The 56,684-nt window shown below is 64.1% G+C and carries 50 protein-coding genes and 1 tRNA gene (1 of these 51 running past the window's edge); 33 read left to right on the top strand and 18 right to left on the bottom strand.

What is annotated here, in order from left to right:
* A protein-coding gene (locus ACM6UT_RS13140; protein ID WP_416797795.1) for a copper homeostasis protein CutC crosses the window boundary here: on the top strand, positions 1-482 show its 3' portion. It extends 280 nt beyond the left edge of the window; only the last 482 of its 762 coding nucleotides appear in the window; its start codon lies off the left edge, out of view; it ends in the stop codon at positions 480-482.
* Between the two features lie 43 nt (positions 483-525).
* Here ACM6UT_RS13140 and ACM6UT_RS13135 read toward each other — a convergent pair whose 3' ends face one another.
* A complete protein-coding gene (locus ACM6UT_RS13135) occupies positions 526-777 on the bottom strand; it encodes a hypothetical protein (RefSeq protein WP_416797794.1) in 252 nt (83 codons plus the stop codon).
* Positions 778-953: 176 nt separating this feature from the next.
* Positions 954-1,029 (bottom strand) — tRNA-Lys (locus ACM6UT_RS13130).
* A 187-nt stretch (positions 1,030-1,216) separates the two neighbouring features.
* Between ACM6UT_RS13130 and ACM6UT_RS13125 the strand changes: the two genes are divergently transcribed.
* Together ACM6UT_RS13125 and ACM6UT_RS13120 are read left to right on the top strand one after the other, a co-directional pair.
* Positions 1,217-1,966: a cytochrome c biogenesis CcdA family protein gene (locus tag ACM6UT_RS13125; protein WP_416797793.1), complete on the top strand. Its 750-nt coding sequence runs from the start codon at positions 1,217-1,219 to the stop codon at positions 1,964-1,966.
* Between the two features lie 54 nt (positions 1,967-2,020).
* On the top strand, positions 2,021-2,983 hold the full coding sequence (locus ACM6UT_RS13120; protein ID WP_416797792.1) for an AEC family transporter: 963 nt from the start codon (positions 2,021-2,023) through the stop codon (positions 2,981-2,983).
* On the opposite strand, the gene ACM6UT_RS13115 is transcribed toward ACM6UT_RS13120, so the two are convergent.
* Positions 2,946-4,181 carry a UbiH/UbiF family hydroxylase gene (locus tag ACM6UT_RS13115; protein WP_416797791.1) on the bottom strand — a complete coding sequence of 412 codons (1,236 nt, stop codon included), beginning with the start codon at positions 4,179-4,181 and terminating at the stop codon, positions 2,946-2,948. The genes ACM6UT_RS13120 and ACM6UT_RS13115 overlap by 38 nt on opposite strands.
* Before the next feature lie 283 nt (positions 4,182-4,464).
* Between ACM6UT_RS13115 and pcsA the strand changes: the two genes are divergently transcribed.
* The 15 genes from pcsA to ACM6UT_RS13040 all read left to right on the top strand — a co-directional run bounded on the left by pcsA (position 4,465) and on the right by ACM6UT_RS13040 (position 21,023).
* Positions 4,465-5,190, top strand: coding sequence for a phosphatidylcholine synthase (gene pcsA / locus ACM6UT_RS13110; RefSeq protein ID WP_416797790.1), 726 nt, complete (start codon positions 4,465-4,467; stop codon positions 5,188-5,190).
* An 11-nt stretch (positions 5,191-5,201) separates the two neighbouring features.
* Entirely contained in the window at positions 5,202-6,185 is a 984-nt protein-coding gene (locus tag ACM6UT_RS13105) for a quinone oxidoreductase family protein (RefSeq protein WP_416797789.1), read from the top strand.
* A gap of 29 nt (positions 6,186-6,214) precedes the next feature.
* Positions 6,215-7,807, top strand: a complete 1,593-nt coding sequence (locus ACM6UT_RS13100) for an ABC transporter ATP-binding protein (protein WP_416797788.1) — start codon at positions 6,215-6,217, stop codon at positions 7,805-7,807.
* Positions 7,797-8,894 carry an ABC transporter permease gene (locus ACM6UT_RS13095; protein WP_416797787.1) on the top strand — a complete coding sequence of 366 codons (1,098 nt, stop codon included), beginning with the start codon at positions 7,797-7,799 and terminating at the stop codon, positions 8,892-8,894. Before ACM6UT_RS13100 ends, ACM6UT_RS13095 begins: the two co-directional genes overlap by 11 nt.
* Positions 8,891-9,811 (top strand): ABC transporter permease, encoded by a 921-nt coding sequence (locus ACM6UT_RS13090; protein ID WP_416797928.1) that lies wholly within the window; start codon positions 8,891-8,893, stop codon positions 9,809-9,811. The genes ACM6UT_RS13095 and ACM6UT_RS13090 overlap by 4 nt, the downstream gene beginning before the upstream one ends.
* 49 nt (positions 9,812-9,860) lie before the next feature.
* On the top strand, positions 9,861-10,934 hold the full coding sequence (locus tag ACM6UT_RS13085; protein ID WP_416797786.1) for a BMP family ABC transporter substrate-binding protein: 1,074 nt from the start codon (positions 9,861-9,863) through the stop codon (positions 10,932-10,934).
* 157 nt (positions 10,935-11,091) lie between these two features.
* Complete coding sequence (ytfQ, locus tag ACM6UT_RS13080; RefSeq protein ID WP_416797785.1) at positions 11,092-12,054, top strand: galactofuranose ABC transporter, galactofuranose-binding protein YtfQ; 963 nt, start codon at positions 11,092-11,094, stop codon at positions 12,052-12,054.
* Positions 12,055-12,173: 119 nt separating this feature from the next.
* Complete coding sequence (gene ytfR / locus ACM6UT_RS13075) at positions 12,174-13,697, top strand: galactofuranose ABC transporter, ATP-binding protein YtfR (protein WP_416797784.1); 1,524 nt, start codon at positions 12,174-12,176, stop codon at positions 13,695-13,697.
* On the top strand, positions 13,694-14,701 hold the full coding sequence (locus ACM6UT_RS13070) for an ABC transporter permease (protein ID WP_416797783.1): 1,008 nt from the start codon (positions 13,694-13,696) through the stop codon (positions 14,699-14,701). Before ytfR ends, ACM6UT_RS13070 begins: the two co-directional genes overlap by 4 nt.
* Positions 14,702-14,707: 6 nt before the next feature.
* Positions 14,708-15,670, top strand: a complete 963-nt coding sequence (gene yjfF / locus ACM6UT_RS13065; protein WP_416797782.1) for a galactofuranose ABC transporter, permease protein YjfF — start codon at positions 14,708-14,710, stop codon at positions 15,668-15,670.
* A 33-nt stretch (positions 15,671-15,703) separates the two neighbouring features.
* Complete coding sequence (locus ACM6UT_RS13060) at positions 15,704-16,447, top strand: FadR/GntR family transcriptional regulator (RefSeq protein ID WP_416797927.1); 744 nt, start codon at positions 15,704-15,706, stop codon at positions 16,445-16,447.
* Positions 16,448-16,531: 84 nt separating this feature from the next.
* A complete protein-coding gene (gene glmU, locus ACM6UT_RS13055) occupies positions 16,532-17,893 on the top strand; it encodes a bifunctional UDP-N-acetylglucosamine diphosphorylase/glucosamine-1-phosphate N-acetyltransferase GlmU (protein WP_416797781.1) in 1,362 nt (453 codons plus the stop codon).
* Between the two features lie 110 nt (positions 17,894-18,003).
* Positions 18,004-19,830: a glutamine--fructose-6-phosphate transaminase (isomerizing) gene (gene glmS, locus ACM6UT_RS13050; protein WP_416797780.1), complete on the top strand. Its 1,827-nt coding sequence runs from the start codon at positions 18,004-18,006 to the stop codon at positions 19,828-19,830.
* Complete coding sequence (locus ACM6UT_RS13045) at positions 19,827-20,330, top strand: GNAT family N-acetyltransferase (protein ID WP_416797779.1); 504 nt, start codon at positions 19,827-19,829, stop codon at positions 20,328-20,330. Before glmS ends, ACM6UT_RS13045 begins: the two co-directional genes overlap by 4 nt.
* Before the next feature lie 9 nt (positions 20,331-20,339).
* Positions 20,340-21,023, top strand: a complete 684-nt coding sequence (locus ACM6UT_RS13040; protein ID WP_416797778.1) for a DUF502 domain-containing protein — start codon at positions 20,340-20,342, stop codon at positions 21,021-21,023.
* A gap of 45 nt (positions 21,024-21,068) precedes the next feature.
* Here the strand turns inward: ACM6UT_RS13040 and recG are convergent, their stop codons facing one another.
* Positions 21,069-23,174 carry an ATP-dependent DNA helicase RecG gene (recG, locus tag ACM6UT_RS13035; protein WP_416797777.1) on the bottom strand — a complete coding sequence of 702 codons (2,106 nt, stop codon included), beginning with the start codon at positions 23,172-23,174 and terminating at the stop codon, positions 21,069-21,071.
* 98 nt (positions 23,175-23,272) lie between these two features.
* Here recG and ACM6UT_RS13030 point away from each other — a divergent pair, with 98 nt between their 5' ends.
* Positions 23,273-23,590: a succinate dehydrogenase assembly factor 2 gene (locus ACM6UT_RS13030; RefSeq protein WP_416797776.1), complete on the top strand. Its 318-nt coding sequence runs from the start codon at positions 23,273-23,275 to the stop codon at positions 23,588-23,590.
* The gene (gene mfd / locus ACM6UT_RS13025; RefSeq protein ID WP_416797775.1) at positions 23,587-27,093 is read left to right on the top strand and encodes a transcription-repair coupling factor; all 3,507 of its coding nucleotides are present in this window, start codon (positions 23,587-23,589) and stop codon (positions 27,091-27,093) included. Before ACM6UT_RS13030 ends, mfd begins: the two co-directional genes overlap by 4 nt.
* Here mfd and ACM6UT_RS13020 read toward each other — a convergent pair.
* The 3 genes from ACM6UT_RS13020 to ACM6UT_RS13010 form a co-directional block, all read right to left on the bottom strand.
* On the bottom strand, positions 27,084-28,034 hold the full coding sequence (locus tag ACM6UT_RS13020; RefSeq protein ID WP_416797774.1) for a DMT family transporter: 951 nt from the start codon (positions 28,032-28,034) through the stop codon (positions 27,084-27,086). The genes mfd and ACM6UT_RS13020 overlap by 10 nt on opposite strands.
* 59 nt (positions 28,035-28,093) lie before the next feature.
* Positions 28,094-28,765 (bottom strand): DsbA family oxidoreductase, encoded by a 672-nt coding sequence (locus tag ACM6UT_RS13015; RefSeq protein WP_416797773.1) that lies wholly within the window; start codon positions 28,763-28,765, stop codon positions 28,094-28,096.
* A 135-nt stretch (positions 28,766-28,900) separates the two neighbouring features.
* Positions 28,901-30,706 (bottom strand): extracellular solute-binding protein, encoded by a 1,806-nt coding sequence (locus tag ACM6UT_RS13010; RefSeq protein WP_416797772.1) that lies wholly within the window; start codon positions 30,704-30,706, stop codon positions 28,901-28,903.
* A 269-nt stretch (positions 30,707-30,975) separates the two neighbouring features.
* Between ACM6UT_RS13010 and ACM6UT_RS13005 the strand changes: the two genes are divergently transcribed.
* Entirely contained in the window at positions 30,976-31,617 is a 642-nt protein-coding gene (locus ACM6UT_RS13005) for an invasion associated locus B family protein (protein ID WP_416797771.1), read from the top strand.
* A gap of 79 nt (positions 31,618-31,696) precedes the next feature.
* Here ACM6UT_RS13005 and hspQ read toward each other — a convergent pair whose 3' ends face one another.
* The 4 genes from hspQ to ACM6UT_RS12985 all read right to left on the bottom strand — a co-directional run bounded on the left by hspQ (position 31,697) and on the right by ACM6UT_RS12985 (position 35,099).
* Positions 31,697-32,026 carry a heat shock protein HspQ gene (gene hspQ, locus ACM6UT_RS13000; RefSeq protein ID WP_416797770.1) on the bottom strand — a complete coding sequence of 110 codons (330 nt, stop codon included), beginning with the start codon at positions 32,024-32,026 and terminating at the stop codon, positions 31,697-31,699.
* 109 nt (positions 32,027-32,135) lie between these two features.
* The gene (locus ACM6UT_RS12995) at positions 32,136-33,056 is read right to left on the bottom strand and encodes a DMT family transporter (RefSeq protein WP_416797769.1); all 921 of its coding nucleotides are present in this window, start codon (positions 33,054-33,056) and stop codon (positions 32,136-32,138) included.
* A gap of 233 nt (positions 33,057-33,289) precedes the next feature.
* Positions 33,290-34,699, bottom strand: coding sequence for a type I glutamate--ammonia ligase (glnA, locus tag ACM6UT_RS12990; protein ID WP_416797768.1), 1,410 nt, complete (start codon positions 34,697-34,699; stop codon positions 33,290-33,292).
* A 61-nt stretch (positions 34,700-34,760) separates the two neighbouring features.
* On the bottom strand, positions 34,761-35,099 hold the full coding sequence (locus ACM6UT_RS12985; protein ID WP_015916113.1) for a P-II family nitrogen regulator: 339 nt from the start codon (positions 35,097-35,099) through the stop codon (positions 34,761-34,763).
* 346 nt (positions 35,100-35,445) lie between these two features.
* Here ACM6UT_RS12985 and ACM6UT_RS12980 point away from each other — a divergent pair, with 346 nt between their 5' ends.
* On the top strand, positions 35,446-36,927 hold the full coding sequence (locus tag ACM6UT_RS12980; RefSeq protein WP_416797767.1) for an NAD(P)H-hydrate dehydratase: 1,482 nt from the start codon (positions 35,446-35,448) through the stop codon (positions 36,925-36,927).
* Between the two features lie 71 nt (positions 36,928-36,998).
* Positions 36,999-37,895, top strand: a complete 897-nt coding sequence (locus ACM6UT_RS12975; RefSeq protein ID WP_416797766.1) for an EamA family transporter — start codon at positions 36,999-37,001, stop codon at positions 37,893-37,895.
* Positions 37,896-37,926: 31 nt separating this feature from the next.
* On the opposite strand, the gene ACM6UT_RS12970 is transcribed toward ACM6UT_RS12975, so the two are convergent.
* From ACM6UT_RS12970 to uvrA, 3 genes are all read right to left on the bottom strand, one after another.
* Positions 37,927-39,579 carry a Na/Pi cotransporter family protein gene (locus ACM6UT_RS12970; RefSeq protein ID WP_416797926.1) on the bottom strand — a complete coding sequence of 551 codons (1,653 nt, stop codon included), beginning with the start codon at positions 39,577-39,579 and terminating at the stop codon, positions 37,927-37,929.
* A 152-nt stretch (positions 39,580-39,731) separates the two neighbouring features.
* Entirely contained in the window at positions 39,732-40,535 is an 804-nt protein-coding gene (locus ACM6UT_RS12965) for a DUF72 domain-containing protein (protein WP_416797765.1), read from the bottom strand.
* A 215-nt stretch (positions 40,536-40,750) separates the two neighbouring features.
* Positions 40,751-43,672, bottom strand: a complete 2,922-nt coding sequence (gene uvrA / locus ACM6UT_RS12960) for an excinuclease ABC subunit UvrA (protein ID WP_416797764.1) — start codon at positions 43,670-43,672, stop codon at positions 40,751-40,753.
* A gap of 257 nt (positions 43,673-43,929) precedes the next feature.
* On the opposite strand from uvrA, the gene ACM6UT_RS12955 reads away from it, so the two are divergent.
* The 3 genes from ACM6UT_RS12955 (at position 43,930) to ACM6UT_RS12945 (ending at position 45,884) form a co-directional block, all read left to right on the top strand.
* A complete protein-coding gene (locus ACM6UT_RS12955; protein ID WP_416797763.1) occupies positions 43,930-44,433 on the top strand; it encodes a single-stranded DNA-binding protein in 504 nt (167 codons plus the stop codon).
* Positions 44,434-44,496: 63 nt separating this feature from the next.
* Positions 44,497-44,751, top strand: a complete 255-nt coding sequence (locus tag ACM6UT_RS12950; RefSeq protein WP_416797762.1) for a hypothetical protein — start codon at positions 44,497-44,499, stop codon at positions 44,749-44,751.
* A gap of 263 nt (positions 44,752-45,014) precedes the next feature.
* On the top strand, positions 45,015-45,884 hold the full coding sequence (locus ACM6UT_RS12945) for an alpha/beta fold hydrolase (protein WP_416797761.1): 870 nt from the start codon (positions 45,015-45,017) through the stop codon (positions 45,882-45,884).
* A gap of 31 nt (positions 45,885-45,915) precedes the next feature.
* Here ACM6UT_RS12945 and ACM6UT_RS12940 read toward each other — a convergent pair whose 3' ends face one another.
* Entirely contained in the window at positions 45,916-46,545 is a 630-nt protein-coding gene (locus ACM6UT_RS12940) for a MarC family protein (protein ID WP_416797760.1), read from the bottom strand.
* Between the two features lie 185 nt (positions 46,546-46,730).
* Here ACM6UT_RS12940 and gyrA point away from each other — a divergent pair, with 185 nt between their 5' ends.
* Positions 46,731-49,502 (top strand): DNA gyrase subunit A, encoded by a 2,772-nt coding sequence (gyrA, locus tag ACM6UT_RS12935; RefSeq protein WP_416797759.1) that lies wholly within the window; start codon positions 46,731-46,733, stop codon positions 49,500-49,502.
* Between the two features lie 218 nt (positions 49,503-49,720).
* Here the strand turns inward: gyrA and ACM6UT_RS12930 are convergent, their stop codons facing one another.
* Positions 49,721-49,855: a hypothetical protein gene (locus ACM6UT_RS12930; RefSeq protein ID WP_416797758.1), complete on the bottom strand. Its 135-nt coding sequence runs from the start codon at positions 49,853-49,855 to the stop codon at positions 49,721-49,723.
* A 52-nt stretch (positions 49,856-49,907) separates the two neighbouring features.
* Positions 49,908-50,060, bottom strand: a complete 153-nt coding sequence (locus tag ACM6UT_RS12925) for a hypothetical protein (protein WP_416797757.1) — start codon at positions 50,058-50,060, stop codon at positions 49,908-49,910.
* 348 nt (positions 50,061-50,408) lie between these two features.
* On the opposite strand from ACM6UT_RS12925, the gene coaD reads away from it, so the two are divergent.
* The 6 genes from coaD to recX all read left to right on the top strand — a co-directional run bounded on the left by coaD (position 50,409) and on the right by recX (position 54,953).
* On the top strand, positions 50,409-50,903 hold the full coding sequence (gene coaD / locus ACM6UT_RS12920; RefSeq protein WP_416797756.1) for a pantetheine-phosphate adenylyltransferase: 495 nt from the start codon (positions 50,409-50,411) through the stop codon (positions 50,901-50,903).
* Positions 50,904-50,931: 28 nt separating this feature from the next.
* A complete protein-coding gene (locus tag ACM6UT_RS12915; RefSeq protein ID WP_416797755.1) occupies positions 50,932-51,501 on the top strand; it encodes a peptidylprolyl isomerase in 570 nt (189 codons plus the stop codon).
* Positions 51,502-51,541: 40 nt separating this feature from the next.
* Positions 51,542-52,051, top strand: coding sequence for a peptidylprolyl isomerase (locus tag ACM6UT_RS12910; RefSeq protein WP_416797754.1), 510 nt, complete (start codon positions 51,542-51,544; stop codon positions 52,049-52,051).
* Positions 52,052-52,128: 77 nt separating this feature from the next.
* Positions 52,129-53,211 (top strand): tRNA preQ1(34) S-adenosylmethionine ribosyltransferase-isomerase QueA, encoded by a 1,083-nt coding sequence (gene queA / locus ACM6UT_RS12905; protein WP_416797753.1) that lies wholly within the window; start codon positions 52,129-52,131, stop codon positions 53,209-53,211.
* 2 nt (positions 53,212-53,213) lie between these two features.
* The gene (gene tgt, locus ACM6UT_RS12900) at positions 53,214-54,344 is read left to right on the top strand and encodes a tRNA guanosine(34) transglycosylase Tgt (RefSeq protein WP_416797752.1); all 1,131 of its coding nucleotides are present in this window, start codon (positions 53,214-53,216) and stop codon (positions 54,342-54,344) included.
* Positions 54,345-54,395: 51 nt separating this feature from the next.
* Entirely contained in the window at positions 54,396-54,953 is a 558-nt protein-coding gene (gene recX / locus ACM6UT_RS12895) for a recombination regulator RecX (RefSeq protein ID WP_416797751.1), read from the top strand.
* Between the two features lie 246 nt (positions 54,954-55,199).
* Here the strand turns inward: recX and ACM6UT_RS12890 are convergent, their stop codons facing one another.
* Positions 55,200-56,561 (bottom strand): ISNCY family transposase, encoded by a 1,362-nt coding sequence (locus tag ACM6UT_RS12890; protein ID WP_416797750.1) that lies wholly within the window; start codon positions 56,559-56,561, stop codon positions 55,200-55,202.
* Positions 56,562-56,684: the final 123 nt, after the last annotated feature.

Genomic DNA, 56,684 nt, shown 5'->3' with positions numbered 1-56,684 from the left:
CGGCGGGGCTTGCGGGCGTGGTGATCGGTGCGTTGCAGCCGGACGGCCGGCTCGATTTAGAGGTGCTCAAGCCCCTCATCGCCGCGGCCGAAGGCATGGACCTAGCGCTTAACCGCGCCTTCGATCTCGCCCGAGATCAGGAGGAGGCACTCGAGACGGCGGTCCGGCTCGGATTTTCGCGCATTCTGACCTCCGGCGGCGCAAGAACCGCGATCGAGGGACTGCCGCGACTCGAACGGCTCGCGAACCGGGCCGCCGGCCGGCTCTCGGTCATGCCGGGTTCCGGCGTGCGGCCGGAGACAGTCGAAGCCTTGCTCTCACTGCCCGGCGTCTTCGAGCTTCATGCCTCGTGCAGTGCGCCGATCACCGCCGCCGATCCGCGGCTTTCGGCCTTCGGCTTCTCGCAACCAGGCGAAAGACGCACGACGGTCGAGGCTGTTCGGGCCATGAAGGACAGGATGTTACGGTCGGTCGCAGGTTAAGGCAGGCCGGTTCGTCGCTCCGAGCCATGCAACCCTGCAGTACCTATTGCGACTGCTCAAGGAGCTTGCGCACCTGAGGTCTGACAACTGGCAAGGGGCCCTCCGAAGGGCACGTGTTTGTCTTCTTGCAATCTTCGGCAAGTGTTTCGTTTGCGATTTGCTTCGGATCTGACGGGGTGCCGACTTCGAGCTTACGCCGGATGAGATTGTCGGTCTTCAGCCAAGCTTTTTCCTCGGCAATCGCCCCCTCGGCACAGAACATCGCAATCATCGCCGCCAAAAACGCTATCTTCATGGCGAGCCTCCAGATCAACAATTTATGCTATTCTAATGTAATTATGTCGAGCAAATGCGCCGTGCCGGTGGACGTGACCGCCTGCTCCCGGAAGAGAGATCAACGGCTGCGGCGAGACCACGGCAATGGCAGCTGCAACAAGCCCTGACGAATCTTGTGTAAGCGATTGGGAAAAATGGTGAGCGCGCAGGGATTCGAACCCTGGACCTACTGATTAAAAGTCAGTTGCTCTACCGGCTGAGCTACGCGCTCCCGTCGAGGAGTAAATCGGCTCCTCTGGAAGTGCGCGGAACATATGCAGGCGACCCCGTGCGGTCAACCCAAAAATCGTGCCGAAAACGGGGAAAACCGTCCAATTGCCGCATGCGCGGAAAGGTGATTGGCAAGCAAGCCCGTCGGAAGGTAGGAAGGCCGCATCGAATGATAGCGGAGACCCGACGTGTCGATTGCCGATATTTCCCTGTTGAGTGCGCTTCTGGCAGGTGCCCTGTCGTTCCTGTCGCCCTGCGTGCTGCCGCTCGTTCCGCCCTATCTCTGCTATATGGCCGGCATCTCCGTGGAGCAGTTTCGCGGCGAGGGGCGGGCGGAGGCCGATCCGGCGGCAAGGCGCGCCGTCATGCTCGCGGCGCTCGCCTTCACCCTCGGTTTTGCGACCGTCTTCGTCGCGCTCGGTGCCGGCGCGTCGACGATCGGCACGCTGCTTCGGCAGCATCTCGACCTGCTTGCCAAGATCGGCGGCCTCATCATCATCGTCATGGGGCTCAATTTCCTCGGGATCTTCCGGATCGGCTTTCTCGCGAGCGAAATGCGCTTCCAGGGGCAGGGCAAGCCCGCCACCCTCGGCGGCGCCTATGTGATGGGGCTCGCCTTCGCCTTCGGCTGGACGCCCTGCATCGGACCGGTGCTCGGCGCGATCCTCGGCGTCGCCGCCTCGCGCGAGACCGTCGGCGACGGGGCGATGCTGCTTGCCGTCTATTCGCTCGGCCTCGCGGTGCCCTTCTGGATCGCGGCCGCCTTTTCCGGCGCCTTCATGCGCTTCCTCGTGCGTTTCCGCCGGCATCTCGGCCTCGTGGAGAAACTGATCGGCGCGCTGCTGGTGCTGACCGGGCTCGCCTTCATGTTCGGTTTCGTCTCGAACCTCGCGATCTGGTTCCAGCAGACCTTTCCAATCCTCTCGCAAATCGGCTAAGTCCGGAGCGACGGGCCGTGCGCCCGGACGCTGGAGAGGAAACGGGACGGGCCCATGGCCGACATCATCGCACTGGTTCTCCCGTTTTTCGGGCTGATCCTGATCGGCTACATCTCCGGCAAACTCGGCCGGCAGCCGGCAGCCGCCCTCGGCTGGCTGAATTTCTTCGTCATCTACGTGTCGCTGCCGTCGTTGTTCTTCAAGCTGGTCTCGCGCACGCCGCTTTCGGAATTGACGCGCATCGATTTCATCGCGGCCTCACTTGCCGCGACCTACGCAATCTTCTTGCTCGTCTTCCTGACCGGCCGATTCGTGCGCGGCAATTCGATCGCCGACTGCACGATCCAGGCGCTCGCCGGCGCCTACGGCAACATCGGCTACATGGGGCCGGGGCTCGCGCTGCTCGCCTTCGGCGAGGCGGCGGCGGTGCCGGTCGCGCTGGTCTTCTGCTTCGAGAATGCCGCCCACTTCGTCGCCGCGCCGGCGCTGATGGCGTTTGCCGGAGGCGATGCGAGGCCGCGGACGGCGGTCGCCGCCGATGTGGTGAAGCGGATCGTCACCCATCCCTTCATCATCGCGACGACGGTCGGCTTCCTCGCCGCCGCACTTTCCTTCGAGCCGCCGCTGGCGCTCCAGCGCCTCATCGACTATCTCGCCCAGGCTGCCGCGCCGTGTGCGCTCTTCGCCATGGGGGTCACGCTGGCACTTCGGCCGCTGAAGCGCATTCCCGCCGAGATCGGCTACATCGTGCCGGTCAAGCTGCTTTTACATCCGCTGCTCGCCTGGATCGTGCTCGGCCTTGCCGGCAATTTCGATCCGCTGTGGATCTATACGGCTGTCCTGCTCGCCTCGCTGCCGACGGCGACCAACGTCTTCGTCATCGGCCAGCAATACGGCGTCTGGCAGGAGCGCGCGTCCGCGACGATCCTGATTACCACGGTGCTTTCGGTGCTGACGGTCTCGGGCCTGCTCTACGCGATCACGACCGGTCTTTTGCCGCCCGACCTCTTCCCCTGACGCTCAGCCGTTCCTTCAGAAACAGCGGCAGTGCCGAGAAGCCGCGCCCGGGCTCGACACCCTCGCGCATCGCCAGCTGGCGCAGAGGACCGAAGCCGGATAGCAGGTGAAGGCCCGCTGTCCGCAGGACCTGTACCGGCAGGAAATCGGACAATAGCGAGCGGTTGAGGAGATCGACGCTCGCCGTACGGCTGACGACATCGATGCGGCGGCGGCGGTCGAAGCTGTCGCCGGCGCGAGCGTCGACCGGACGGTCGGCGCGGGAGCAGAGGATTTCAGTGAGCACCATCACGTCGCGCAGGCTGAGATTGAGCCCCTGGGCGCCGATCGGCGGGAAGGCGTGCGCCGCCTCGCCGATGAAGGCAGCCCGACCCTTGCCGAAACGCGCCGCCGTCATGCTGGAAAGCGGCCAGGCCTGTACCCCGTCCTCGACCGTCACCTTGCCGAGCATCGACTGCATGCGCTTTTCGACTTCGCCGCTCAGTGCCTCCAGTGAGAGAGAGGTGAGCCGCGTCGCTTCTGAAGGTTCGACCACCCAGACGAGGCTCGAGCGCAGGCCGGGCAGGGGAACCTGCGTGAACGGCCCCGATTCGCCGTGGAATTCGGTCGAGACGTTGCGGTGCGGCAGCGTATGCTTGAAATTCAGCACCACCGCGGTTTGCGGATAGGACCAGCTCCGCACGGCAACTCCTGCACTTTCGCGCGTCCTGGAACCGCGGCCGTCGGCGCCGACGACGAAGTCGGCAGTGATCTCTTCGCCATTCTCGAGCGTGATCGTGACGCGATCGATACCGATCTCGATGCGCGTGGCCGCATTGGCGACACCGGTGATGTTGTTTTCGGCGACGACCGCCTTCTTCAATACGGAAATCAGCGCTTCGTTCGGGATATTGTAGCCGAAGGCGTCGAGACCGATCTCGGCGCTGCGGAAGGCGACGACCGGCGCCCGCAAAAGCCGGCTGGTGCCGTCGATGATCTGCATGGTCGAAAGCGCTTCCGCCGACGGCCGGATTTCGTCCCAGAGCCCCAGCCGCTCCATGAAGCGGATCGATTGGTCCATCAGCGCCGTGGTGCGCTTGTCGACAATCTCGCGCTCCGGCGCGACGAGCGCCACCGAGCGACCGCCGCGGGCCAGCGCCAGCGCCGCAATCGAGCCGGCCAGTCCCGCACCGACAACCGCAACTTCGAAGTGCTTCATTGCTTCCATCCGCCTTAACCGTTCGCTCCGGATGCGCGTATCGCAATTCATCGATACGACCATTGCCACACGACAGCGGTCACTCCGGTCCTCGTCGTTCGATATAGGCGTTTCGCCGGTTCGAATCCATGGGACAAATGAGACCTGTGGCGCGACGCGAAGAGGACGAACGGGGTCGACGCTGCAAAGGCGTGAAACGGGGGAACGGCAAGCGCGTGCCGTTGCAAAACGCGCCGATTCGTCGGATACCCGTAGCCGAGGCGAAGAGGGACCAGAAAAGAGCATGAAAATCTTCAACTACCGCCGCGTGCCCTATGCCGAAATCCGCGCCTTTTCCGTTCATGTCCTGACGGCCTCCGGGTCCTTTCTCGCCTTTCTCGGCGTGGTGGCGGCGGCCGAGCGCCGTTTCGTCGACATGTTCTGGTGGTTGGGTCTGGCGTTGCTGGTCGACGGCATCGACGGGCCGATCGCTCGCAAGGTGCGCGTGAAGGAGGTCTTGCCCAACTGGTCCGGCGACACGCTGGACAACATCATCGACTACGTGACCTACGTGCTGCTGCCGGCCTTCGCACTCTACCAGAGCGGCATGATCGGCGAGCCGTGGTCGTTCGTGGCAGCCGGGATGATCGTCGTGTCGAGCGCGATCTACTACGCCGACATGGGCATGAAGACGGATGAATACTTCTTCTCCGGTTTTCCCGTCGTTTGGAACATGATCGTCTTCTCGCTGTTTGTCATCGACGCTTCGGCGACGACGGCGTTGTCCGTCGTGGTGGTGTCGGTAGTGCTGACCTTCCTGCCGATCCATTTTCTGCATCCGGTCAGGGTGGAGCGGCTGCGGCTGGTCAATATCGCGGTCTTCCTCGCCTGGTGTGCGTTCGGCGGTTACGCCCTTCTCCTGCATTTTGCGACCCCGCAATGGGTCGTCATCTGCTTCGTCGCGACCGGCATCTACCTTTACGGGATCGGCGCCATGCTGCAATTCTTCCCCTCGCTCGGACGAAAATAGGAGGTTTTACGATGGCGAAGTCGCAGGCAATCCTCGTCCGCGAACTCGGTGGCCCCGAAGTGCTTCGTCTCGAAGAGGTCGACCTTGCCGCGCCTGCCGCCGGCGAGGTGCAGATCCGCCACGCCGCCGTCGGCCTCAACTTCATCGACGTCTACTTCCGCACCGGGCTCTACAAGGCGCCGAACGGCTTGCCATTCGTGCCGGGCAAGGAAGCGGCAGGAACGGTGACGGCCGTCGGTCCGGGCGTCACGGACTTCCGCGTCGGCGACAGGGTCGCCTATGCCGGGGCGGACGGCGCTTACGCCGTCGAGCGCAACGTCGCCACCCGGCATCTCGTGAAGGTGCCGGACGAGATCCCGCTCGAAACGGCGGCCGCGATGATGCTGAAGGGCATGACGGCGGAATACCTGCTCAACCGCACCTACAAGGTCGGCCCTGGCACCGTGCTCCTCTTCCACGCGGCGGCAGGCGGCGTCGGGCTGATCGGCGGCCAATGGGCCAAATCGCTCGGCGCTACGGTCATCGGCACGGCCGGATCGCCGGAGAAGATCGAACTCGCGCTCCGCCACGGCTACGACCATGTCATCGATTACCGCAATGACGACTTCGTCGCCCGCGTCAGGGAACTAACCGGCGGCAAGGGCGTCGACGTGGTCTACGATTCCGTTGGTGCGGATGTCTTCCCGCGGTCGCTCGACTGCCTGAAGCCGCGCGGGATGTGGGTGCTGTTCGGGCAATCGTCCGGGCCGGTCGAGACGTTCGACATGAGCCTTCTCGCGCAGAAAGGCTCGCTCTATGCCACGCGCCCGTCGCTCTTCGCTTACATCGCCACGCCGGCCGAACTTGCGGACTGTGCAAATTCGCTGTTTGATGTTGTGCGGAGCAACAAAGTGCGTATCAATATCAATCAGACCTATCCTTTGGCCGACGCCCGTCGCGCTCACGAGGATCTGGAATCAAGAAAAACAAGCGGAACAACCTTGCTGATCCCCTGACTGCGCATGCGGGCAAGGGGGCCGCGAGGATGAAAAGAGGGGATCGCGTGACGGACATCGAGGCATCGCGAACCGGCAGCCTTCTGGCGGTCCGCGGCTTGACGAAGCTGTTCGGCAGCTTCGCGGCCTGCCAGGGTATTGATTTCGACATCAGGCCGGGAGAGATCCACGCCCTCCTGGGTGAAAACGGCGCAGGCAAGTCGACGCTGGTCAAGATGCTGTTCGGCGTGCTCGCTCCGAGCGGCGGCGAGATCGCCTGGCAGGGAAACGCTGTTTCGATCGCTTCGCCCGCGGCCGCGCGCAAGCTCGGCATCGGCATGGTCTTCCAGCACTTCTCGCTCTTCGAAGCGCTGACGGTCGCCGAAAATATCGCGCTCTCGCTCGATGCCGGAACGCCGCTCGCCGCTATCGCCAAGAGGGCCGAGGAGCTTTCCCGTCTCTACGGCCTGCCGCTCGATCCGGGCGCCCATGTCGCCGACCTCTCCGTCGGCGAGCGCCAGCGCATCGAGATCGTCCGTGCGCTGCTGCAGAACCCGAAGCTCATCATTCTCGACGAACCGACCTCGGTGCTCACCCCGCAGGAGGCCGACAGGCTCTTCGAAACGCTCGAAAAGCTGAAGTCCGAAGGCCGGTCCGTGCTCTATATCAGCCACCGGCTCGAGGAAGTTCAGCGCATCTGCGATCGCGCGACGGTGCTGCGCCACGGCCGGGTCACCGGCGAATGCGACCCCCGCAAGGAGACGCCGGCCTCGCTCGCCCGCATGATGGTCGGCAGCGATGTGGCCGTGGTCCGCAATACCGGTTCGTCGGAGGCGGGAGCGGTGCAGCTCGAGGTGCGAGGCTTGTCCGTTCCCGCGCGCGCGCCTTTCGCCGTCACGCTGAAGGACCTCTCGCTGGAGGTGAGGGCGGGGCAGGTGCTGGCGATCGCCGGCGTGGCCGGCAATGGCCAGAGCGAACTCTTTGACGCCCTGTCCGGCGAATATCCGGTCGCCGACCGCGAGGCGATCCGCATCCGCGGCAAGGCCGCTGGCCGGCTTGGAATCAACGAGCGGCGGCTTCTCGGCGCCGGCTTCGTTCCGGAAGAGCGGCAGGGTCACGCCGCGATCGGTGCGCTGCCGCTTTCTGACAATCTGGTGCTTGCCCGCCATCGCTCAGATCGCAAGGCGTTCCTGACTGGCGGCGTGTTCGGTCTCGTCCGTCACTCGGTCGTCCGGGCGGCGGCGAAACGCATCGCCGAGGCGATGGACGTGCGCAAGAGCGGCGACGATCCGCTCGCCGGCTCGCTTTCGGGTGGCAATCTGCAGAAGTTCATCGTCGGGCGCGAACTCGACCGGCAGCCCGCGGTCCTCGTCGTCAACCAGCCTACCTGGGGCGTCGACGCCGGCGCGGCGAGCCGTATCCGCCAGTCGCTGATCGATCTTGCCCGCAGCGGTTCGGCGGTGGTCGTCATCAGCCAGGACCTCGACGAAATCTTCGAGATCGCGACAGACATTGCAGTGATCTCGGAAGGGCGCCTGTCCCCGGCAGAGCCCGCCGCCGTCATGACCCGCGAGAAGATCGGCCTTCTCATGGGCGGATTGCACGAAAGCAAAGCCGAGCCAGAGCCCGCCCATGCGCATTGAACTCGAAAAACGCCCCGGCGGCTCGCCGCTCTTTTCCGTCCTGTCGCCGCTTCTCGCCATGGTCCTGACCCTCGTCTTCGGCGGCATCATGTTCTGGCTGCTCGGCAAGGACCCGGTCGATGCGATCTATTCCTTCTTCATCGAGCCCTTGCTCGAAGTCTGGTCGCTGCATGAACTGGCGATCAAGGCCGGCCCGCTGATCCTGATCGGCGTCGGGCTCTCGGTCTGCTACCGGTCGAACAACTGGAACATCGGCGCGGAAGGCCAGTTCATCATGGGCGCGATCGCCGGTTCGATCCTGCCGGTGGTCTTCTTCGAATGGCACTCGCCGCTGGTCTTGCCGCTGATGCTGGTCATGGGCGCGATCGGCGGCGCACTCTATGCCGGTATCCCGGCGCTGCTGAAGGCCCATTTCAACACCAACGAGATCCTGACGAGTCTGATGCTCGTCTACATCGCCCAGCTCTTCCTCGACTGGCTGGTGCGCGGCCCCTGGCGCAATCCGCAGGGCATGAATTTTCCGGAAACGCGGACGTTTGCGACGGAGGCTATTCTTCCGGCGGTCGTCGAATCGTCCGGCCGTGCGCACTGGTCGATCGTCTTCGCGCTGATTGCGGCGGTTCTCGTCTGGTTCATGATGCGTTTCACGCTCAAGGGTTTCGAGGTGACGGTGCTCGGAGAATCGGCGCGGGCAGGGCGTTTCGCCGGCTTCTCCTCCCGCAAGATGATCTGGTTTTCGATGCTGCTTTCCGGAGCCTTCGCCGGCTTTGCCGGCATCGCCGAAGTTTCGGGCTCGATCGGCCACCTGCAGCCGATCATTTCGCCCGGCTACGGCTTCACCGCGATCATCGTCGCCTTCCTCGGCCGGCTCAATCCGCTCGGCATCGTCGCATCCGGCCTCGTGCTCGCGCTCACCTATCTCGGCGGAGAGGCGGCGCAGCTCTCGATCGGCGTCTCGGACAAGGTCACCCGCGTCTTCCAGGGGCTTCTGTTGTTCTTCGTTCTCTCCTGCGACACGCTGATCCACTACAGGATCCGGATCGTGCTCGACCGGGTGAAGACCGCCATCGAGGGAGGACGCAGCTGATGCTGCTCGAAGCGATCCTTCTCACCGTCATCACCGCAGCCACCCCGCTCGTCGTCGCCGCCCTCGGCGAACTCGTGACCGAACGCGCCGGCGTGCTGAACCTCGGCGTCGAGGGTATGATGGTTATGGGCGCGGTCGGTGCCTTTGCCGTCACCCAGATCACCGGCTCGCCCTATATCGGGCTCCTCGCCGGGATCGCTTGCGGCGCGCTCTTCTCGCTGCTCTTCGGCTTTCTCACGCTGACGCTCGTCGCCAACCAGGTCGCGACCGGGCTGGCGCTGACGCTGCTCGGGCTCGGCGCCTCCGGCATGCTCGGAGAAAGCTATGTCGGCGCAGCTGGCATCAAGCTCCAGCCGATCGCCATTCCGTTGCTTTCCGACATTCCCTTCCTTGGTCCGGTGCTGTTCCGGCAGGACATCATCTTCTATCTGTCGGTCGCGCTGGTGATCGGGGTCAACTGGTTCCTGTTCAGGAGCCGCACCGGCCTGAAACTGCGAGCGATCGGCGACAACCACGCTTCGGCGCATGCGCTCGGCATTCACGTCATCCGCACGCGCTATCTTGCCGTGCTCTTCGGCGGCGCTTGTGCCGGACTTGCCGGCGCCCAGCTATCGCTCATCTACACGCCGCAATGGGTGGAGAACATGACGGCGGGACGCGGCTGGATCGCGCTTGCACTCGTCGTCTTCGCATCCTGGCGGCCATGGCGGGTGCTTGCCGGCGGCTATCTCTTCGGCGCGGTCTCGATCGGACAGCTGCACGCGCAGGCGATGGGGGTCGGCATTCCGTCGCAGTTCCTCTCGGCGCTGCCGTATGCCGCCACTATTGTCGTCCTCGTCATCATTTCCCATAATCGCCGCACGACACTGATCAACACGCCGGCCTGCCTCGGCAAGGCCTTCGTACCGGACAGATGACGGCGGCAGGCAGCGTTCCAAAAAACCTTCCAACACAAAAGGGGTCACCATGAAGAAATTAGCATTCGCTCTCGCCGCGACCGCGGCGATGGTTTTCTCGATCGCCAGCGGCGCCCAGGCCGCGGACAAGGCGAAGATCTGCTTCGTCTACGTCGGTTCGAAGACCGACGGCGGCTGGACCCAGGCCCATGACCGGGGCCGCCAGCAGCTCGAGAAGGAGCTCGGCGACAAGATCGAGACCGCCTTCCTCGAAAACGTCCCGGAAGGCCCGGACGCCGAGCGCGCGATCGAGCGCATGGCCCGCTCCGGCTGCGCGATGATCTTCACCACCTCCTTCGGCTTCATGGACGCTACCCTCAAGGTCGCGGAGAAGTTCCCGGACGTGAAATTCGAACACGCCACCGGTTACAAGACCGCCCCGAACGTCGCGACCTACAATTCGCGCTTCTATGAAGGCCGCTACATCCAGGGTCAGATCGCCGCCAAAATGTCGGAAAAGGGCGTCGCCGGCTACATCGCCTCCTTCCCGATCCCGGAAGTGGTGATGGGCATCAACTCCTTCGTCCACGGCGCCCAGTCGGTCAATCCGGACTTCAAGGTGAAGGTGATCTGGGCCAACACCTGGTTCGACCCCGGCAAGGAAGCCGACGCCGCCAAGGCGCTCATCGACCAGGGCGTCGATATCCTGACCCAGCACACCGACACCACCGCGCCGATGCAGGTCGCCGCCGAGCGCGGTATCAAGGCATTCGGTCAGGCCTCCGACATGATCGCCGCCGGCCCGAACACGCAGCTGACGGCGATTGTCGACACCTGGGGCGCCTACTACGTCAAGCGCACCAATGCGCTGCTCGACGGTAGCTGGAAGGCCGAACAGATCTGGGACGGCCTGAAGGACGGCATCCTGACCATGGCGCCGTACACCAACATGCCCGACGACGTGAAGAAGATGGCCGAGGAGACCGAAGCCAAGATCAAGTCGGGTGAGCTGCATCCCTTTACCGGCCCGATCAACAAGCAGGACGGCTCGCCCTGGCTGAAGGACGGCGAGAAGTCCGACGACGGCACGTTGCTCGGCATGAACTTCTACATCCAGGGTGTGGACGACAAGCTGCCGCAATAAGCCTCGGCTCGAGCTTCGAACATTCTTTGGAGGGCGCCGTCGGGCGCCCTCTTTTTTGCCAATCGTCAGATTTGGAGTACGTAAAGCCGTTTACAAAAGTAATACTATATGATTTATAAGTTCTCGTCTTGGGAGAAGACTGAAACGGGAGGAAACCATGAAGTTGTTGAAAGCGCTCGCGAGCGCGACGGTTCTTGCTGGCTGCATGTTCGGTTCCGCAATGGCGGACGGCATGGTCGTCGGTTTCTCGCAGATCGGCTCGGAATCGGGCTGGCGTGCGGCTGAAACCACGCTGACCAAACAGCAGGCCGAGAAACGCGGCGTCGACCTGAAGTTTGCCGACGCCCAGCAGAAGCAGGAAAACCAGATCAAGGCTCTGCGCTCCTTCATCGCGCAGGGCGTCGATGCGATCCTCGTCGCCCCGGTCGTGGCGACCGGCTGGGACGAAGTTCTGGAAGAGGCCAAGGACGCCGAGATCCCGGTCATCCTCCTCGACCGCACGGTCGATGCGAGCAAGGATCTCTACATGACGGCCGTCACCTCGGACCTCGTGCATGAAGGCAAGGTCGCCGGTGAGTGGCTGGTCAAGACGGTCGGCGACAAGCCCTGCAACATCGTCGAGCTTCAGGGCACCACCGGTTCGTCGCCTGCAATCGACCGCAAGAAGGGCTTCGAGGAAGCAATCGCCAGCCACGACAATCTGAAGATCGTCCGCAGCCAGACCGGCGACTTCACCCGCACCAAGGGCAAGGAAGTCATGGAAAGCTTCCTGAAGGCGGAAGACGGCGGCAAGAACATCTGCGCCCTCTATGCCCACAACGACGACATGGCCGTCGGCGCCATCCAGGCGATCAAGGAAGCCGGTCTGAAGCCCGGAACCGATATCCTCGTCGTCTCGATTGATGCCGTCCCGGACATCTTCCTCGCCATGGCCGCCGGTGAAGCCAATGCCACCGTCGAGCTGACGCCGAACATGGCGGGCCCGGCCTTCGACGCACTGGAAGCCTACAAGAAGGACGGCACCATGCCGCCGAAGTGGATCCAGACGGAATCGAAGCTCTACACCCAGGCCGACGATCCGAAGAAGGTCTACGAGGAGAAGAAGGGCCTCGGCTACTGATCTGCCCGTCCGGGTGCCTCGTTTCGGTCTCCCTTGCCGGGCCTGGCACCCACAACCCGGCTTGCTGCCGCACGAAAGGCGGCGGCAAGCGGTGACGCCTTCTTCGGGCTGGAGCTGGAATGACCGACGACCAATCCACGATTCTCGCAGCCTCCGGGCTGTGCAAGTATTTTCCGGGAGCGACGGCGCTTGACCACGTCGATTTCGGGCTGAGACGCGGTGAAATCCACGCGCTGCTCGGCGAGAACGGCGCGGGAAAATCGACGCTCGTCAAATGCCTGACTGGCGCCTATCGCCGTGATGCCGGCCGCGTCGTGCTCGATGGCGAGGAGATCGATCCGCGCGACACCCATGCCGCCCAGAAGCTCGGCATCGGCACCGTCTACCAGGAGGTGAACCTTCTCGGGAACCTCTCCGTCGCCGAAAACCTCTTTCTCGGCCGCCAGCCCCGCCGCTTCGGCGTCATCGATCCGAAGAGCATGAATGCGGCGGCGGAGAGCCTGCTTTCCACCTACGGCATCGATATCGATGTGCGCGCGGACCTTTCCCGCTATCCGGTGGCGATCCAGCAGGTGGTGGCGATCGCGCGTGCGGTCGATCTCTCCGGCAAGGTGCTGATCCTCGACGAACCAACGGCGAGCCTCGATTCCCGCGAGGTCGAGATGCTCTTCTCGATCATGCGCGACCTGAAGGCGCGGGGCCTCGGGATCATTTTCATCACCCACTTCCTCGGCCAGGTCTACGAGGTCACCGACCGCGTCACGGTTCTGCGCAACGGTTGTCTCGTCGGCAGCAGGGAGACCACGGAGCTCGACCGGCGCTCGCTGATCTCGATGATGCTCGGCCGCGATCTGGAGGCCGTCGAGGCCTCGCCCCACCGCAACGTGATCGACGACCGGCCCGTGCGTTTCAAGTTCTCCGGCTACGGCAGGAGAGGGCACATCCAGCCCTTCGACCTTTCGCTCCGCCAGGGTGAGGTGGTCGGCATGGCGGGCCTCCTCGGCTCCGGTCGCACCGAGACCGCGACCACGCTCTTCGGGATCGCGCCGGCCGACAGCGGGTCGGCGGAAATCGACGGCCGGCCGGTCGGCATCGGCAGCCCCCGCGATGCGGTCGCGCACGGTCTCGGCTTCTGCCCGGAAGACCGCAAGACCGACGGCATCATCGGCGATCTTTCGATCCGCGAGAACGTCGCGCTCGCGCTGCAGGCGCGCCGGGGCTGGTGGCGTCCGATCCGGCTTGCCGAACAGATTGAGCTTGCCGACCGCTACATCGCCGCACTCGACGTGCGCACCACAGATCGCGAAAAGCCGATCCGTCAGCTTTCGGGTGGCAACCAGCAGAAGGTGATCCTCGCCCGCTGGCTCGCCACCGATCCGCGTTTCCTCATCCTCGACGAGCCGACCCGCGGTATCGATGTCGGCGCCCATGCCGAGATCATCCGGCTGATCGAGGAGCTCTGCGACAAGGGGATGTCGCTCCTCGTGATTTCCTCCGAGCTCGAGGAACTGCTCGCCTACAGCTCGCGCATCATCGTGGTGCGCGACCGACGGCACGTAGCGGAACTCGTCGGGGAAGAGATGACGACGGCGTCGATCGTCGATGCGATCGCCGCGCAGCATACGGAAGGAACGGAAGCATGAATGCTGCAGTCCGCTCGCTCGGAACCCGGCTTGCGCCGCAGTTGATCGCGCTTCTGGTGATCCTGGCTCTGAATTTCATCGCCTTTCCGAGCTTCTTCGACATCGGCGTGCAGAACGGCCGACTCTATGGCAGCCTGATCGACGTCCTCAACCGGGGGGCGCCGGTCGCCCTGCTTGCGATCGGTATGACGCTCGTCATCGCCACCAAGGGCATCGACCTTTCCGTCGGTGCCGTCATTGCCATCAGCGGAGCGGTGGCGGCGACCGCGGTGGCCGATGGCCAGCCGCTCGTCATCGCACTTGCGCTCGCCATCGCCGTCGGCCTTATCTGCGGCGTCTGGAACGGCCTGCTCGTCGCGGTGCTCGATATCCAGCCGATCATCGCCACGCTGGTGCTGATGGTTGCCGGTCGCGGCATCGCCCAGCTCATCACCGAGGGAACGATCCTCACCTTCACCGACCAGTCCTTCGCCTTCATTGGCAGCGGGGCGCTCTTCCTCGTGCCGGTTCCCGTGGTGATCTGGGTAGCCTTTGCTCTCGCGATTGCGGCGCTGGTGCGGCGCAGCGCCCTCGGCATGCTGGTCGAGGCGGTCGGCATCAACCGCCGTGCCAGCACGATCGCCGGCGTAAGCACGCCCGTGCTGCTCGTCGCCGTCTACATGCTCTGCAGTCTTGCAGCGGCCATCGCCGGCATCATCGTCGCGGCTGACATCCGCGGCGCGGATGCGAACAATGCCGGGCTGTGGCTCGAGCTCGACGCGATCCTCGCCGTCGTCGTTGGAGGCAATTCGCTCCTCGGCGGACGCTTTTCCATCGCCGGCTCCGTCCTCGGTGCGATGATCATCCAGGCCATCAACACCGGCATCCTGCTTTCGGGTTTCCCGCCGGAATTCAACCTCATCATCAAGGCTGCGATCATCGTCATCATTCTGGTGGTGCAGTCGCCGGCCGTGCAGGCCTTCGCCGCCATCTGGCTCGGGCGGACGACGCGCGCCGGGGAGTAGTCGGACATGAACTCGAGATATCTGCCCGTCCTCGCGACCGTCGTCATCTTCGTCGTCGCCTATGCCGTCTGCGCCCTGCAGTTCCCTGCCATGCTGTCCTTGCGCGTGGTCAGCAACCTCATCACTGACAACGCCTTCCTGGGCATCACCGCCGTCGGCATGACCTTCGTGATCCTCGCCGGCGGCATCGACCTTTCCGTCGGTGCGGTGATCGGCTTTGCCGGCGTCTTCCTGGCGGTCCTCCTCCGGGACACGGGCGTGCATCCGCTCGCTGCCTTCGCGCTTTTGCTCGTCATCACCACGCTCTTCGGCGCCCTCATGGGCGCGGTCATCCATTACCTCGAAATGCCGGCCTTCATCGTGACGCTCGCCGGCATGTTTCTTGCCCGCGGCATGGCCTTCCTGCTCTCGATCGACAGCGTGCCGGTCGACCACGAATTCTACGCGCTGGTGCGCAAGAGCTTCTACAAGCTGCCGGGCGGCGGACGCCTGACGCTGATCGGCGGCGCAATGCTGGTCGTCTTCCTGATCGGCGTGTTCATCGCTCATCGCACGCGATTTGGCGCGAATGTCTATGCGCTCGGCGGCGGCGTTCAGACGGCGCGCCTCATGGGGGTACCGGTCGGCCGCACGACGATCCTCACCTATGCCTTGTCGGGCTTCCTCGCCGGCGCGTCGGGGATCGTCTTTTCGCTCTATACGTCGGCGGGCTACCCGCTCTCGGCCGTCGGCGTCGAGCTCGACGCGATCGCCGCTGTCGTCATCGGCGGCACCCTGCTCACCGGAGGCACCGGCTTCGTCGCCGGCACCTTCGTCGGCATCCTGATCCAGGGTCTGATCCAGACCTACATCACCTTTGACGGTACACTCTCAAGTTGGTGGACTAAAATCCTAATAGGCTTTCTGTTGTTTGCGTTTATCCTTCTGCAAAAGGGAATTCTTGGCCTGTCGCGGAAGGACAGCAGCTAGCCGAAACGAGGAGAATGTCGCTTGCCGAGTGAAATGCCTGATGCCATGGGGCTCGTCCGCCGAAAGCACACGAGCCACCGGCAAGTTGTCGAGGAAATTGGCAGGGCCATTGTTTCTGGCGGCTTTCCGGTTGGTAGCGTCCTTCCCGGAGATCCCGAGCTGGCGAAGCGTTTCCAGGTCTCGCGCACGGTGCTGCGTGAGGCGATGAAGACGCTCGCCGCCAAGGGACTCGTCGTCCCCAAGGCGCGAATCGGAACCAGGGTCACCGATCGCCAGTTCTGGAACATGTTCGACGGCGACATCTTGACGTGGCATTTCGAGGCGGGCGTCAGCGAGGAATTCCTCCTCAATCTCTACGACATCCGCGAAGCTTTCGAGCCGGCTGCCGCCGCGCTCGCGGCAGAGCGGGCGAGTCCGGAGCAGATCGTCCTCTTGCGTCAGCTCGCCGAAGCTCTCGGCAACCCGGACCATACGACCGAAAGCCTTGCCTTCGCGGATTTGCGCTTCCACCTTGTGCTTGCGACAGCGTCGCGGAACCCGTTCATGCGGACCCTGGGAAGCCTGATCGAGGCTGCGCTTATCGGCGTTTTTCGCATATCGTCGGGCTCGCCTGACGGTCACCGCGCTGCCGAAGTGCGCGCCTCCCACATGGCGATCGTCGACGCGATCGCCGCCCGTGACGGTGCGGCCGCGCGCCTTGCCATGGAAAAGGTGATTCAGGTCGGCCGCGACCGTGCCCGGGAGACCTTTTGCGAAGAGGCGGTCGGCTCTTCCTGATCTTCTTTCGATTTCGACACTCTTGCGAGCTTTCCGGACTGCGTCTAGGGATGTCTCCCGAAGAGTGCGTTTCCGGAGAGCTACATGGCCCGCAGTTGTCTCGCTGTCATCCTCGCCGCAGGTGACAGCACCCGCATGAAGTCGTCGGTATCGAAGGTGCTTCACCCGGTGGCGGGGCGGCCGATGATCGCCCATGTGGCGGCCGCGGTCGCAGGAGCCGGGATCAGCGATGTCGCGCTGGTGGTCGGACGCGACGCGGAGGCCGTCGAGAAGGCAGCCGCGGTCGATGGTCTTCGGGTCTCTTCCTTCATTCAGAAGGAGCGGCTCGGAACCGGACACGCCGTACTTGCCGCGCGCGAGGCGATCGCAAGAGGTTATGACGACATCCTGGTCGCCTATGGCGACGTGCCGCTGATCACGGACGGGCCGTTCGCGGCAGCGCGAGCCGCCCTCGCCGAAGGCCACGATGTTGCGGTCATCGGCTTTCACACCGCCCAGCCGACAGGTTACGGACGCCTGCTCGTCGAGAACGGCGAGCTCGTCGCGATTCGTGAGGAAAAGGATGCGACCGACGCCGAGCGCGCCGTCACCTGGTGCAACAGCGGCCTGATGGCGATCGACGGTCGCAAGGCGCTCGCGCTGCTGGAGCGCATCGGCAACGACAACGTCAAACGGGAATTCTACCTGACTGACATCATCGAGATCGCCCGGTCGCTCGGGGGCAAGGCGGTCGCCGTCGATGCCTCGGAAGAGGAGCTCTCCGGCTGCAACAACCGCGCTGAACTCGCGCATCTCGAGCGTCTGTGGCAGCAGCGCCGGCGCCGCGAAATCATGCTTTCGGGCGTCACGATGATCGCGCCCGAGACGGTCTTCCTTTCCTACGACACCGAGATCGGACAGGACGCAGTGATCGAGCCGAACGTCGTCTTCGGTCCCGGCGTCACCGTCGAGGCCGGCGCCGTCATTCATGCCTTCAGCCATCTCGAGGGCGCTCGTGTTGCCACCGGCGCCACCGTCGGCCCGTTCGCACGGTTGCGGCCGGGCGCACATCTTGCGGAAGGGGCGAAAGTCGGCAATTTCTGCGAGGTCAAGAAGGCGGAAATCGGAGCCGGCGCCAAGGTGAACCACCTGACCTATATCGGCGACGCCTTCGTCGGCGCCGGCAGCAACATCGGCGCGGGTACCATCACCTGCAACTATGACGGCGTGAACAAGTTCGAGACCCGGATCGGCGCGGGTGTCTTCATCGGCTCGAACACGGCGCTCGTCGCACCGGTCTCCGTCGGCGACGGTGCCTACGTCGCCTCCGGCAGCGTGATCACCGAAGACGTGCCCGCCGACGCGCTCGCGCTCGGCCGCGCGCGGCAGGTGGTGAAGCCGGAGCGGGCAAAGCAGATCCGCGAGCGCAATCTCGCGATCAAGGCGGCGAAGAAGGCAAAAGGCTGATCGCTCAGACTTGCGTAACGCGGCGAAACCGAAAGTGACCGCGACGCCGATTGCGAAAGACCGGAAAGTGGCTAGGACTGGCTTCGCGATGAAACCAGACGGAGAACTATATGTGTGGCATTGTCGGAATTGTCGGTAACAAGCCGGTCGCGGACCGCCTTGTCGATGCGTTGAAGCGGTTGGAATATCGCGGGTACGATTCGGCCGGTGTCGCGACGATCGACAATGGCGTGATGGATCGCCGCCGCGCCGAAGGCAAGCTTTTCAACCTGGAAAAGCGCCTTGCGGACGAACCGCTCGGCGGCAATATCGGCATCGCACATACGCGCTGGGCGACCCACGGCGTTCCGAATGAAACCAATGCCCATCCGCACTTCGTCGAAGGCGTCGCGGTCGTCCACAACGGCATCATCGAGAACTTCGCCGAACTGCGCGAGGAGCTTGCCCGCGAAGGAGCCAAGTTCACCACCCAGACCGATACGGAAATCGTCGCCCAGCTGATCGCGAAATACCGCCGCCAGGGGCATGACAATCATGCGGCCATGCTTGCCATGCTGAACCACGTCACCGGCGCATACGCGCTGGTCGTGATGTTCGAGAACGATCCGGACACAATCATGGCCGCCCGTTCCGGGCCGCCGCTCGCGATCGGCTTCGGCAAGGGTGAGATGTTCCTTGGTTCCGACGCGATCGCGCTTGCGCCGTTCACCAATGACATCGTCTACATGGTCGACGGCGATTGCGCCGTCATCCACCACGACAGCGCGGAGATCACCGATTTCTCCGGCAAGCCGGTCGAGCGCCCGCACCAGATTTCCCAGGCGAGCGCCTTCCTCGTCGACAAGGGCAATCACCGCCACTTCATGGAAAAGGAAATTCACGAACAGCCGGAGGTGATTTCCCACGCGCTGTCGAACTACATCGATTTCCACAGCCAGACGGTCCGCCTCGACGAGACCGCGATCGATCTCGGCAAGGTGTCGCGCCTTGCGGTCTCCGCCTGCGGAACGGCCTATCTCTCCGGCCTCGTCGGCAAGTACTGGTTCGAACGCTATGCGCGGCTGCCGGTCGAGATCGATGTCGCCTCAGAATTCCGCTATCGCGAAATGCCCCTCTCGAAGGACGATGCCGCACTCTTCATCTCGCAGTCCGGCGAGACCGCCGATACGCTCGCCTCGCTGCGCTATTGCAAGGAGCAGGGCCTGAAGATCGGCGGCATCGTCAACGTCAAGGAATCGACGATCGCGCGCGAGTCCGACGGGGTCTATCCGATCCTCGCCGGTCCGGAAATCGGCGTCGCCTCCACCAAGGCCTTCACCTGCCAGCTCGCGGTGCTGGCCTCGCTCGCGATCGGCGCCGGACGTCGGCGCGGCACGCTGACCGAGGCGGAAGAAAAGCAAATGGTGCGCAGCCTGTCGGAGCTGCCGCGCATCATGAGCGGCGTTCTCAACGACATCCAGCCTCAGATGGAAAGCCTCGCGCGCGAGCTTTCGAAGTTCCATCACGTGCTCTATCTCGGCCGCGGCACCAGCTATCCGATGGCGCTCGAAGGCGCGCTGAAGCTCAAGGAAATCTCCTACATCCACGCCGAGGGTTACGCCGCCGGCGAGCTGAAGCACGGACCGATCGCCCTCATCGACGAGAACATGCCGGTCATCGTGATTGCGCCGCACGACCGTTTCTTCGAGAAGACGGTGTCCAACATGCAGGAAGTCGCCGCCCGCGGGGGGCGGATCATCTTCATCACCGACGAGAAGGGGGCCGCCGCCTCGACGCTGCCGACCATGGCGACGATCGTCCTGCCGAACGTCGCCGAGCTCATCGCGCCCATGGTCTTCGCCCTGCCGGTCCAGTTGCTCGCCTATCACACGGCGGTCTTCATGGGCACCGACGTCGACCAGCCGCGCAACCTCGCAAAGTCGGTGACTGTCGAGTGATCTTGCGACCCGAGCGCCCCGGCGACGAGGCAGTGATCGGCGCCGTCACGGCTGCTGCCTTCGAGGGGCATCCGCACAGTGACGGCAGTGAGCCGCGCATCATAGAAAGACTGCGAGCGGCAGGCGTCCTGACGCTCTCCCTGGTGGCGGAGGAAGAGGGCGAGGTGGTCGGCCATGTCGCTTTCTCGCCCGTCACCTTTTCCGGCGGCGAACAGGGCTGGTTCGGCCTCGGGCCGATTTCGGTGCGGCCGGACCGGCAGGGGCAGGGGATCGGCAGCAATCTTGTCCGTGAGGGCCTCCGTCGTCTGCAGGAGGATGGCGCGATGGGCTGCGTGCTCGTCGGGGAGCCGGCGTACTACCAGCGCTTCGGATTCAGTACCGAGCATGATCTCACGACGCCCGGCGTTCCTCGCGAATATTTGCTCGCTCTGCCCTTGAATGACCCGGTCCCATCCGGCATTGTCGCCTTCCACCCCGGTTTCTTTGGCGATGCAGCATAGCGGCGACCGATGAACGATCTCCCGGAGAAGATGTCACTGGCGGCACGGCTGAGAAACAACTTTCTCGCCGGCTTGATCATCTGCGCGCCGGTTGCGATCACCATCTGGCTCACCTGGTCGTTTATCCGTTGGGCCGACAGCTGGGTGAAACCCTATATCCCGAGCCGCATCGATCCCGAGAGCTATCTGCAGTTTGCGATCCCGGGCTTCGGTCTGCTGATCGCCGTCGTGTCGATTACCCTGATCGGATTTCTCGGCAAAAACCTGATCGGCCGTTCCGTCGTCGATTTCTCCGAGCGCGTCCTCCACCGCATGCCGCTGGTGCGCACGCTCTACAAGAGCCTGAAGCAGATCTTCGAGTCCGTGCTGAAGGACCAGTCGTCCTCCTTCAAGCGGGTCGGCCTCGTCGAATTCCCGAGCCCCGGCATGTGGGCGGTCGTTTTCATCGCCACGGATGCCCGCGGCGAGATCGCCGCCCGGCTCAACGAGGATGGCCGCGAAATGGTCGCCGTCTTTCTGCCGCCGACGCCTGTTCCGACCGCCGGCTTCCTGATGTTCGTGCCGCGCGACCGCATCAAGCTTCTCGACATGACGCCGGAGGAAGCGGCGAAGCTCCTGATCTCCGGCGGCCTCGTCATGCCGGACTACAAGCCGCGCAGCGTGGAAACCGTCTTTCCGGTCTGGAAGCCCTGAAACGACCGGGATTAGTCGGCTAAGGACCGTTTCCGCCGACAGCTTTCACCCGGCTCTAAGGAAGCGGATCGCCTCGTCGCGCCGGAAGAGATAGAGCAAGATGCGCAGCGCCCGCCCGCGCTCCGAGACGAGATCCGCATCCTTCTCCAGAATGTAGGCAGCGTCCTTGTGCGCCGTTTCCAGAAGGTCGCCGTGGTGTTCGAGGCTCGCGAAGCGGAAACCCGGCGTGCCCGATTGCCGCGTGCCGAGGAGTTCGCCTTCACCGCGCAGCTTCAGATCCTCCTCGGCGATCAGGAAACCGTCCTCGCTCTCGCGCAGGATCGAAAGCCGGGCGTGACCCGTCTCGCCGAGCGGCGCCTTGTAGAGGAGAATGCAGCTCGAGGCCTCCGCGCCGCGCCCGACGCGGCCGCGCAACTGGTGAAGCTGGGCGAGGCCGAACCGTTCCGCATGCTCGATCACCATGATCGTCGCGTCCGGCACGTCGACGCCAACCTCGACCACCGTCGTCGCAACGAGGACACGGGTTTCGCCGTTCTTGAACGCCATCATCGCGGCGTCTTTCTCCGCTCCGCTCATGCGACCGTGAACGAGCCCGACATCCGCCCCGAGCGCCTGCGTCAGAATCGCGTGGCGCTCCTCCGCCGACATCAGCTCCGTCACGTCCGACTCCTCGACGAGCGGGCAGATCCAGTAGGCTTTCTTGCCCTCACGGACCGCACTTCTGAGCCGGTCGATGATCTCGTTGGTGCGTTCGGAAGGCACCGTCACCGTCTGGATCGGCTTGCGGCCCGCCGGCTTCTCCGTGAGCTTGGAGACGTCGAGATCGCCGAAGGCGGCAAGGACGAGCGTGCGCGGGATGGGGGTTGCTGTCATCACCAGCATGTGCGGCGAAATCCCCTTGGCGGTGAGCCGCAGCCGCTGGTGCACGCCGAACCGGTGCTGCTCGTCGACGACGGCGAGCTGCAGGTTGCGATAGCTCACCGTCTCCTGAAAGAGGGCGTGCGTGCCGATGACGATCTGGGCCTCGCCGCTCGCGATCTTCTCGAGGATCGCCTCGCGTTCGCGGCCCTTGGTGCGGCCGGTCAGGACAATGACGGACATTCCGGCCGCCTCCGCGAGCCGCGAGATGGTCGCGTAGTGCTGCCGCGCCAGAATTTCCGTCGGTGCCATCAGCACCGCCTGGCCGCCGCTCTCGACCGCCGCCGCCATCGCAAGCAGCGCCACCAGCGTCTTGCCGGCGCCGACGTCGCCCTGCAGGAGACGGAGCATGCGGGTCTGCCCCGCCATGTCCTTCAGGATATCGGCGACCGCCTGCTGCTGGCCGGCGGTCAACGAGAAGGGAAGGGCGGCGAGAATCTTGTGACTGATTGCCCCCGTCGCATGGACCGGGGAGCCCGCCACCCGGCGCAGCCTCTGTCGCACCAGCGCCAGCGACACCTGGCCTGCGAGGAATTCGTCATAAGCAAGCCGCCGCCGTGCAGGTGCCTGCGGTTCGACATCGGCCGCATCGCGGGGATTGTGGAGCCTCAGGAAACTCGCCTTCGGACCCTCGAAACCTTGCCGCTGGACGAGCGGCGGGTCGATCCATTCGGGAAGCTCGGGGAGGCGCTCCAGCGCGCCCTCAATCGCCTTGCGCAGCACCTTGGGCGAGAGCCCGGCGGTCAGCGGATAGACGGGTTCGACGCGCGGCAGGCTCTCTGCCTCGCTCGCCTTCACCACATAGTCCGGATGCACCATCGAGGGGCGGCCATTGAACCAGTCGACCTTGCCGGACACCATCACCGTCTCGTCGACAGGAAATGTCTTTTCAAGCCACGGCCCCTTGGCATGGAAGAAGGTCAGCGCCAGTTCGCCGGTGTCGTCGTGCAGGAAGACGCGGTAGGGCACGCTCCTGTTGCCGCGCGGCGGCGGCTGGTGGCGGTCGACGCGGCCGGTGACGGTGACGATCGCACCCTGCGGAGCGAGCGCGATGCCGGGTTGGTAACGCCGGTCGATCAGCCGGTGCGGCGCCAGCATCAGGAGGTCGATCACCCGGCAGTCGTCGGCCTCCTCGCGCCCGAGCAGCGTGGCGATCAGGCCGGCGAGCTTCGGCCCGACGCCGGGAAGCGAAGCGACGGGTGCGAACAGGGGATCGAGCAGGGTGGGGCGCATGGTGGCTGCCAAAATGCGACGATAATTACGTGCTTGGCAAGGCTGACAATACCGATCCCAGGGGCTATAGAGGCGCATCAACAGGAAGGGATGCCGAAATGACAGGATTGACCCGCACCAGCGCCGATCTCGACCCGCGCCGCCGGCGCATCCTTTTCCGTTGCTGGCACCGCGGCATCCGCGAAATGGACCTCGTCCTCGGCCAGTTTGCCGAACAGGCGCTCGCCGACCTCTCCGACGCCGAACTCGACGAACTCGAAAAGATCATGGCCGAAGAGGACAACGATCTGGTGAAATGGATCACGGGTGCGGAAGCTGTCCCCGAGCGCCATCGGACACCGCTCTTCGAGCGCATCGCCGCCTGTCGTCCGGACTTCTCGCCGGTCACCATGGAACCCACCGGAAAGGCAGAATGATCTCCCTCTTCGACGCCAGGACGATCGCGCGGGCCGAAACCGCACTGACGCTTTCGAGCGTGCCGGACGGCATGGACGCCTTCCTGATCGCGGAACTCGCGCGGCAGGGCCGCCCCGTCGCCTACGTGCTTTCCGACGGCCAGAAGCTCGCCGACATCGAGCAGGTACTCTCCTTCGCCGCGCCGGAAATTCCGGTGCTGACGCTGCCGGCCTGGGACTGCCTTCCCTATGACCGCGTCTCGCCGAGCGCCGACGTCTCCGCCCGCCGCCTGACCGCGCTCGGCGGCCTCATCGCCCATCGCCGCAAGCCGCACCCCAGCGTCGTCCTCGTGACGGTCAATGCGATGCTGCAGCGGGTCGCCCCGGCCGACGTCATCGAGAGCCTCGCCTTCTCTGCCCGCCCGGGCAACCAGATCCGCATGGACGACGTTGCCTCGCGGCTCGAACGCAACGGTTTTGAACGGGTCGCGACGGTCCGCGAGGTCGGCGAATTCGCCGTCCGCGGCGGCATCCTCGACGTCTTCGTGCCCGGTGCAGAAGAGCCGGTGCGTCTCGATTTCTTCGGCGACACGCTGGAATCGATCCGCTATTTCGATCCGGCGAGCCAGCGCACGACGGGGCAGGCCCGTTCCCTCGACCTCAATCCGATGAGCGAGGTGACGCTGACGCCGGAAAGCATCGCCCGCTTCCGCAAGAACTATCTCTCGCTCTTCGGCGCCGCCACCCGCGACGACGCGCTCTATGCCGCCGTCTCGGAGGGACGCCGCTATGCCGGCCTCGAGCACTGGCTGCCGCTCTTCCACGACCATCTGGAAACGGTCTTCGACTACCTCGATGGCTTTCTCATCGTCACCGATCACACCGTTCGCGAGGCTGCCGAGGAACGGGCAAAGCAGATCCGCGACTATTACGAGGCGCGCGTGCAGTCAGGCGAGCCCGGCAAGGGCCACCTTTCGCAGGGCACCCCTTACAAGCCCGTGCCGCCCGAGCGGCTCTACCTCAGTGCCAAACAGTTTGCCAATGCGCTCGATGCTGTGGCGCCGGTCCGCATTTCGCCCTTCGCCGAACATGAGGGTGAAACGCGGAAGGTGGTGGAGATCGCCGCCCGCCCGAGCCCGCGCTGGGCGAAGACCGCCGTCGACGCTGCCGAGGGCAATCGCGTCAACGTTTTCGACCAGGCCGTCCGCTACATTGCAGACAAGCGCGCCTCGGGCGCCAAGGTGCTCGTCGCCGGCTGGTCGGACGGCTCGCTCGATCGCCTCTGCCAGGTGCTTGCCGAGCACGGGCTCGAAAAGCTGGTTCCGGTCAAGTCGCTGAAGGACGTCGACACGCTGAAGAAGGGCGAGGGCGGTGCCGCTGTCCTCAGTCTCGAAGGCGGGTTCGAAGCGGGCGATCTCGTCATCGTCGGCGAGCAGGACATTCTCGGCGACCGCATGGTGCGCCGCTCCAAGCGCCGCAGGCGCGCCGCCGACTTCATTTCCGAGGTTGCGGGTCTGGACGAGGGGGCGATCGTCGTCCATGCCGAACACGGCATCGGCCGTTTCGTCGGCCTGCGCACCATCGAGGCCGCCGGCGCGCCGCATGCCTGCCTCGAACTGCTCTACGCCGACGACGCAAAGCTCTTCCTGCCCGTCGAGAACATCGACCTTCTGTCGCGCTACGGCTCGGAAGGCAGCGACGCCCAGCTCGACCGCCTCGGTGGCGGCGCCTGGCAGATGCGCAAGGCGAAGCTCAAGCGCCGCCTGCTCGACATGGCCGACGGACTGATCCGCATCGCCGCCGAGCGGCTGACGCGGTCCGCGCCGGTGCTGACCACGCAGGAGGGCCTCTACGACGAGTTCGCCGCCCGCTTCCCCTATGACGAGACCGAGGACCAGATGAACGCCATCGAGGCGGTGCGGGGCGACCTCGGTGCCGGCCGGCCGATGGACCGTCTCGTCTGCGGAGACGTCGGCTTCGGCAAGACCGAAGTGGCGCTCCGCGCCGCCTTCGTCGCCGCGATGAACGGTATCCAGGTCGCCGTGGTCGTTCCGACCACCCTTCTGGCGCGCCAGCATTTCAAGACCTTCTCCGAGCGCTTCCGCGGCCTGCCGATCCGGGTTCAGCAGGCATCCCGCCTCGTCGGCAGCAAGGAGCTCAACCTCGTCAAGAAGGAAGTGGCGGAAGGCAAGACCGACATCGTCGTCGGTACTCATGCGCTTCTCGGTTCCGGCATCAAGTTCGCCAATCTCGGCCTCCTCATCATCGACGAGGAGCAGCATTTCGGCGTCAAGCACAAGGAACGGCTGAAGGAACTGAAGTCAGACGTCCATGTCCTGACGCTCTCGGCGACCCCGATCCCGCGCACGCTCCAGCTTGCAATGACGGGCGTTCGGGAGCTTTCGCTCATCACCACGCCGCCGGTCGACCGCATGGCCGTCCGCACTTTCGTCTCGCCCTTTGATCCGCTGGTGATCCGCGAGACGCTGATGCGCGAGCACTATCGCGGCGGCCAGAGCTTCTACGTCTGCCCGCGGCTTTCCGACCTCGCCGACGTGCAGGCTTTCCTGCAGTCGGACGTGCCGGAGCTGAAGGTCGCCGTCGCCCACGGCCAGATGGCTGCCGGCGAGCTCGAAGACATCATGAATGCCTTCTATGACGGCCGCTACGACGTGCTGCTCTCGACCACCATCGTTGAATCGGGCCTCGACGTGCCGACCGCCAACACGCTGGTCGTCCACCGTGCCGACATGTTCGGGCTCGCCCAGCTCTACCAGCTGCGCGGCCGCGTCGGCCGTTCGAAGGTCCGCGCCTTCGCGCTGCTGACCCTGCCGGTCAACAAGGTGCTGACTTCGTCGGCCGAACGTCGCCTGAAGGTGTTGCAGTCGCTCGACACGCTCGGCGCAGGCTTCCAGCTCGCGAGCCACGATCTCGATATCCGCGGCGCCGGCAATCTGCTCGGCGAGGAACAGTCCGGCCACATCAAGGAAGTTGGCTTCGAGCTTTACCAGCACATGCTGGAAGAGGCGGTCGCCGAGGTGAAGGGCGTGGACGTCGTCGAGGATACCGGCTGGTCGCCGCAGATTTCCGTCGGCACCTCCGTCATGATCCCTGATGACTACGTGCCGGACCTGCACCTGCGCCTCGGCCTCTATCGCCGCCTCGGCGAACTCACCGAACTCGGAGAGATCGACGCTTTCGGCGCGGAGATGATCGACCGCTTCGGCCCGATGCCGGCGGAAGTCCAGAGCCTGTTGAAGGTCGTCTACATCAAGGCGCTCTGCCGCAAGGCGAATGTCGAGAAACTCGAGGCAGGCCCGAAGGGCGTCGTCGTCCAGTTCCGCAACAAGGAATTCCCGAACCCGGCGGCGCTCGTCGGCTACATCGCCAAACAGGGCACGATGGCGAAGATCCGCCCCGACCAGAGCGTTTTCCTCACCCGCGACCTGCCGACGCCGGAAAAGCGGCTCGCCGGTGCTGCGATGGTCATGACCCAGATGGCCGAACTGGCGCGTCAGCCCTGACGGTCGAGATCAGCCTGCGTCTCGGGCTCGGACGAAAGTGCGGCCTGCGGCGCTGCGGCGAGCGAGGGCGGCAGCGGCACGCCGCGCTGGCGTTCGCGGATGACGGTCAGAAGTCCCGAGCCGACGATCAGCACGATGCCGGCGAACATCGGCATATCCAGGCGGTCGCCGAAGAGCACGTAGCCGAAGAGCACCGCCCAGATCATCTGGCTGTACTGGATCGGCCCGACCACCGCCGCCGAGGCATAGAAGGAGGCGACCATCAGCAGCACGTTGCCGACCGTCGCGAGGATGCCGAAGGACGTCAGCAGCGCAAAGTCGTGCGCCGATGGCCAGACGAATCCGGGCACCATGAGCGCTCCGGAAATCAGCAGGCTTCCGAGAAAGCCGGCACCATAGAGCGACACGCTCTTTTCGGCCGGGCCGACCGCCCTGTAGATGACGATGGAAACGGCGCCGGTGAAGCCGGAAACGAGCGCCGTCAGGTGCCCGAACGACAGCTCGCGGAAGCCCGGGCGCAGGACGATCAGGACGCCGAGGAAGCCGATGATGACCGCCGACCAGCGCCGTGGACCCACCTTCTCCTTGAGGAAGATCACCGACAGGATCGTGGCGAAGGAGGGCAGCAGGAAGATCAGGCTGAAGGCCTCGGCCATGCTGAGTTCGGTGAAGGCGATGATGCTGCCGACAGTCCCGATCGCCGAACAGACGAATCGCAGGAGCCAGAGCGGCCGGTTGGTCGTGCGCACGAGGTCGGACCAGCGGTCGCCCTTCTTCAACAGGAAGGGAACCGCCAGAAGACCGAAGCAGGAACCGAAGAAGGCCGCTTCGAGCGGCGGCACGCGGCCGTCGATGAGTTTCACCGAAGCGTCGCTGATGGCATAGGCGACAAAGCAGACGAAGGCGATCAGGACGCCTTTGAGGGTGGTGTCTTGGGACAAGGGGGGATCTTCCGGGGAGAGACGCGACGCTCTCTGGATAGGTCCCTTACTGACCGCCGTCAATTCAGTTTTCGCTGATCCTCGGCTTTCAGACGGGCAATGTCCCGGAGCGCGTTAGCGAGTATCTCTGGTGTTTGCGCGCCGCTGACGGCATATTTCTGGTCGAAGATGAAGAAGGGCACGCCGTTCACGCCCATCTGCTGGGCCGCATCGATCTCGGAAAGCACGTGCGCCTTGTCGGCGTCGCCTTCCAGCAGTGTCGCGATCACCGCACGGTCGAGCCCCGCCGTTTCGGCGATGTCGAGCAGAACGGCGCGGTCGCCGACATTGCGGCCCTCCTCGAAATTCGCCTTGAACAGCGCCTGGACGACGCGCTGCTGCGCCTCGCGGTCCTCCGTGCCGGCCCAATGGATCAGCCGGTGGGCGTCGAGCGTGTTCGGACCGATCCTGATCGCATCGAAGTCGAAGGCGATGCCCACCTCGCGTCCGAGCGCCTTCAACTGCTCATGGGCGCGGTCCATGTTCTCCTTGCCGCCGAGCTTGCGGGCAAGCTCGGCCTCCTGGTCGACGCCTTCCGGCGGGTAGTCGGGATTGAGACGGTACGGGCGCCAGTTCACATCGACGGAAATTTCGTCCTGCACCTCGGCGATTGCGAGGTCGAGGCGCGCCTTGCCGAGGAAGCACCAGGGGCAGACGACGTCCGAGACGATGTCGATGGTGATGCGCTGCATGGGGCGTCCTTTCGGTGATCTTCAGTGGCGGAAGAAATCTGTTCCCGCCACTTAGGGCCAAGCGACGCTCGCTTCAAGGCGTTACCTTTCGGGAACCACCCGGAAAAGCGAGAGGAAAGGACGAGTCAGGCGCCGTCACTGCGCCCGCGCATCCCACCAGGTCGGCAACTGGTAGCCGTAGAGCGGAACCTGCTCGGGCCGGGCAATACGCTTCCAGTGCGCCACCCACTGTTCCCCGAGGTGATAGAGCGGCACGACATAGTGGCCGTCGACCAGCAGGCGGTCATAGGCGCGCACCGCCGCCTGGAAATCCTCCTGGGTGCGCGCATTCATCAGCGCGTCGATCATCCGGTCGATGTCCGGATCGGCCACGCCCGCATAGTTGAAGCTGCCCTGCGCATCCTTCGAGGCTGATCCCCAGCGGTTGACCTGTTCCGCCCCCGGCGACAGCGACGAGGTGTAGGCCTTGATAATCATGTCGTAGTCGAAGCTGTTCGAGCGTGCCTGGTACTGCGCGTCGTCAACCGTGCGGATCGCCATCTCGACGCCGATCATCTTCAGCGCCCGCTGGAAGGCGACGGCCATCTTCTCCTGGCCGGCGTTCTGGGTCATCACTTCGAAGGCGAGCGGCTTGCCTGAGGCATCCACCATCTTGCCGCCCTTGATCGTATAGCCGGCCTCCTTGAGCAGGCCGACGGCGTCGCGCAGCACCTTGCGGTCGCTTCCGGACGCATCCGTCACCGGCATGGTGTAGGTGCCGGCGAGGATTTCCGGATCGATCTTGTCCTTTGCCGGCCCGAGGAGCGCCAGTTCGCGCTCGTCGGCGGCGTTGCCGTAGGCACCGAGCTTCGAATTCTGCCAGAAGCTCTGGGTGCGCTGGAATGCGTTGTCGTAGAGCGTCTTGTTCATCCACTCGAAATCAAAGGCGAGCGACAGCGCCTCGCGCACCCGCACGTCGGCGAAGATCGCCCGACGAGTGTTGAAGACGAAACCGAGCATGCCTGAGGGCAGGCCGGGCTTGAACACTTCCTTGACGACGTCGCCCTTCTGTACGGCAGGGAAATCGTAGGCGCGGCCCCAGTGATTCGCGTCGCCGTCGGGGTAAACGTCTACGTCACCCTTCTTGAAAGCTTCGAAAAGCGTCGAATCCTGCAGGAAGTAGGTGACGGAGATTTCATCATAGTTGTCGAGGCCGACCTTGGAGGGAATGTCCTTGCCCCAATAGTCCGGGTCCCGCTGCCAGACGATCCTTTCGCCGGGTTGGATCGACTTGATCTTGTAGGGACCGGAGGCGACCGGGATCGCAAGCGAGGTCTGCTCGAAGGTCGCCGGATCGACCGCGTGCTTCGGCAGGATCGGCATCGACAGTGCCAGGATCAGCGGCGTCTCGCGATTGGCCTTCTCGTTGAAAGTGAAGCGCACGCTGCGCTCGCCGACCTGCTCCATCTTGGAGACGACATCGAGGCGCTTGTTGTAGGGTGGGCGACCCTTTTCGGCGAGCAGCTTGAAGGAGAAGATGACGTCTTCCGCCGTCACCGGCTTGCCGTCGTGCCAGTGCGCCTTGGGATTGAGGTTGAACTGGATGAAGCTGCGCTCCTCGTCCCATTCCACGCTTTCGGCAAGCAGGCCGTAGAGCGAGAACGGCTCGTCGCTCGAGCGCTGCATCAGCGCCTCGTAGAAGAGATTGCCGTATTCCGGGTCCCACACGCCGCGTGCGGTCGTGCGCATGCCCTTGATGGCGAAGGGGTTGAGGCTGTCGAAGGTCCCGACGACGCCGTAGGAAATCTTGCCGCCCTTCTTCACTTGCGGATTGACGTAAGGGAAGTGCGTATAATTCGACGGCAACGCCACCTGACCATGCATGGCGATGCCGTGAACGGGCTCGGCCTGAGCCAGTCCGGAAAAGCCCAGGAAGAGGAGGAGAAGAAGAAGGCGGCGCACGTCGATTCCTTTCGGCTGATGTCGGATTCGCGGGCGGAGGCTACCACGAAGACCATAAAACCAACACATCAGGCGGCCAATTTCGCCCGGCGACGCAAGGAAGGCCCAAAGAAGGGCTGGAATTTCGACGTTGCCCGATGTAACAGGTGTGACCAGGTAGCCAAGGTCATGTATTTGCCTCATTTGAACGACAGGTGACTGGCAGCACGACCGAGCGGTGCCGTACCGTGAGTGCGGTTCGGGATTGGTTTTCAGGAGACGGAATTCGTATGATGCTTAAAGCAAACAAAGCCACGCGGGCTGTTCTTTCCGCGCTTGTCCTCACCATCGGCACGGCCGCCGTTCCCGCGGTTTCGGCTGCACAGGATGCAGGCGCCGCCCCGAATGCCGCTCCGCCGAAGTGGTTCAAGACCTGCCAGAAGCAGGAGGACAACGACGTCTGCGTGGTGCAGAATCAGCAGCTCGCCCAGAATGGTCAGCTCCTGACCGCCGTCGGCCTTATCAGCGTCGAAGGCAAGATCAACCGCAAGATCCTGCAGGTCACCGTTCCGACCGCCCGCCTCATCCCGCCGGGCATCATGATGCAGATCGATGGCGGCAAGGGCCAGAAGCTCGACTACGCCGTCTGCCTGCCCGACCGCTGCACGGCCGAAATGCCGCTGACCGACGCGGTCATCGCGAGCCTCAAGAAGGGCAATGAGGTGGTCTTCACCTCGATCAACTTCCGCCGCGCGCCGAACCCGATCAAGATTACGCTCGAAGGCTTCACCGGCGCCTATGACGGCGAGGCGATGTCGCAGTCGCAGGCCGAGGAGCGCCAGCGCCTCCTGCAGGAAGTCATGCAGAAGAAGACCGACGAGAGCCGCAAGGCACTCGAGGCCGCCCAGGACAAGGCGAAGACCGGCAACTGATCGCCGAGAGAGCATCAAAGGAAAAGGCCCGGTCTCCCGGGCCTTTTTTCGTTCGTATCGCCGTGCGGCCGGCGATGGTCTAGTGGGCGAAGTTGACCCGCGGCTTGTAGCGGCCCGCCTGCTCCATGACGAAGATCTGGTTCACTTGCGGATTGCGCAGCGGAACCTCGCTGTCGTCGTGTTCCAGGTTCTGCTCCGAAACATAGGCGACGTACTCCGTCTCCTCGTTCTCCGCGAGCAGGTGATAGAAGGGCTGGTCCCTGTTCGGCCGGACTTCCGCCGGTATCGAGTTCCACCATTCTTCCGAATTCGCAAATTCCGGATCCACATCAAAAACGACGCCCCGGAACGGAAAGAACTTGTGGCGGACGACTTCCCCGATGCCAAATTTTGCGTTGCTCTGTTTCATGGCGTGAACATCCTTTCCTCCAAGAAATTGGGGTCGAGGACGTCGATAATCAAGGGTTTAGGGTGAAAACCGTTCAATGTGCGACAAACCCGTGTCGCGCATCGTTCAGTCAGGATCGGCGCCTGACCGGTGCAGTGGCAAGCATCAGCCCGCCCGTCACCAGCACGATGCCGACGGCGTGATAGCTCTCGAAGTGCTCGCCGAGCAGGATGACCGCCATGACGATCGAGGTCGGCGGCATCAGGTAGAGCGTGACACCCGCCATCGCCGGACCGAAGACGCGCACCGCGTGCTGAAAGCAGTAGAAGGCGGCGAGCGAGGCGAAGGCAATGATCCCGGCAAGCTTCGTCCAGTCGCTCGTACTGTCGGGCAAAAGGCCGCCGGTCACCACCTCGTAGAGGGCAGGCGGCAGGAGTACGATCGCGCCGGAAAAAGCGAGCAGGCCGAAGAGCGGCAGCGGCGGCATCGCCGCGGCGTCCGGATGCCGCAGCAAGAGCGAATAGAGCGCGAAGGCAATCGCGGCGACGAGAATGCCGAGGTCGCCGACGTTGAAGGTGAAGCTTGTCGCCGCCGACCAGTCGCCCTTGAGCACGATGACGGCGACGCCAGAAAAGGCGATCGCCATGCCGAGCAGTTCGCCCGGTCGAATGCGGCGCCCCTGCAGCAGCCATTGCAAGAGGATGATGAAGAGCGACGAGGTGGTGTAGATCAGCGTCGCGTTCGAGGCGGTCGTCAGCGTCAGCGCCCAGTAGACGAAGCCGCCGCAGATGCCCATGCCGAGAAAGCCGAGCACCAGCCAGATCGCCGTGTGCTGGCGCACGAAGGCGAGGCAGGTCCGCCGCTCGGCATAGACGAAGGGAAAGATGATGATCGCCGAACCGAACCAGCGCAGGAAGGCAGTTGTGAAGGGGGCGATCTCGCCGGTGATGCCGCGGCCGAAGATGAGGTTGCTGGAGAAGAAGACCGGCGCCAGGAAGTAGAGAAGCCAGTCGAGCGCCCGCGGTTGCGCGGCCGTGCTGCGGTCAGTCATCGGAACTCCGGAGAAGAACGGAAGGCGGTGCGCCGGTGGCGCGGGCAGGCGATTCTCGAACCGGCAGCCTATCGCGCTCTACATCGCGAGAAAAGGCGACTTCTCGGATTGTTTCCTAAACGGAGACATGAGGAAAATACCTCTCCATATTGTTTTAAAATAAAAAAAAGCCGGCGACGCATAACGTCGCCGGCTTGTTCGTCCTCCGGCCCGAGGGCCGGAGGAAACCCGGATCAGACCGAGTAGTACATGTCGTACTCGACCGGATGCGGGGTCATCTCGAAGCGCATGACTTCCTGCATCTTCAGCTCGATGAACGAATCGATCTGGTCGTCGTCGAAGACACCGCCGGCGGTCAGGAACTTGCGGTCCTTGTCGAGCGATTCAAGGGCCTCGCGCAGCGAGCCGCAAACCGTCGGGATCTTCTTCAGTTCCTTCGGCGGCAGGTCGTAGAGGTCCTTGTCCATCGCCTTGCCGGGGTGGATCTTGTTCTTGATGCCGTCGAGACCGGCCATCAGCATCGCCGCGAAGGCGAGATACGGGTTGGCGGTTGGGTCGGGGAAGCGGATCTCGACGCGCTTGGCCTTCGGGTTGGTTCCGAACGGAATACGGCAGGAAGCCGAACGGTTGCGCGCCGAATAGGCAAGCAACACCGGTGCCTCATAGCCGGGGACCAGACGCTTGTAGGAGTTGGTCGACGGGTTGGTGAAGGCGTTGATCGCCTTGGCATGCTTGATGATGCCCCCGATGTAGTAGAGGCAGGTCTCGGAAAGGCCAGCGTATTCGTCGCCGGCGAACGTCGGCTTGCCGTCCTTCCAGATCGACATGTGGACGTGCATGCCCGAGCCGTTGTCGCCGAAGATCGGCTTCGGCATGAAGGTTGCGGTCTTGCCGTAGGCATTGGCGACCTGGTGCACGACGTACTTGTAGATCTGCATCTTGTCGGCATTGCGCACCAGCGCGTCGAACTTGACGCCGAGCTCGTGTTGGGCGGCCGCCACTTCGTGGTGGTGCTTCTCGACGACGACGCCCATTTCCGCGAGCACGGTCAGCATCTCGGAGCGCATGTCCTGCAGGCTGTCGACCGGCGGAACCGGGAAATAGCCGCCCTTGACGCGCGGACGGTGGCCGAGGTTGCCGGTTTCGTAGTCGGTGTCGTCGTTCGACGGCAGTTCCGACGAGTCGAGCTTGAAGCCGGTGTTGTAGGGATCGGCCTTGTACTTGACGTCGTCGAAGACGAAGAATTCGGCTTCCGGACCGACGAAGATCGTGTCGCCGATGCCGGAGGCCTTGAGGTAGGCTTCCGCCTTCTTGGCCGTGCCGCGCGGGTCGCGGTTATAGGCTTCGCCGGAAACGGGATCGAGGATGTCGCACATGATGACCATGGTCGACTGGGCGAAGAACGGGTCCATGTGAACCGTGGCCGGATCGGGCATCAGCACCATGTCGGACTCGTTGATCGCCTTCCAGCCGGCGATCGAGGAACCGTCGAACATGACGCCGTCGGCGAACATGTCTTCGTCGACGCAGCACACGTCCATCGTGACGTGCTGCAGCTTGCCTTTGGGGTCGGTAAAGCGCAGGTCGACGAACTTGACGTCGTTATCCTTGATTTGCTTCAGAATGTCGTTTGCGGTCGTCATTATCGAATTCCTTGGGTGAGATGACGATAGACTGGTCCGCCTCCGGAAGAGGGCGGATGTTTTAGATGGCGTCGACGCCGGTTTCGCCGGTACGGATGCGGACGACTTCCTCCACATTCGAAACGAAGATTTTTCCATCGCCGATCCGGCCCGTCTGGGCAGCGTTGCGGATCGCATCGATGACGGCTTCCACGTTTTCGTCCGCCAGAACCACTTCGACCTTCACCTTGGGCAGGAAATCCACGACGTATTCCGCACCCCGGTAAAGCTCCGTATGGCCCTTCTGGCGGCCGAACCCCTTGGCCTCCGTGACGGTGATGCCTTGCAAGCCGACTTCCTGAAGGGCTTCCTTCACTTCGTCGAGCTTGAAGGGCTTTATGATCGCTTCGATCTTTTTCATGAGAAAATTTCTCTCCGCTTCTCTCATTACGGCAGGATGATCCCGCTCGCCCATATTGATGCACGTGCCGTGCCAGTTGGCGACAGCTTTTTCGAAAAAATGCCCCGTTTTCTGAGACGAAAGGAAAAAATGCGCGCATTTCCAGAGAAAACGGTCACGGAATCGGAGCAAAAATGCCGCAGGAGGGCGAAATCGACCGATTTTCCAATGGAATTCGCAAAGGCAGGATATGCCTTCAAAGCGGGCGGTATGTGCCTATAAACTAGGCAAATGCATACAGTTTGGTCATTTCGGTTGTGGTTGCGATGCCTGTTGTCTTTCCATCCGTTATGCGTTCAATGGCGGTATGGCAAAGGAACGCGACAACTGGCTGCTGACGCCGTCGGCGATGGGAGAGGTGGACGCTGCGGCTGCGGCGTCGGGCATCGATTCCTTCGGTCTGATGGAGAAGGCGGGACAGGCGGTCGCCGCTGCCGTCCTCAGGCTCTTTCCCGGCGGCGAGCGTTTCGTCGTTCTCTGCGGTCCCGGCAACAACGGCGGCGACGGCTATGTGGCGGCGCGCGCCCTGCGGGAGGCTGGCGCTGTGGTTGCCGTCTTTCATCTGGGCGATCCGGCGAAGCTCAAGGGCGATGCCGCAACGGCCGGCTCCCGTTGCCCGATTCCTGGAGAGCCGCTCGAAACCTGGCGCGCGGCTGAGGGCGATGTGATCGTCGATGCGATCTTCGGGGCGGGCCTCGCCCGGGCTGTGCCGCCCGTCGTCGCCGATGTCGTGCGGCGGGTAGATGAGGCCGGCCTGCCGGTCGTCGCCGTCGACCTGCCCTCTGGCATCGACGGGCGAAGCGGCGCCGTGCTGGGCGCCGCCTTCAGGGCGCGTCACACCGTCACCTTCATGACCCGCAAGCCGGGACATCTCCTGCTTCCCGGACGGCTTTATTGCGGCGCCGTCGAAACCGTCGACATCGGCATTCCGTTCCGCCTCGTCGAGGCGAAGGGGGAGCGCCTCTTCGTCAACGGTCCGGAAGAGTGGCGAACGGCCATGCCGACGGCCGATGCCGCCGCCCACAAGTTCCGCCGCGGCCATCTCACCGTCTTTTCCGGACCAGCGGCCGCGACGGGTGCCGCGCGGCTCGCCGCCGGAGCGGGCCTGAGGGCAGGGGCGGGGCTCGTCACCGTCGCCTCGCCGACAGATGCGCTCACCGCCAATGCCGCCCACCTCACCGCCGTGATGTTGAAGGCCGTGGACACCGAGAGCGACCTCGCCGACTACCTCCGCGACGAGCGGCGCACCACCTTCGTCCTCGGCCCCGGTTTCGGGGTCGGCCCGAGGGCCCGCACCTTCGTCACGGCGCTCGCGACCGCCGGCCGGCACCTCGTCCTCGACGCCGATGGCATCACCGCCTTTGCGGAGGACCCGCAGGCGCTCTTCTCAGCCTTTGCGGATGGAGCGCCCCGTCTGGTGCTGACGCCGCACGAGGGCGAGTTCGCGAGGCTCTTCCCCGATCTCGCCGCCGATCCGGCGCTGAGCAAGGTCGACCGGGCGAGGCAGGCGGCTGCCCGCGCCAACGCGGCCGTCGTCTACAAGGGCGCCGACAGCGTGATCGCCGCGCCGGACGGCCGCGCCGCCATCAACGAGAATGCTCCCGCCTCTCTCGCCACCGCCGGTTCGGGCGATGTCCTCGCCGGCATCATCGGCGGGCTTCTGGCGCAGGGCGTGCCGGCCTTCGAGGCCGCGGCGGCCGGCGTCTGGCTGCATGGCGACGCGGCGCAGAGGGCCGGTGCTGGCCTCACCGCGGAGACGCTCATCAACCATATCGATCGCTGGCATTAGCAGAATACGTTTTTCGCAAGCGCGGGCGAGGGTGTATCGATCGTCCACCAGCACGCCGGAGATTCGCCCCCATGTCACCCCTTCATGTCCTGATGCTTGTCCTCGTCGCCGCCGTATGGGGCTTCAACTTCGTGGTGATCAAGCTCGGCCTCGACAATTTCCCGCCGCTTCTCTTTTCCGCACTCCGCTTCCTTTTCGCGGGCCTGCCGCTCGCCTTCTTCATTCGCCGGCCGGATGTGCCGTGGCGGTTGATCCTCGGCATCGGCGTGATGCTCGGCGTGGTGAAGTTCTCCTTCCTCTTCATCGGCATGAATGTCGGCGCACCGCCCGGCCTCGCCTCGCTGCTCCTGCAGTCGCAGGCCTTCTTCACCGTCCTGCTCGCCTTCCTGATCTATGGTGACCGGCCGCGGCCGCTGCAGATTGCCGGTATGGCTCTCGCGTTTTCCGGGGTCGCGCTGATCGCCAGCTCGATCGACGGTACGTTTACCGTCGCGGGCCTCGTGCTCGTGCTTGCCGCCGCCGTCGCGTGGGCCTGCTCGAACATGCTGATGAAGAAGGTCGGCAAGGTTCAGATGCTGAACCTGATGGTCTGGGTGAGCCTCGTGCCGCCGATCCCGCTCTTCATCATCTCCGCCCTCTTCGAGGGCTGGGACCGCGACCTGCAGGCGCTGGCGAACCTCAATCTCGAAGGGGCAGGGGCCGTGCTCTTCGTCGCTTATGGCGCGACCGTCTTCGGTTTCGCGGTCTGGGGGGCGATGATCAGCCGTTACGGGGTTTCGACCGTCGCACCGTTCTCGCTGCTCGTCCCGGTCTTCGGCATGTCGTCGGCAGCCCTGATGCTCGGCGAGGATTTCGGGCCGCTGCGCGTCATCGCCGCCGCGCTGATCGTCCTAGGTCTGGTGATGAACGTCTTCAACCCGCGCTGGCTTGCCCGCAAGGCGCCGGCGGGCGAGGCCGCCGGATCCTGAAAGCCGCGGGAACCGGGGCGGTGCCGGTCTGTCAGAGCAGGCGGCTCCGCCGCAGCATGCCCTCGTCCTCGAGCAGCGGATAGCCGATCGAGGCGACCAGCGAATTGATCTCCTTGAGGTCGCGCATGGTGTCGATATGCAGGGAGCTCGATTCGAAGCTTGCGATGTTTCCGTCGCGCAGCCGCTGCAGGTGCCGCTCCTCGCTCTGGCGCACGAGGTTGCGCACCGCCTCCTTGCGGGCGACGAGCTGGCGGGCATATTCGACGTCGCGGTCGACCAGCAGGTTGAAGGCGAGGCGCGCGTTCTTGACCACCTCGTTGTGCATGGCCTTGAGCTCGCTCCAGCCTTCGTCGGAGAAGGCGACCTTGCGGTCGTGTTTCTTGCGCGCTCTCGTCGCCATGTTCTGGGCGATGATGTCCGCCGCCTGCTCGACCTTGATCGCCGCACTCAGCAGGTTCTGCGATTGCGCCGCCGATTCCTCGTCCAGCGCGCTTTCCGAAATCCGCGCGAGATAGAACTTGATGTCGCGATGGGTGCGGTCGATCTCGTCGTCGAGGGCCTCGAGACGCTGCATCTTCTTCGGGTCGAAGGTCTCGTAGAGTTCGAAGATGCGGTTCAGCATCACCTCGGTCTTGTCGCAGACGCTCAGCACCTCGCGGGTGGCGTTGGCGATCGCCTGTTTCGGATTGGCGAGGTCGGCCGGGTTGAGCGCCGAGAGGCGTTCTTCCGGCCCCTCCGCCTCGGCGGCGACCGGTTTCGCCAGCAGGCGTTCGAGCAGGCTGGCGACAACGCCGGCGAACGGCAGGCCGAGGAGAAGCACCGCGCCGTTGAGCGCCAGGTGCACCATCACGACGGCGTCGCCGGGATGGCTCGCGAAAAGCTCGGACGGCACCACGAAGACCAACTGGACGGCGAGTGCTGCAAGCGTGCCGAGCCCGCGGATGACGACGTTGCCGAGCGGCACGACGCGGGCGGCACTTTCCGCGTTCTTGGTCAGCATGGCGCCGATCACCGCCGCGCCGAAATTCGCGCCGAGCACCATCGGGATGATCAGCACCGGCGGCAGCAGCCCACGGTCTGCCAGCGAGGCGAAGAGCAGGATCGTCGCAACGCTGGAATGGAAGGCCCAGGCGAGCAGTGCCGAAAGCAGGAAGGCGGTGATCCAGTCTCGCGAGAGGTAGTTGATGAGGAGCGGCAGGATCTGGCTGCTACGCAGCGGGTCGGAGGCTTCGCCGATCAGCCTGAGTGACAGCAGCAGCAGCCCGAGCCCGAAGAAGATGCGGCCCGCCTGCCTCCAGCCGCGCGTTTCCGAGGCCCGGAAGGCGACGGTGCCCATCAGAAGCAGGATCGGGATCAGGAGCGACAGGTCGTGGCGCAGGATGCGCACGACGAAGGCCGAGCCGAAATCGGCGCCGAGCAGGGTAGCGATCCCGATGCCCGACGACACATAACCACCGGCGACGAAGGAGGCGACGATCAGCGCGACGGCGGTCGCGCTCTGCAGCGCCACGGCCAGCGCAAAGCCGGCGGCACCGGCGGTCACCCGGTTGCCGACGGCGAGCCGCAGCTTGTCCTTCAGCACATGGCCATAGGCGCGTTCGATGCCGGTGCGCACCATGCGCGTCGCCCACAGAAGCAGCGCGACGGCGCCGGCGAGATTGATGAAGACGACGATGCCCGACATGAGGAACCCGGAAAGGCGTTGCAAGGGGAGCGGCGTTTCCATGCCGCAGCCGGAAAGCGTCCGCTATTTCCGGCCCCGATGAGGTCGGCAATGCGACCGACCATATCCCAGATTCGCCGGTGTCACAATTTTGTCATATGACAGTTTCGGTTTCAGGAGGCCGCCGCTTGCAGCGCCCTTGCGCCGTTCGGCGCATTGACCTTCCCGCCGGTGATAAAGAAGGCGAAGACGTCGCGCGGCTTCTTCTCCGCAGTCTCGTCCTCCGCGATCTTCGGCAGGTCGTCCGGCATTCCGCCTTTGGCAAAGCGCCTCAGCCGGCCGGCCCAGGCGTCGATGTCCTTTTCGGGATAACAGGTGGGGATGTCGTCCTCGCCCTTCTGCAGCCGCGCATAGACGAAGTCGGCCGTCGGATCGGCGAACATCGGATAGTCGTGATGGTCGGCGCAGACGGCCGCGACATTGTACTTCTTCAAGAGCGCGATGAATTCCGGGACCTGGAACGAGGCGTGCCGCGGCTCGACCACATGCCGCAGCGCGATCCCGTCCTGGCTCTTCGGCAGCAGCGCCAGAAATGCCTCGAAATCCTCGGGCTCGAACTTCTTCGTTCCCATGAACTGCCAGAGGATCGGCCCGAGATGCGCGCCAAGTTCGGTAATCCCCTGGGTCAGGAACTTTTCGACCGACGGCCCCGCCTCGGCGAGCACCTTGCGATTGGTGCAGAAGCGGCTAGCCTTCAGCGAGAAGACGAAACCGTCCGGGACCTCGGACGCCCATTTGGCGAAGGTCTCCGGCTTCTGGCTGGAATAATAGGTGCCGTTGACCTCGATTGCCGTCAGCTCGCGGCTCGCATATTCGAGCTGCCGCCGTTTCGGCAGCGTCTCGGGATAGAAGGAGCCTTCCCACGGATCGAAGGTCCAGCCGCCGATGCCGGTACGGATTGTGCCTGCCTGGGTCATCACGCTGCCCTCACTTCGGTTTGCGGTTCAAAGGTGTCTGCGGATCGTCGCCGAAACCACGAGCCGAGACTTCATCATCGTTCCCGGGGACCGGATCATCGCTGACGCCTCCGCGTAAAACTCGTATCCTATCGCCACGGATCGGGACGCACCGACACCCTGAACTTGTCTCGCTCGACGAACTGACAGACAAGCTCAAGGGTCTCGCTCATCTCTCACTCCGCCGCCTGCACCTTCCGCATCGGCCGCCGCTCCAGGAGCTCCTTGAGGAACTGGCCCGTATAGGAGCGCTCGGCCTCGACGATCTGTTCCGGCGTGCCGGTCGCGACGATCTCGCCGCCGCCGTCGCCACCCTCGGGACCGAAGTCGATCACCCAGTCGGCGGTCTTGATGACCTCGAGATTGTGCTCGATCACCACCACGGAATTGCCCTGTTTGACGAGTTCGTGCAGCATTTCGAGGAGCTTTGCCACGTCGTGGAAATGCAGCCCCGTCGTCGGCTCGTCGAGGATGTAGAGCGTGCGGCCGGTCGAGCGCTTGGAGAGTTCCTTGGCGAGCTTGACGCGCTGCGCCTCGCCGCCGGAGAGCGTATTTGCCTGCTGCCCGACCTTGATATAGCCGAGGCCGACCTCGAAGAGCGACTGCAGCTTGTCGCGCACCGCCGGCACCGCGGAGAAGAACTCGACGCCTTCCTCGACCGTCATGTCGAGCACGTCGGCGATCGACTTGCCCTTGAAGGTGACGTCGAGCGTCTCGCGGTTGTAGCGCTTGCCGTGGCAGACGTCGCAGGTCACGTAGACGTCCGGCAGGAAGTGCATCTCGATCTTGATCACCCCGTCGCCCTGGCAGGCCTCGCAGCGGCCGCCCTTGACGTTGAAGGAGAAGCGGCCCGGCTGGTAGCCGCGCGCCTTCGCCTCCGGCAGGCCGGCATACCAGTCGCGGATCGGCGTGAAGGCGCCGGTATAGGTCGCCGGGTTCGAACGCGGCGTGCGGCCGATCGGCGACTGGTCGATGTCGATCACCTTGTCGATGAACTCGAAGCCGTCGATGCGGTCGTGTTCGGCCGGGTTCTCGCGCGCGCCCATGATGCGGCGCGCCGCCGCCTTGTAGAGCGTCTCGATGAGGAAGGTCGACTTGCCGCCGCCGGAGACACCGGTGACGGCTGTGAAGACGCCGAGCGGAATGCTGGCGGTGACGTTCTTCAGGTTGTTGCCGCGCGCGCCGATCACCTTGATCTGCTGGCCCTTCTTCGGCTTGCGGCGTTCGGCGGGAACCGCGACGCCGAGTTCGCCGGAGAGGTATTTGCCCGTCAGCGAATTCGGATTGGCCATGATTTCGGCGGGAACGCCCTGTGCCACCACCTCGCCGCCGTGGATGCCGGCCGCCGGGCCGATGTCGACGACGTAGTCGGCGGAGAGGATTGCATCCTCGTCATGCTCGACGACGATCACCGTATTGCCGATGTCGCGCAGGTGCTTCAGCGTCTCGATGAGGCGGGCATTGTCGCGCTGGTGCAGGCCGATCGACGGCTCGTCCAGCACATAGAGCACGCCGGTCAGCCCGGAGCCGATCTGCGAGGCGAGGCGGATGCGCTGGCTCTCGCCGCCCGAAAGCGTGCCGGAATTGCGCGACATCGACAGATAGTCGAGCCCGACATCATTCAGGAAGCGCAGCCGCTCGCGGATCTCCTTGAGGATGCGCACGGCGATCTCGTTCTGCTTGTCGGTGAGCTTCGCCGGCAGCGCCTCGAACCAGGCACCGGCGACGCGGATCGACATCCCGGTCACTTCACCGATGTGCAGGCCGTTGATCTTGACGGCGAGCGCCTCCGGTTTCAGCCGGTAGCCGGCGCAGGCCGGGCAGGGGGCCGCCGACATGAACCGCTCGATCTCCTCGCGCGCCCATGCGCTGTCGGTCTCCTTCCAGCGCCGTTCGAGGTTCGGCACGATGCCCTCGAAGGTCTTGGTCGTCGTATAGGCCCGCGCCCCGTCGGCATAGTGGAACTCGATCTTCTCTTCCGTGCCGTAGAGGATCGCGCGCTGCGCTTCCTCGCTCAGGTCTGACCAGCGGTTCGAGAGCTTGAAGCCAAAAACCTTGCCGAGGGATTCGAGCGTCTGGTTGTAGTAGGGGGAGGAGGATTTTGCCCAGGGCGCGATCGCCCCGTCGTTCAGCCGCCGCTGCGCCTCCGGCACGATCAGCGCCTCGTCGATCTTCTGCTGCGAGCCGAGCCCGTCACAGGTCGGGCAGGCGCCGAAGGGATTGTTGAAGGAGAAGAGCCGCGGCTCGATCTCCGGAATGGTGAAGCCGGACACCGGGCAGGCGAATTTTTCGGAGAACATCACCCGCTCATGCGTCTCGTTCAGCGACTTGTTGGCCGAGCCGCCGGCGGCCGTCTCCGAGGCCGGCAGCGGCTTGTCGGCGAACTCGGCGATCGCCAGCCCGTCGGCGAGCTTCAGGCACGTCTCCAGGCTGTCGGCGAGGCGCGTGCCGATGTCCGGACGCACCACCACGCGGTCGACCACCACGTCGATGTCATGCTTGTATTTCTTGTCGAGCGCCGGCGCCTCGGCGATCTCGTAGAATTGCCCGTCGATCTTCACCCGCTGGAAGCCGCGCTTCATCAGGTCGGCGAGTTCCTTCTTGTACTCGCCCTTGCGGCCGCGGATCATCGGCGCGAGGATATAGAGACGCGAACCTTCCTCGAAGCCGAGGATGCGGTCGACCATCTGGGAGACCGTCTGGCTCTCGATCGGCAGGCCCGTCGCCGGCGAATAGGGCACGCCGACGCGCGCAAAGAGCAGACGCATGTAGTCGTAGATCTCGGTGACCGTGCCGACCGTCGAGCGCGGATTGCGCGAGGTCGTCTTCTGCTCGATCGAGATCGCCGGCGAAAGCCCGTCGATCTGGTCGACGTCCGGCTTCTGCATCATCTCGAGGAACTGCCGGGCGTAGGCAGAAAGGCTCTCGACGTAGCGGCGCTGCCCCTCGGCATAGATGGTGTCGAAGGCGAGCGACGACTTGCCCGAGCCGGAAAGCCCGGTCATCACGATCAGGCTGTTGCGCGGCAAGTCGAGATCGATGCCCTTCAGGTTGTGCTCGCGGGCGCCGCGGATGGAAATGGTCTTCAGTTCACTCATGGACAAGGCTCGCTTGGAGAAGGACAGTCCTTATTTAGTCATGACTTTGCCTCTGTCGAGGCAGAACAGGACGTCAATGGTCACATTTCGAGTCGGTTGACAGGATCATAGACAATCACTAGAACAAATAAAGAACATTTTCGCTGTGGATTAACGGTTAAGACTTTCCATACGGGCCGACTATTGGTTTAAGGTGGCGGAAATCGACAAATGCGGGTGCGGCCGGTCCGGCGCCCTCTCTTCCCAAGGTGTGTGTTATGGCTGGTAGCGTGAACAAGGTAATTCTGATCGGGAATCTCGGCGCGGATCCGGAAATTCGCCGGACCCAGGACGGCCGTCCGATCGCCAACCTGCGCATCGCGACGTCCGAATCCTGGCGCGACCGCAACACCGGCGAGCGCAAGGAAAAGACCGAGTGGCACACCGTGGTGATCTTCAACGAAGGCCTCTGCAAGGTCGCCGAGCAGTATTTGAAGAAGGGCTCGACGGTCTACGTCGAAGGCCAGTTGCAGACCCGCAAGTGGCAGGACCAGAGCGGCAACGACCGCTATTCGACCGAAGTCGTCCTGCAGGGCTTCAATTCCAACCTGACCATGCTCGGCGGTCGCGGCGAGGGTGGTGGCGCCTCGCGCGGCGGCAATGAATTCGGCGGCGGCTACGGCGACGATTACAACCAGCCGTCCCGTGCGCCGGCCCGCACCGGCAACCAGAGCGGCGGCGGCAACTTCTCGCGCGATCTCGACGACGACATCCCGTTCTGATTCCGGGGCCGTCGGCCAGCCAGGCGCGCCATATCTTCTCGTTGATCCGAAAGGGGGCTTTCGATGGGTGAGATGAAGACGGATACCGGACCCGCGACCTGGCGCATCGTGCTCGCGGCACTGCTCGATTTCTTCACAGCCTTTTTCGTGCTCGGCTTTCTGGTCGCCTCGCTGACCGGCGGTCGCACGGAGGGCGGTTTCCAGTTGAACGGCCTGCCTGCCTTCGTTCTGTTCGCGCTGATCGTCGCCTATTTCGTCGTGTTCAACCGCTATCTCGGCGGGACGATGTGGAAACGCATCCTGAAGGCGCAGCGCTGAGCGGGCGTTTCCGCGAGCTGCTCGCGTCGCGCCTCACATCTTGTCTCCGTCCGGCAGGACGGGTATTGCTGCCGGCGGCGATCATCGCCTCACAAGGCTCCGAGAGAAAGTCCATGCGCCTCATCCGTTAGCGACCTTGACCACGAAAACCGTTGCGCGATTTGTCGGCCTTTGCGGCCGCGTGTTCGTGCGTTTTCCTGGATCAACGTCCGGTTCCCGGCGCCCGACACGGCGCGGCGAACCGCACTATCGGATACATCATCATGGAAGAACTGGATTACGGCCGCGCCGGGCGCGGCATCATTCGCTCGGGCGTCTTCGAGCTCGGCTACACGATCGAAGGGAAGGGGCTCCCGCTGCTCGTCATCGGCAGCAACCTCTATTACGCGCGGACGTTTTCGGCCGGACTTCGCCGTTCGGTCCGCCTCCACTTCGTCGACCACCGCTGCTTCGCGCGTCCGCTCGGGCCCGTGGAGGCGAGCGACTTCGCTTTCGAGCGGATCATCGACGACATCGAACTGGCGCGGCAAGCCTTCGGGCTGGAGCGCTTCGCTATTCTCGGGCATTCGGGCCACGGCTACATGGCACTCGAATATGCGCGCCGGTTTCCCGACCGCGTGTCCCATGTCGTCCTCGCGGGCACCGGCCCGAATCAGGGGGCAAAGCTCGCAGAGTGGGCGGAACGCCGCTGGGAGACGGAAGCCTCGCCCGCGCGCAAGCTGATCTTCGGTCGGGAGATGGCGAAACTTGCCGGTGACATCGCCGCCCATCCGCACGAGCGCTTCAAGCACCTGCTGATCCGGCTCGGCGCACGCAGCTGGTTCGACGCGGGTTTCGATGCACGTCCGCTATGGGACGACGTCTGGATCAACGACGTCGGCTTCGATCATCTGTGGGGCGAGGTGTTCCGCGATATCGACATGCACGCGCTCGCCCGCGGCGTCACGGCCCCGGTGCTGCTGGCGCTCGGGCGCTTCGACTACCTGATCGCGCCGCCCGCGGCATGGGAGCCGTTGCGGAGCGATTTTGCACGGTTGACGCTCGAAATGTTCGAGCGCAGCGGGCACACCGTGCAGCTGGAGGAAAGCGATCGCTTCGACGCGGTGCTCCTCGACTTCCTGCGCCGCATCTGAGAGCGGAGACGCCGGCGGAAACGCCGGCGTCTCATCCCGCGAAGGCCGATTTCACCCCATCGACGACGAACTGCACCGAAAGCGCCGAAAGCAGCACCCCGAGAAGGCGGGTCAGCAGCGCCCGGCCGGTGACGCCGAGGAAGCGGTTGAGGCCCTCCGCCAGCATCAGCGCAAGGAAGACGAATGCCATACAGACGGCGATGACGCCGATCAGTCCGGCCCGGCCGGCGATACCGTTCATCGTGCCGGCGATCAGCACCGTCGCGGAGATCGCGCCGGGCCCGGCGATCAGCGGGATCGCCAGCGGGAAGACGGCGAGATGGTGGATGTGGTCGCGGGTGATCGCGTCGTCCTTGGTCTTTTCCTTCCGCTCGTGGCGCTTCTCGAAGATCATCTCGAAGGCGATCGCAAACAGCATCAGGCCGCCGGCGATCCGGAAGGAGCCCATGGAGATGCCGAGCACGCCGAGTATGCCCGAACCGAAGACGGCGAAAACGGCAAGGATTCCAAAGGCGATGAGCGAGCCGCGGACGGCGACCTGGCGGCGCTGCGCGCCGGTCATGCCCTGGGTGAGGCCGAGAAAGAGCGGCGCGAGCCCCGGCGGGTCGAGTGTGACCAGGAGTGTGGTGAAGGCCGTTATCATCGCGTCGGTCGTTGCCATCTCAGCTCCCCTCGGGTCCCGTTCGGCAAAGAGTAGCATCAACCTCTGCGATTTTGTCTAGGTATTTGATCGCCCTGCCTTTCTAGCGCCGTAAAAGCTGTTCAAAACCTGCTGCGAAATTGGCGCTACGGCGCCCTTTCGGCTATAAGCTAGACAGTGATTCCGAACAGAGATCGTGACCAGATTTGACTGAGCAAAGCACTCCCGGCGGCGGCAAGTCCCCGTCCGACATCGAGCCGATTTCCATCATTGAGGAAATGCAGCGGTCGTATCTCGATTACGCCATGAGCGTAATCGTCAGCCGCGCGCTGCCTGACGTGCGCGACGGCCTGAAGCCGGTGCACCGCCGCATCCTCTACGGCATGAACGAGCTCGGCCTCGACTGGAACAAGAAATACGTCAAGAGCGCCCGCGTCACCGGTGACGTGATGGGTAAGTATCACCCGCATGGTGACGCCGCGATCTATGACGCGCTGGCCCGCATGGCACAGCCGTGGTCGCTGCGCATGCCGCTCATCGATGGTCAGGGCAATTTCGGCTCGGTCGACGGTGACCCGCCGGCGGCCCAGCGTTACACGGAATGCCGCCTGCAGAAGGTTTCGCATGCGCTGCTCGACGACCTCGACAAGGAGACCGTCGACTTCCGCGACAACTACGACGGCACGCTCGCCGAACCCGTCGTCGTGCCGGCGAAGTTCCCGAACCTGCTCGTCAACGGCGCGGGCGGCATCGCCGTCGGCATGGCGACCAACATCCCGCCGCACAATCTCGGTGAAGTCATCGACGGCTGCATCGCCCTCATCGACAATCCGGCGATCGAGCTGCCGGAGATCATGCGGATCATTCCGGGCCCGGATTTCCCGACCGGCGCGATGATCCTCGGACGCTCGGGCATCAAGTCGGCTTACGAGACGGGCCGCGGCTCCGTCGTCATGCGGGGCGTGGCCCGCGTCGAGCCGATGCGCGGCGATCGCGAGCAGATCATCATCACCGAGATCCCCTTTCAGGTAAACAAGGCGACGATGATCGAGAAGATGGCCGAACTGGTGCGCGAGAAGCGCATCGAGGGCATCTCCGACCTGCGTGACGAATCCGACCGAGACGGCTACCGCGTCGTCATCGAGCTGAAGCGCGACGCCAATGCCGACGTCATCCTCAACCAGCTCTATCGCTACACGCCGCTGCAGACCTCCTTTGGCTGCAACATGGTGGCGCTGAACGGCGGCAAGCCGGAGCAGATGGTGCTCCTCGACATGCTGCGGGCCTTCGTCTCCTTCCGCGAGGAGGTCGTCAGCCGGCGAACGAAGTACCTGCTGCGCAAGGCGCGCGAACGCGCCCACGTCTTGGTCGGTCTTGCCATCGCCGTCGCCAATATCGACGAGGTCATCAATCTCATCCGCCGCGCTCCTGATCCGCAGACGGCGCGCGAACAGTTGATGGAGCGCCGCTGGCCGGCACACGACGTCGAGGCGCTGATCCGGCTGATCGACGATCCGCGCCACCGGATCAACGAGGACCTGACCTACAATCTGTCGGAAGAGCAGGCCCGCGCGATTCTCGAACTGCGTCTGGCGCGCCTCACCGCGCTTGGCCGCGACGAGATCGACGATGAACTGAACAAGATCGGCGCCGAAATCGCCGACTACCTCGAAATCCTCTCTTCGCGCCTGCGCATTCAGGAGATCGTCAAGACCGAACTCACCGCCGTTCGCGACGAATTCGGCACACCCCGCCGCACCGAGATCGTCGAAGGCGGTCCGGAAATGGACGACGAGGATTTGATCGCCCGCGAGGACATGGTCGTCACCGTCTCCCATGCGGGCTACATCAAGCGCGTGCCGCTCGCGACCTACCGCGCACAGCGGCGCGGCGGCAAGGGCCGCTCCGGCATGGCCATGAAGGACGAGGATTTCGCGACCCGCCTCTTCGTCGCCAATACCCACACGCCGGTGCTGTTCTTCTCCTCGCGCGGCATCGTCTATAAGGAGAAGGTCTGGCGTCTGCCGATCGGCACGCCGACCTCGCGCGGCAAGGCGCTCATCAATATGCTGCCGCTGGAGCCCGGCGAACGTATCACCACCATCATGCCGCTGCCGGAGGACGAGACGACCTGGGAAAACCTGGACGTCATGTTCTCGACGACCCGGGGCACGGTACGCCGCAACAAGCTCTCGGACTTCGTCCAGGTCAACCGCAACGGCAAGATCGCGATGAAGCTCGACGAGGATGGTGACGAAATCCTCTCCGTCGAAACCTGCACCGATCGTGACGACGTCTTGCTCACCACCGCGCTCGGCCAGGCGATCCGCTTCCCGGTCGACGAGGTTCGCGTCTTTGCGGGCCGCAATTCGATCGGCGTGCGCGGCATCACGCTCGCCGACGGCGACCGGCTGATCTCGATGACCATCCTCGGTCACGTGGATGCCGATGCCGCCCAGCGTGCAGCCTATCTCAAGCGTTCGGCGGCCGAACGGCGCGCCAGTGGCGTGGACGAAGAGGACATCGCGCTCGTCGGCGAGGAGGTGGGCGAGCTCGCCGATCTCTCCGAGGAGCTCTACCAGGAGCTCAAGGCCCGCGAGCAGTTCGTGCTCACCGTCTCGGAAAAGGGCTTCGGCAAGCGTTCGTCCTCCTACGACTTCCGCACTTCGGGCCGCGGCGGCAAGGGCATCCGCGCCACCGACACCTCTAAGACGGCAGAGATCGGCGAACTGGTCGCCGCCTTCCCGGTCGAGGAAAATGACCAGCTGATGCTTGTCTCCGACGGTGGCCAGCTGATCCGCGTGCCGGTCGACGGCATCCGCATCGCAAGCCGTGCCACCAAGGGTGTCACGATCTTCTCCACCGCCAAGGACGAAAAGGTCGTGTCGGTCGAGCGCATCAGCGAGCCTGAAGGCGAGGCGGATGTCGAGGGTGTCGCTGACGAGGTGCCCGGCGAGGGCGAGGGCGACGCCGAGTAAGGAATGAGAATATGGCCGCCGGATCGCTCCGGCGGCCATTTCGTTCGGACCGCCAGTGATTTCGGGTAAAGGTACGCATGAAAAGAGCCTCGCGCCGGGAGCGGCGGAGGCTCGAATTCCAGATCGGGGATTGGTGGGTCAAGGCGCCCGCTGCGGCCGCAGGTGTGGATCCCTGCGGCGGGCTTCGACCCCTGGAGGTCTTGGCGGCCCGGCGGCCGCTAGAAGGCCCTGTGTCTTTCCATCAGCGACTTGTAGTCTTCGCTCTCGCGCCGCAGGGCCGAAATGGTCGAGGTCACCGAGGCGACGAACATTCCGCAGATCAGGGCAGCGAGTATGGTGAGCGTCATGAACATCTACATCCTCCTCGTCAAACTATTATGCTGCGGCTGTGTCTGAAGTAAAAGATCAGTGCCCGAAGGTATGGTAGCTCGCCGTCATCGGCGGCCCATAAAACTTGGCGTCGTTCTTCTCGCTCATGTAGAACGAGACGGAGGTCGCAAGCATCGCCGTCATGGTCGCCATCCAAACCAAGTTGATAAGGGTCACTTTATCAGGCATGGTCTTCGTCCTTTCTGGAACTGCCGCATCCCGCAAAGAATGTTCTGCCAATGGCATTGTTCCTCTGCATTGTGAAAATCTGATATCAAGTTCAGCCTGAAGCGCGCCTTAATGGCTTGTTCATCTGGCGTTCATCTTTCTGGCCGGTTTTGTGCGGCGCAGCATCGGTCGCAGGCGATACTCCAAAAATGACGGGCAGGGAAGTGGGGTGCCCGCGCGAAATGCTCCGCTCTGACACCGTTTCGCTGACCTTCTTTGGTCCGTGCCGGCCCGGCGCCTGCCGGCCAAGTCCCTTGCGATTTCCGGCCGTCCGTGACAAAAGGCTCCAAACATAGAATCCGGGACGCCATGACCATCGCCTTCTATCCAGGATCATTCGATCCAATGACCAACGGGCATCTGGACGTTCTCGTTCAGTCCCTGAACGTCGTGTCGAAGGTGATCGTCGGCATCGGCATTCATCCCGGCAAGGCGCCGATGTTCAGCTATGACGAGCGCGCGGAACTGATCCGCCTTTCGCTGGCCGAGGCGATGCCCGGGCGGGTTGGCGACATCTCGGTCGTTTCCTTTGACAACCTTGCGGTCGATGCGGCCCGCCGCCACGGCGCGAAGCTTCTCGTGCGCGGGCTGCGCGACGGTACCGATCTCGACTACGAGATGCAGATGGCGGGCATGAACTACCAGATGGCGCCGGACCTGCAGACGATCTTCCTGCCCGCCGGCACCGCCTCGCGGCCGATAACGGCCACATTGGTCCGTCAGATCGCGTCCATGGGCGGAGACGTCAGCGCCTTCGTGCCGGCCTCGGTCCTCACGGCCCTCAAATCCAGGCTCAGGTCCTGACCTGTTAGCGAAACACTACGGAGCCACCATGAAGCTGCTTCATCTTGCCTTTGCCGCAACGCTCGCGGTCGCCGGACTTTTCGGCACGGCCAACGCGCAATCGAACGAGAATATCCTCACGATCCAGTTGAAGGACGGGCCGGTTGTCATTGAATTACTTCCGCAAGTCGCTCCGAAGCATGTCGAGCGCATGAAGGAACTCGCCGGCAAGGGCGAGTATGACAACGTCGCGTTCCACCGGGTGATCGACGGCTTCATGGCGCAGACCGGCGACGTCGAATTCGGCGATCTCAAGGATGGCTACGATCCGTCGCGCGCCGGCACCGGCGGCTCCAAGCTGCCAGACCTTCCGGCTGAGTTCTCCAACCTACCGTTCGAGCGCGGCACCGTCGGCATGGCGCGTGCCCAGGACCCGAACTCGGCAAATTCACAGTTCTTCATCATGTTCGCCGACGGCGGCTTCCTCAACGGCCAGTACACGGTCGTCGGCAAGGTCGTCGCGGGCATGGAATATGTCGACAAGATCAAGCGCGGCGAGGGCGCCAACGGCGAAGTCAGCGATCCCGAGGCGATGCTCAAGGTCACGGTCGGCAGGTAATCTTAAAACGGGCATCCGTGCCCCCGAGAGGAGTAAGTCTATGGCCGAGATCAAGGATCCGGAAAACACCATCATCATGGAAACGACGAAGGGCAAGGTCGTGATCGCGCTCAAGCCCGACGTCGCGCCCGGCCACGTCGCCCGCATCAAGGAACTGACGCGCGAAGGGGCCTATGACGGCGTCGTCTTCCACCGCGTGATCGAGGACTTCATGGCCCAGACCGGCGACGTGCAGTACGGCAAACAGGGCGGCCCGAGCTTCAATCCGGGTCGCGCCGGCATGGGCGGCTCCGACAAGCCGGACCTCAAGGCCGAGTTTTCCGCGACCCCGCACGTGCGCGGCACCTGCTCGATGGCCCGCTCGCAGAACCCGAACTCCGCCAACTCCCAGTTCTTCATCTGCTTCACCGACGCCCCCTGGCTCAACAAGCAGTATTCCGTCTGGGGCCAGGTCGTCGAAGGCATGGAGATCATTGACCAGATCAAGCGCGGCGAACCGGTGCGCGATCCGGATTCGATCGTCTCGATGAAGGTCGCCGCCGACGCCTGAGCGAGAGCCGCTTTCCGAGCCCGCCCGGCGTCCATGACGCCCGGGCGGGTTTCGCGTTTTCCAGAAGCCGAGACACCATGCGCGTAGACCTTTTCGATTTCGACCTGCCCGAGGAGCGGATTGCGCTGAGGCCCGTGAGCCCGCGCGACAGCGCCCGCATGCTCGTCGTCAGGCCGGATGGCGAGCCGGTGCTCGAAGACCGCCATGTCTTCGACCTGCCGTCCTTCCTGTCACCTGGCGATGCCCTCGTTTTCAACGATACCAAGGTCATCCCGGCGCAGCTCGAAGGCAAGCGGCTGCGCGAGGGCGGGCAGGAGACGCCGGTTTCGGCCACCCTTCACATGCGGATCGGGCCGGAACGCTGGAAGGCCTTTGCCCGTCCCGGCAAGCGCATCAAGACCGGCGACCGCATCGAATTCGGCCACTCGGGCAATGCCTGCCTGCTCGGAACCCTCGGCGCCGTGGTCGAGGAGAAGGGCGAGGCGGGCGAGGTGACGCTGCGCTTCGATTTCTCCGGGCCGGCGCTGGACGAAGCGATCATGACGGTCGGGCACATTCCGCTGCCGCCCTATATCGCCTCCAAGCGCGGCGAGGACGAGAAGGATCGTACCGACTACCAGACCGTCTATGCCCGGGAGGAGGGCGCCGTCGCCGCGCCGACCGCCGGACTTCACTTTACACCGGCCCTCTTCGAGGCGCTCGACAAGGCCGGGATCGAACGCCATTTCGTGACGCTGCATGTCGGCGCCGGCACCTTCCTGCCGGTCAAGGCCGACGACACCGACGATCACAAGATGCATCTCGAAACCGGTCACGTCACCGCCGAGACCGCGGCGCGGCTCAACGCGGTGAAGGCGAGGGGCGGGCGCATCGTCTGCGTCGGCACCACCTCGCTGCGGCTGATCGAGAGCGCGGCGGATGCCTCCGGCCGCATCGAGCCGTGGTCGGGCGCCACCGGCATCTTCATCACGCCGGGCTACCGATTCAAGGCGGTGGACGTGCTGATGACCAATTTCCACCTGCCGAAATCCACGCTGTTCATGCTGGTTTCGGCCTTCGCCGGCCTCGAGACCACGCATGCGGCCTATGCTCACGCGATCGAATCCGGCTATCGCTTCTATTCCTACGGCGACGCCAGCCTTCTCCACCGGAAATCCTGACCATGCACGAGAAATTCGAGTTCAAGCTCAAGGCCACCAGCGGCAAGGCGCGTCTCGGCGAGATTTCCATGCCGCGCGGCGTGATCCGCACGCCGGCCTTCATGCCGGTCGGCACCGTCGGCACGGTGAAGGCGATGTATCTCGACCAGGTCCGCGAGCTCGGCGCCGACATCATCCTCGGCAACACCTATCACCTGATGCTGCGGCCGGGGCCGGAGCGCGTCGCCCGGCTCGGCGGCCTGCACGAGCTCATCCGCTGGCCGTATCCGATCCTCACCGACTCGGGCGGCTTCCAGGTCATGTCGCTCTCCGGGCTCAGGAAGCTCGACGAGCAGGGCGTCACCTTCAAGAGCCATGTCGACGGCTCCACCCACCACATGTCGCCCGAGCGTTCGATCGAGATCCAGGGGTTGCTTGACAGCGACATCCAGATGCAGCTCGACGAATGCGTGGCGCTGCCGGCGGAGCGCAAGGAAATCGAGCGCGCCATGGAAATGTCGCTGCGCTGGGCCGAGCGCTGCCGCGTCGCCTTCGGTGAACAGCCGGGCAAGGCGATGTTCGGCATCGTGCAGGGCGGCGACATCCCGGATTTGCGCATCCGCTCGGCCGAGGGGCTGAAAGAGCTCGATCTCAAGGGATACGCCGTCGGCGGGCTTGCCGTCGGCGAGCCGCAGGCGGTGATGCTCGAGATGCTCGACATCACGCTGCCGGTTCTTCCCAGCGAAAAGCCGCGATACCTGATGGGGGTCGGCACGCCCGACGATATCCTGAAATCGGTTGCCCTCGGCGTCGACATGTTCGACTGCGTGATGCCGACCCGCTCCGGCCGCCACGGGCTGGCGTTTACCCGCCGCGGCAAGGTCAATATCCGCAACGCCCGCCACGCGGAGGACATGCGCCCGCTCGACGAGCAGTCGAACTGCCCGGCAAGCCGCGACTATTCGCGCGCCTATCTCCACCATCTCGTGCGCTCCAACGAGGCGCTGGGCGGCATGCTGCTCTCGTGGAACAATCTCGCATACTATCAGGAGCTCATGCAGGGCATCCGCAAGTCGATCGAGGAAGGTCGTTTTGCCGACTTCATGGCCGAGACGCAGGAAATGTGGGCCAAAGGCGACGTCGAGGCCGCATAGTCGCATATCGTACATCGTGAATCGCTGATAGGCGATATTGGGGCAGGGGTCATGGGCGAGGGCGAAATCGAGGGGCCGACGCCGCGCATGCTCGCCTGGGCCCGCAACTCCGCGGCCTACCGGCTCTCCCGCAAGATGATGACCGAGCGCGAGCTTTCCGACGCGGTTTCGCGCAAGGCGCGGCAGAAGTTCGAAGATATCAGCGAGGCGCAGGTACAGGCGCTTGCGGCCGCCGCGGTCGAATTCGGAAGGCAGGTGCGGGCACTCGACGACGTGTCCTATGCCGAGATCAAGGCGCGATCTTCCGCGAGGAGCGGCAAGTCGAAACGCGCGATCGCCCGCAAGCTCGTCGACAAGGGCATTGACCGCGAGACCGTCGCGGAAGCTCTGGCGGAGACCGACGATCTGCCGTCTGCACTGATATTCGCCCGCAAGCGCGGCTTCGGTCCGTTCCGCCGCGCCGAAGGCGACGAGAAGCGCGAGACGCGGGAATTCTCCGCATTCGCCCGCAACGGCTTCGGCTTCGACATCACGCGCAAGGTGATGACGATGGAGCGGGACGAGGCGGAAGCGATCCTGGCGGATCAGGCGACACTCGGTTCGCTGTAAGAGCAAACGGGGCGATCCGTCGAGAGGCGAGCCTGATGCACTTCATCCTTGTTGCCCCATCCTGACTTACCCAATGTGGCGGCAGGGTTGAAATGTCCGCCGGTTCGCAAAGTTAAAATGTCCGACTGGTCGCCGCACGGCACATCGACCAGCCCCGATCTGAGCGGCTGAACCCGCTTGCAAGATCAGATCGGGGCGGGTGGTAAACACACCTCTTCGGCTTTAGCTTTGAGGCTATTCGAACGATCATTTCGCCGGAGGTCTCGACAGCGCTTTCTCTCGCCGGGCAATCACCGCCGGATCGTTCATGTAATCTGTGCGGCGACCAGGTTTGCGACCTCTCGGCTTATAGCCATTCTTGTCACTGTTGGTTTTGACGACCGGTTTGTCCTGCTGCTCCTTGATGTAGGCTAGGAGTTCACCGAGCCGCTTGTTCTCAGTGATTGCCGCATGCGTCACCCGCTGGTCCTTGTCGAACACCCGGTAGGGCAGGGAATGCCCCTTCCACCGCACATCCAGCCGGCCGTCCGCATAGGCGTAGGTCTCGACATAGCGGCCGACCAGTCCGCGCGTCACCTCGGTCTCTTCCAGCATGATCCGCTGACGCTCGTAGGAGAACGTCAGTTGCGCGCCGACATACCGCTGCTCACGTTTGCACAGGACGTCGCGCAGCCGATCCGGGGCAAGATTCAGCGACCGATGCAGATCATCAGGTCGGACAGGGGTAATGGCAAACTGCCGGTTATAGCGCTCCATGAACCGAGGCAGGAAAGCGTTGCCGTCGTCCATCCCACAGATGCCCTCCAGGCGCAGATCCTTAATCAACCGATCCTGTAGCGTTCGGTTCATCCGCTCGACCCGGCCCTTCGCCTGGCTCGAATTTGCGCAAAGAATCTCGATGTTTAGCTCTGAGAGCGCACGCCCGAACTGGGTCATGCCCTGGCCGCCCTTGGCGTCCTTCTTCGCCACTCGGAACACCGAATGCTTGTCGGAATAGAAGGCGACCGGCGCACCATGCGCCTTCAGATAGAGCTCCAGCGCCTCGAAATACGTAAACGCACTTTCCGATCGTACGAAGCGCAACTGCATCAGCTTGCCGGTCGCATCGTCGATGAACACCAGCAGCGAACATGGGTCACCGCGATCCTCGAACCAGCGATGCTCGCTGCCATCGATCTGCACCAGCTCGCCATAGGCTTCGCGGCGCAGCCGCGGCTGGTGAAACGTGCGGCGCCGCTTGCGCGACAGCCACAGGCCGGCCTCCGACATCCATTTGCGCAAGGTCTCGCGCGACACCGTCAGGCCGTCGCGCTCGGCAAGCTTCTCGGCGGCCAGCGTCGGGCCGAAATCGGCATAGCGCTCGCGCACGATCGCCACGGCATAGTCGCGCACGCCGTCGCAAATCCGATTGTTCGACCGCCGCCCGATCGCTCTGTGCCGGATCGATGCCGCCCCATCCGTCCGGATCCGCTCCAAGAGCCGACGAACCTGGCGCGTGCTTAAGCCCAGGACATGCGCCGCTGACACCATCGTCATGCGGCCGTCGATCACCTTCGACAAAACCTCAATCCGCTGCAGGTCACGCTCGCTCATCGCAATCAGTCCCATCCGCAATCTCCCAGATCCGTTCAGAGCCGGGGAGTGTGACATTCCAACTTTGCAGAAACAGGACACTTTAACTTTGCGGTGCTGGTTCCAGATTGAATGCAACGCTGGCTGGAAATCTACACG

Origin of the sequence: Ciceribacter azotifigens (genome assembly GCF_048159625.1) — a bacterium.
Classification (GTDB): Bacteria; Pseudomonadota; Alphaproteobacteria; order Rhizobiales; family Rhizobiaceae; genus Allorhizobium; species Allorhizobium azotifigens.
The sequence above is the reverse complement of the archived record's forward strand: the minus strand, read 5'-3'. Positions and strand labels throughout refer to the sequence as shown.

What these genes read in the sequence shown, in the direction of transcription:
- ACM6UT_RS13135 (WP_416797794.1), bottom strand. Translation starts at nt 777, where the DNA reads ATGAAGATAGCGTTTTTGGCGGCGATGATTGCGATGTTCTGTGCCGAG.
- ACM6UT_RS13120 (WP_416797792.1), top strand. Translation starts at nt 2,021, where the DNA reads ATGGCCGACATCATCGCACTGGTTCTCCCGTTTTTCGGGCTGATCCTG.
- ACM6UT_RS13115 (WP_416797791.1), bottom strand. Translation starts at nt 4,181, where the DNA reads ATGAAGCACTTCGAAGTTGCGGTTGTCGGTGCGGGACTGGCCGGCTCG.
- pcsA (WP_416797790.1), top strand. Translation starts at nt 4,465, where the DNA reads ATGAAAATCTTCAACTACCGCCGCGTGCCCTATGCCGAAATCCGCGCC.
- ACM6UT_RS13105 (WP_416797789.1), top strand. Translation starts at nt 5,202, where the DNA reads ATGGCGAAGTCGCAGGCAATCCTCGTCCGCGAACTCGGTGGCCCCGAA.
- ACM6UT_RS13100 (WP_416797788.1), top strand. Translation starts at nt 6,215, where the DNA reads ATGAAAAGAGGGGATCGCGTGACGGACATCGAGGCATCGCGAACCGGC.
- ACM6UT_RS13095 (WP_416797787.1), top strand. Translation starts at nt 7,797, where the DNA reads ATGCGCATTGAACTCGAAAAACGCCCCGGCGGCTCGCCGCTCTTTTCC.
- ACM6UT_RS13085 (WP_416797786.1), top strand. Translation starts at nt 9,861, where the DNA reads ATGAAGAAATTAGCATTCGCTCTCGCCGCGACCGCGGCGATGGTTTTC.
- ytfQ (WP_416797785.1), top strand. Translation starts at nt 11,092, where the DNA reads ATGAAGTTGTTGAAAGCGCTCGCGAGCGCGACGGTTCTTGCTGGCTGC.
- ytfR (WP_416797784.1), top strand. Translation starts at nt 12,174, where the DNA reads ATGACCGACGACCAATCCACGATTCTCGCAGCCTCCGGGCTGTGCAAG.
- ACM6UT_RS13070 (WP_416797783.1), top strand. Translation starts at nt 13,694, where the DNA reads ATGAATGCTGCAGTCCGCTCGCTCGGAACCCGGCTTGCGCCGCAGTTG.
- yjfF (WP_416797782.1), top strand. Translation starts at nt 14,708, where the DNA reads ATGAACTCGAGATATCTGCCCGTCCTCGCGACCGTCGTCATCTTCGTC.
- ACM6UT_RS13060 (WP_416797927.1), top strand. Translation starts at nt 15,704, where the DNA reads ATGCCTGATGCCATGGGGCTCGTCCGCCGAAAGCACACGAGCCACCGG.
- glmU (WP_416797781.1), top strand. Translation starts at nt 16,532, where the DNA reads ATGGCCCGCAGTTGTCTCGCTGTCATCCTCGCCGCAGGTGACAGCACC.
- glmS (WP_416797780.1), top strand. Translation starts at nt 18,004, where the DNA reads ATGTGTGGCATTGTCGGAATTGTCGGTAACAAGCCGGTCGCGGACCGC.
- ACM6UT_RS13040 (WP_416797778.1), top strand. Translation starts at nt 20,340, where the DNA reads ATGAACGATCTCCCGGAGAAGATGTCACTGGCGGCACGGCTGAGAAAC.
- recG (WP_416797777.1), bottom strand. Translation starts at nt 23,174, where the DNA reads ATGCGCCCCACCCTGCTCGATCCCCTGTTCGCACCCGTCGCTTCGCTT.
- ACM6UT_RS13030 (WP_416797776.1), top strand. Translation starts at nt 23,273, where the DNA reads ATGACAGGATTGACCCGCACCAGCGCCGATCTCGACCCGCGCCGCCGG.
- mfd (WP_416797775.1), top strand. Translation starts at nt 23,587, where the DNA reads ATGATCTCCCTCTTCGACGCCAGGACGATCGCGCGGGCCGAAACCGCA.
- ACM6UT_RS13015 (WP_416797773.1), bottom strand. Translation starts at nt 28,765, where the DNA reads ATGCAGCGCATCACCATCGACATCGTCTCGGACGTCGTCTGCCCCTGG.
- ACM6UT_RS13005 (WP_416797771.1), top strand. Translation starts at nt 30,976, where the DNA reads ATGATGCTTAAAGCAAACAAAGCCACGCGGGCTGTTCTTTCCGCGCTT.
- hspQ (WP_416797770.1), bottom strand. Translation starts at nt 32,026, where the DNA reads ATGAAACAGAGCAACGCAAAATTTGGCATCGGGGAAGTCGTCCGCCAC.
- ACM6UT_RS12995 (WP_416797769.1), bottom strand. Translation starts at nt 33,056, where the DNA reads ATGACTGACCGCAGCACGGCCGCGCAACCGCGGGCGCTCGACTGGCTT.
- glnA (WP_416797768.1), bottom strand. Translation starts at nt 34,699, where the DNA reads ATGACGACCGCAAACGACATTCTGAAGCAAATCAAGGATAACGACGTC.
- ACM6UT_RS12985 (WP_015916113.1), bottom strand. Translation starts at nt 35,099, where the DNA reads ATGAAAAAGATCGAAGCGATCATAAAGCCCTTCAAGCTCGACGAAGTG.
- ACM6UT_RS12980 (WP_416797767.1), top strand. Translation starts at nt 35,446, where the DNA reads ATGGCAAAGGAACGCGACAACTGGCTGCTGACGCCGTCGGCGATGGGA.
- ACM6UT_RS12975 (WP_416797766.1), top strand. Translation starts at nt 36,999, where the DNA reads ATGTCACCCCTTCATGTCCTGATGCTTGTCCTCGTCGCCGCCGTATGG.
- ACM6UT_RS12970 (WP_416797926.1), bottom strand. Translation starts at nt 39,579, where the DNA reads ATGTCGGGCATCGTCGTCTTCATCAATCTCGCCGGCGCCGTCGCGCTG.
- ACM6UT_RS12965 (WP_416797765.1), bottom strand. Translation starts at nt 40,535, where the DNA reads ATGACCCAGGCAGGCACAATCCGTACCGGCATCGGCGGCTGGACCTTC.
- uvrA (WP_416797764.1), bottom strand. Translation starts at nt 43,672, where the DNA reads ATGAGTGAACTGAAGACCATTTCCATCCGCGGCGCCCGCGAGCACAAC.
- ACM6UT_RS12955 (WP_416797763.1), top strand. Translation starts at nt 43,930, where the DNA reads ATGGCTGGTAGCGTGAACAAGGTAATTCTGATCGGGAATCTCGGCGCG.
- ACM6UT_RS12950 (WP_416797762.1), top strand. Translation starts at nt 44,497, where the DNA reads ATGGGTGAGATGAAGACGGATACCGGACCCGCGACCTGGCGCATCGTG.
- ACM6UT_RS12945 (WP_416797761.1), top strand. Translation starts at nt 45,015, where the DNA reads ATGGAAGAACTGGATTACGGCCGCGCCGGGCGCGGCATCATTCGCTCG.
- ACM6UT_RS12940 (WP_416797760.1), bottom strand. Translation starts at nt 46,545, where the DNA reads ATGGCAACGACCGACGCGATGATAACGGCCTTCACCACACTCCTGGTC.
- ACM6UT_RS12930 (WP_416797758.1), bottom strand. Translation starts at nt 49,855, where the DNA reads ATGTTCATGACGCTCACCATACTCGCTGCCCTGATCTGCGGAATGTTC.
- ACM6UT_RS12925 (WP_416797757.1), bottom strand. Translation starts at nt 50,060, where the DNA reads ATGCCTGATAAAGTGACCCTTATCAACTTGGTTTGGATGGCGACCATG.
- coaD (WP_416797756.1), top strand. Translation starts at nt 50,409, where the DNA reads ATGACCATCGCCTTCTATCCAGGATCATTCGATCCAATGACCAACGGG.
- ACM6UT_RS12915 (WP_416797755.1), top strand. Translation starts at nt 50,932, where the DNA reads ATGAAGCTGCTTCATCTTGCCTTTGCCGCAACGCTCGCGGTCGCCGGA.
- ACM6UT_RS12910 (WP_416797754.1), top strand. Translation starts at nt 51,542, where the DNA reads ATGGCCGAGATCAAGGATCCGGAAAACACCATCATCATGGAAACGACG.
- queA (WP_416797753.1), top strand. Translation starts at nt 52,129, where the DNA reads ATGCGCGTAGACCTTTTCGATTTCGACCTGCCCGAGGAGCGGATTGCG.
- tgt (WP_416797752.1), top strand. Translation starts at nt 53,214, where the DNA reads ATGCACGAGAAATTCGAGTTCAAGCTCAAGGCCACCAGCGGCAAGGCG.
- recX (WP_416797751.1), top strand. Translation starts at nt 54,396, where the DNA reads ATGGGCGAGGGCGAAATCGAGGGGCCGACGCCGCGCATGCTCGCCTGG.
- ACM6UT_RS12890 (WP_416797750.1), bottom strand. Translation starts at nt 56,561, where the DNA reads ATGGGACTGATTGCGATGAGCGAGCGTGACCTGCAGCGGATTGAGGTT.